50 protein-coding genes, 4 tRNA genes and 4 pseudogenes (2 of these 58 only partly in view) are annotated in these 57,671 nt (G+C 42.4%); 31 read left to right on the top strand and 27 right to left on the bottom strand.

Features of this window, described 5'->3' with window-relative positions; genetic code table 11:
• On the bottom strand, window positions 1-1,702 hold the 5' portion of the coding sequence (gene fadE / locus AC1HDP_RS04215) for an acyl-CoA dehydrogenase FadE (RefSeq protein WP_479637783.1). Its footprint begins 746 nt before the window's first position; 1,702 of the gene's 2,448 nt are visible here — the first part of the coding sequence; the start codon lies at window positions 1,700-1,702; its stop codon lies beyond the left edge, outside the window.
• Between the two features lie 231 nt (window positions 1,703-1,933).
• On the opposite strand from fadE, the gene AC1HDP_RS04210 reads away from it, so the two are divergent.
• Window positions 1,934-2,725, top strand: coding sequence for a class II glutamine amidotransferase (locus AC1HDP_RS04210; RefSeq protein ID WP_479637782.1), 792 nt, complete (start codon window positions 1,934-1,936; stop codon window positions 2,723-2,725).
• On the opposite strand, the gene AC1HDP_RS04205 is transcribed toward AC1HDP_RS04210, so the two are convergent.
• Together AC1HDP_RS04205 and AC1HDP_RS04200 are read right to left on the bottom strand one after the other, a co-directional pair.
• On the bottom strand, window positions 2,678-3,385 hold the full coding sequence (locus AC1HDP_RS04205; RefSeq protein WP_479639821.1) for a DUF3108 domain-containing protein: 708 nt from the start codon (window positions 3,383-3,385) through the stop codon (window positions 2,678-2,680). The two genes, AC1HDP_RS04210 and AC1HDP_RS04205, sit on opposite strands and share 48 nt — an antisense overlap.
• Before the next feature lie 55 nt (window positions 3,386-3,440).
• Entirely contained in the window at window positions 3,441-3,794 is a 354-nt protein-coding gene (locus AC1HDP_RS04200) for an MGMT family protein (RefSeq protein ID WP_479637781.1), read from the bottom strand.
• Between the two features lie 246 nt (window positions 3,795-4,040).
• On the opposite strand from AC1HDP_RS04200, the gene def reads away from it, so the two are divergent.
• Together def and AC1HDP_RS04190 are read left to right on the top strand one after the other, a co-directional pair.
• The gene (gene def / locus AC1HDP_RS04195; protein WP_140932637.1) at window positions 4,041-4,532 is read left to right on the top strand and encodes a peptide deformylase; all 492 of its coding nucleotides are present in this window, start codon (window positions 4,041-4,043) and stop codon (window positions 4,530-4,532) included.
• Window positions 4,533-4,537: 5 nt separating this feature from the next.
• On the top strand, window positions 4,538-5,050 hold the full coding sequence (locus tag AC1HDP_RS04190) for a DTW domain-containing protein (protein ID WP_479637780.1): 513 nt from the start codon (window positions 4,538-4,540) through the stop codon (window positions 5,048-5,050).
• Window positions 5,051-5,103: 53 nt separating this feature from the next.
• On the opposite strand, the gene trhA is transcribed toward AC1HDP_RS04190, so the two are convergent.
• From trhA to AC1HDP_RS04175, 3 genes are all read right to left on the bottom strand, one after another.
• Window positions 5,104-5,793, bottom strand: coding sequence for a PAQR family membrane homeostasis protein TrhA (gene trhA, locus AC1HDP_RS04185; RefSeq protein WP_479639820.1), 690 nt, complete (start codon window positions 5,791-5,793; stop codon window positions 5,104-5,106).
• Between the two features lie 943 nt (window positions 5,794-6,736).
• Complete coding sequence (locus tag AC1HDP_RS04180; RefSeq protein WP_479637779.1) at window positions 6,737-6,991, bottom strand: Rho-binding antiterminator; 255 nt, start codon at window positions 6,989-6,991, stop codon at window positions 6,737-6,739.
• Complete coding sequence (locus AC1HDP_RS04175) at window positions 6,992-7,279, bottom strand: DUF2024 family protein (protein WP_479637778.1); 288 nt, start codon at window positions 7,277-7,279, stop codon at window positions 6,992-6,994.
• 112 nt (window positions 7,280-7,391) lie between these two features.
• Here AC1HDP_RS04175 and AC1HDP_RS04170 point away from each other — a divergent pair, with 112 nt between their 5' ends.
• The 7 genes and pseudogenes from AC1HDP_RS04170 to AC1HDP_RS04140 form a co-directional block, all read left to right on the top strand.
• Entirely contained in the window at window positions 7,392-7,991 is a 600-nt protein-coding gene (locus AC1HDP_RS04170; protein WP_479637777.1) for a MarR family winged helix-turn-helix transcriptional regulator, read from the top strand.
• Between the two features lie 472 nt (window positions 7,992-8,463).
• On the top strand, window positions 8,464-9,114 hold the full coding sequence (locus AC1HDP_RS04165) for an Hpt domain-containing protein (RefSeq protein WP_479637776.1): 651 nt from the start codon (window positions 8,464-8,466) through the stop codon (window positions 9,112-9,114).
• A complete protein-coding gene (locus AC1HDP_RS04160) occupies window positions 9,111-10,427 on the top strand; it encodes an urea ABC transporter substrate-binding protein (RefSeq protein ID WP_479637775.1) in 1,317 nt (438 codons plus the stop codon). Before AC1HDP_RS04165 ends, AC1HDP_RS04160 begins: the two co-directional genes overlap by 4 nt.
• On the top strand, window positions 10,411-11,319 hold the full coding sequence (locus tag AC1HDP_RS04155) for a hypothetical protein (protein ID WP_479637774.1): 909 nt from the start codon (window positions 10,411-10,413) through the stop codon (window positions 11,317-11,319). Before AC1HDP_RS04160 ends, AC1HDP_RS04155 begins: the two co-directional genes overlap by 17 nt.
• 30 nt (window positions 11,320-11,349) lie before the next feature.
• Window positions 11,350-13,677 (top strand): response regulator, encoded by a 2,328-nt coding sequence (locus tag AC1HDP_RS04150; RefSeq protein ID WP_479637773.1) that lies wholly within the window; start codon window positions 11,350-11,352, stop codon window positions 13,675-13,677.
• A 1-nt stretch (window position 13,678) separates the two neighbouring features.
• Window positions 13,679-14,173: a hypothetical protein gene (locus tag AC1HDP_RS04145; protein WP_479637772.1), complete on the top strand. Its 495-nt coding sequence runs from the start codon at window positions 13,679-13,681 to the stop codon at window positions 14,171-14,173.
• 191 nt (window positions 14,174-14,364) lie between these two features.
• Window positions 14,365-15,266 (top strand): annotated as a pseudogene (locus AC1HDP_RS04140) (IS3 family transposase); the annotation flags it as partial.
• Window positions 15,267-15,279: 13 nt separating this feature from the next.
• On the opposite strand, the pseudogene AC1HDP_RS04135 reads toward AC1HDP_RS04140, so the two are convergent.
• The 5 genes and pseudogenes from AC1HDP_RS04135 to AC1HDP_RS04115 all read right to left on the bottom strand — a co-directional run.
• Window positions 15,280-15,651: pseudogene (locus tag AC1HDP_RS04135) on the bottom strand (transposase); the annotation flags it as partial.
• 553 nt (window positions 15,652-16,204) lie between these two features.
• A tRNA-Val gene (locus AC1HDP_RS04130) sits at window positions 16,205-16,281 on the bottom strand.
• 38 nt (window positions 16,282-16,319) lie between these two features.
• A tRNA-Val gene (locus AC1HDP_RS04125) sits at window positions 16,320-16,396 on the bottom strand.
• Between the two features lie 36 nt (window positions 16,397-16,432).
• A tRNA-Val gene (locus tag AC1HDP_RS04120) sits at window positions 16,433-16,509 on the bottom strand.
• A gap of 202 nt (window positions 16,510-16,711) precedes the next feature.
• Complete coding sequence (locus AC1HDP_RS04115; protein ID WP_479637771.1) at window positions 16,712-18,079, bottom strand: MATE family efflux transporter; 1,368 nt, start codon at window positions 18,077-18,079, stop codon at window positions 16,712-16,714.
• 28 nt (window positions 18,080-18,107) lie between these two features.
• Here AC1HDP_RS04115 and AC1HDP_RS04110 point away from each other — a divergent pair, with 28 nt between their 5' ends.
• Window positions 18,108-18,719 carry a riboflavin synthase subunit alpha gene (locus tag AC1HDP_RS04110; RefSeq protein ID WP_479637770.1) on the top strand — a complete coding sequence of 204 codons (612 nt, stop codon included), beginning with the start codon at window positions 18,108-18,110 and terminating at the stop codon, window positions 18,717-18,719.
• 146 nt (window positions 18,720-18,865) lie between these two features.
• Here AC1HDP_RS04110 and AC1HDP_RS04105 read toward each other — a convergent pair whose 3' ends face one another.
• Both AC1HDP_RS04105 and AC1HDP_RS04100 read right to left on the bottom strand, forming a co-directional pair.
• Window positions 18,866-19,066: a CPXCG motif-containing cysteine-rich protein gene (locus tag AC1HDP_RS04105; RefSeq protein WP_140932602.1), complete on the bottom strand. Its 201-nt coding sequence runs from the start codon at window positions 19,064-19,066 to the stop codon at window positions 18,866-18,868.
• 26 nt (window positions 19,067-19,092) lie between these two features.
• Window positions 19,093-19,836, bottom strand: a complete 744-nt coding sequence (locus AC1HDP_RS04100; protein WP_479637769.1) for an SDR family oxidoreductase — start codon at window positions 19,834-19,836, stop codon at window positions 19,093-19,095.
• A gap of 418 nt (window positions 19,837-20,254) precedes the next feature.
• Between AC1HDP_RS04100 and thrS the strand changes: the two genes are divergently transcribed.
• From thrS to rplT, 4 genes are all read left to right on the top strand, one after another.
• Window positions 20,255-22,183 carry a threonine--tRNA ligase gene (gene thrS, locus AC1HDP_RS04095; RefSeq protein WP_479637768.1) on the top strand — a complete coding sequence of 643 codons (1,929 nt, stop codon included), beginning with the start codon at window positions 20,255-20,257 and terminating at the stop codon, window positions 22,181-22,183.
• 3 nt (window positions 22,184-22,186) lie between these two features.
• On the top strand, window positions 22,187-22,726 hold the full coding sequence (gene infC / locus AC1HDP_RS04090) for a translation initiation factor IF-3 (RefSeq protein ID WP_140932599.1): 540 nt from the start codon (window positions 22,187-22,189) through the stop codon (window positions 22,724-22,726).
• A gap of 89 nt (window positions 22,727-22,815) precedes the next feature.
• Entirely contained in the window at window positions 22,816-23,010 is a 195-nt protein-coding gene (gene rpmI, locus AC1HDP_RS04085) for a 50S ribosomal protein L35 (protein WP_140932598.1), read from the top strand.
• Between the two features lie 17 nt (window positions 23,011-23,027).
• Window positions 23,028-23,387 carry a 50S ribosomal protein L20 gene (gene rplT / locus AC1HDP_RS04080; protein ID WP_140932597.1) on the top strand — a complete coding sequence of 120 codons (360 nt, stop codon included), beginning with the start codon at window positions 23,028-23,030 and terminating at the stop codon, window positions 23,385-23,387.
• A gap of 349 nt (window positions 23,388-23,736) precedes the next feature.
• On the opposite strand, the gene trxB is transcribed toward rplT, so the two are convergent.
• On the bottom strand, window positions 23,737-24,687 hold the full coding sequence (trxB, locus tag AC1HDP_RS04075; protein WP_140932596.1) for a thioredoxin-disulfide reductase: 951 nt from the start codon (window positions 24,685-24,687) through the stop codon (window positions 23,737-23,739).
• Between the two features lie 150 nt (window positions 24,688-24,837).
• Window positions 24,838-25,953 (bottom strand): alanine dehydrogenase, encoded by a 1,116-nt coding sequence (gene ald, locus AC1HDP_RS04070; RefSeq protein ID WP_479637767.1) that lies wholly within the window; start codon window positions 25,951-25,953, stop codon window positions 24,838-24,840.
• Window positions 25,954-26,126: 173 nt separating this feature from the next.
• Here ald and lrp point away from each other — a divergent pair, with 173 nt between their 5' ends.
• The 6 genes from lrp to serS all read left to right on the top strand — a co-directional run bounded on the left by lrp (window position 26,127) and on the right by serS (window position 33,079).
• Complete coding sequence (gene lrp / locus AC1HDP_RS04065; protein WP_479637766.1) at window positions 26,127-26,630, top strand: leucine-responsive transcriptional regulator Lrp; 504 nt, start codon at window positions 26,127-26,129, stop codon at window positions 26,628-26,630.
• A gap of 161 nt (window positions 26,631-26,791) precedes the next feature.
• Complete coding sequence (locus tag AC1HDP_RS04060) at window positions 26,792-29,431, top strand: DNA translocase FtsK (RefSeq protein WP_479637765.1); 2,640 nt, start codon at window positions 26,792-26,794, stop codon at window positions 29,429-29,431.
• Window positions 29,432-29,444: 13 nt separating this feature from the next.
• Complete coding sequence (gene lolA / locus AC1HDP_RS04055; protein ID WP_479637764.1) at window positions 29,445-30,077, top strand: outer membrane lipoprotein periplasmic chaperone LolA; 633 nt, start codon at window positions 29,445-29,447, stop codon at window positions 30,075-30,077.
• On the top strand, window positions 30,077-31,408 hold the full coding sequence (locus tag AC1HDP_RS04050; protein ID WP_479637763.1) for a replication-associated recombination protein A: 1,332 nt from the start codon (window positions 30,077-30,079) through the stop codon (window positions 31,406-31,408). The genes lolA and AC1HDP_RS04050 overlap by 1 nt, the downstream gene beginning before the upstream one ends.
• Window positions 31,401-31,775 carry a fluoride efflux transporter CrcB gene (crcB, locus tag AC1HDP_RS04045; protein ID WP_140932590.1) on the top strand — a complete coding sequence of 125 codons (375 nt, stop codon included), beginning with the start codon at window positions 31,401-31,403 and terminating at the stop codon, window positions 31,773-31,775. Before AC1HDP_RS04050 ends, crcB begins: the two co-directional genes overlap by 8 nt.
• 17 nt (window positions 31,776-31,792) lie before the next feature.
• On the top strand, window positions 31,793-33,079 hold the full coding sequence (gene serS / locus AC1HDP_RS04040) for a serine--tRNA ligase (RefSeq protein ID WP_479637762.1): 1,287 nt from the start codon (window positions 31,793-31,795) through the stop codon (window positions 33,077-33,079).
• A gap of 167 nt (window positions 33,080-33,246) precedes the next feature.
• Here serS and AC1HDP_RS04035 read toward each other — a convergent pair.
• Window positions 33,247-33,786 (bottom strand): annotated as a pseudogene (locus AC1HDP_RS04035) (IS4 family transposase); the annotation flags it as partial.
• 162 nt (window positions 33,787-33,948) lie between these two features.
• Window positions 33,949-35,010 (bottom strand): tyrosine-type recombinase/integrase, encoded by a 1,062-nt coding sequence (locus AC1HDP_RS04030; protein WP_479637761.1) that lies wholly within the window; start codon window positions 35,008-35,010, stop codon window positions 33,949-33,951.
• A 580-nt stretch (window positions 35,011-35,590) separates the two neighbouring features.
• Between AC1HDP_RS04030 and AC1HDP_RS04025 the strand changes: the two genes are divergently transcribed.
• Window positions 35,591-36,511: a manganese-dependent inorganic pyrophosphatase gene (locus AC1HDP_RS04025; protein ID WP_479637760.1), complete on the top strand. Its 921-nt coding sequence runs from the start codon at window positions 35,591-35,593 to the stop codon at window positions 36,509-36,511.
• 65 nt (window positions 36,512-36,576) lie between these two features.
• On the opposite strand, the gene AC1HDP_RS04020 is transcribed toward AC1HDP_RS04025, so the two are convergent.
• From AC1HDP_RS04020 to punR, 6 genes are all read right to left on the bottom strand, one after another.
• Window positions 36,577-36,915, bottom strand: a complete 339-nt coding sequence (locus AC1HDP_RS04020; protein ID WP_479637759.1) for a TusE/DsrC/DsvC family sulfur relay protein — start codon at window positions 36,913-36,915, stop codon at window positions 36,577-36,579.
• Window positions 36,909-37,190, bottom strand: a complete 282-nt coding sequence (gene tusB, locus AC1HDP_RS04015) for a sulfurtransferase complex subunit TusB (protein ID WP_479637758.1) — start codon at window positions 37,188-37,190, stop codon at window positions 36,909-36,911. The genes AC1HDP_RS04020 and tusB overlap by 7 nt, the downstream gene beginning before the upstream one ends.
• Window positions 37,190-37,540 (bottom strand): sulfurtransferase complex subunit TusC, encoded by a 351-nt coding sequence (gene tusC, locus AC1HDP_RS04010; RefSeq protein ID WP_479637757.1) that lies wholly within the window; start codon window positions 37,538-37,540, stop codon window positions 37,190-37,192. The genes tusB and tusC overlap by 1 nt, the downstream gene beginning before the upstream one ends.
• A 1-nt stretch (window position 37,541) precedes the next feature.
• Window positions 37,542-37,931, bottom strand: a complete 390-nt coding sequence (tusD, locus tag AC1HDP_RS04005; protein ID WP_479637756.1) for a sulfurtransferase complex subunit TusD — start codon at window positions 37,929-37,931, stop codon at window positions 37,542-37,544.
• 59 nt (window positions 37,932-37,990) lie between these two features.
• The gene (locus AC1HDP_RS04000; protein ID WP_479637755.1) at window positions 37,991-38,650 is read right to left on the bottom strand and encodes a Bax inhibitor-1/YccA family protein; all 660 of its coding nucleotides are present in this window, start codon (window positions 38,648-38,650) and stop codon (window positions 37,991-37,993) included.
• Between the two features lie 182 nt (window positions 38,651-38,832).
• Window positions 38,833-39,735 (bottom strand): DNA-binding transcriptional activator PunR, encoded by a 903-nt coding sequence (gene punR / locus AC1HDP_RS03995; protein ID WP_479637754.1) that lies wholly within the window; start codon window positions 39,733-39,735, stop codon window positions 38,833-38,835.
• Window positions 39,736-39,852: 117 nt separating this feature from the next.
• Here punR and punC point away from each other — a divergent pair, with 117 nt between their 5' ends.
• The 3 genes from punC (at window position 39,853) to AC1HDP_RS03980 (ending at window position 41,755) form a co-directional block, all read left to right on the top strand.
• Window positions 39,853-41,079 carry a purine nucleoside transporter PunC gene (punC, locus tag AC1HDP_RS03990; protein WP_479637753.1) on the top strand — a complete coding sequence of 409 codons (1,227 nt, stop codon included), beginning with the start codon at window positions 39,853-39,855 and terminating at the stop codon, window positions 41,077-41,079.
• Between the two features lie 106 nt (window positions 41,080-41,185).
• Window positions 41,186-41,276, top strand: a tRNA-Ser gene (locus tag AC1HDP_RS03985).
• A gap of 335 nt (window positions 41,277-41,611) precedes the next feature.
• Entirely contained in the window at window positions 41,612-41,755 is a 144-nt protein-coding gene (locus AC1HDP_RS03980) for a hypothetical protein (protein ID WP_479637752.1), read from the top strand.
• Window positions 41,756-41,797: 42 nt separating this feature from the next.
• On the opposite strand, the gene AC1HDP_RS03975 is transcribed toward AC1HDP_RS03980, so the two are convergent.
• The 4 genes and pseudogenes from AC1HDP_RS03975 to AC1HDP_RS03960 form a co-directional block, all read right to left on the bottom strand.
• A complete protein-coding gene (locus tag AC1HDP_RS03975) occupies window positions 41,798-42,721 on the bottom strand; it encodes a YeiH family protein (protein WP_479637751.1) in 924 nt (307 codons plus the stop codon).
• A gap of 59 nt (window positions 42,722-42,780) precedes the next feature.
• Complete coding sequence (locus tag AC1HDP_RS03970; protein ID WP_479637750.1) at window positions 42,781-44,382, bottom strand: phosphoethanolamine transferase; 1,602 nt, start codon at window positions 44,380-44,382, stop codon at window positions 42,781-42,783.
• A gap of 20 nt (window positions 44,383-44,402) precedes the next feature.
• The gene (locus AC1HDP_RS03965) at window positions 44,403-45,218 is read right to left on the bottom strand and encodes a glycerophosphodiester phosphodiesterase (RefSeq protein WP_479637749.1); all 816 of its coding nucleotides are present in this window, start codon (window positions 45,216-45,218) and stop codon (window positions 44,403-44,405) included.
• 825 nt (window positions 45,219-46,043) lie between these two features.
• Window positions 46,044-46,625 (bottom strand): annotated as a pseudogene (locus tag AC1HDP_RS03960) (IS256-like element ISSod4 family transposase); the annotation flags it as partial.
• Between the two features lie 67 nt (window positions 46,626-46,692).
• Between AC1HDP_RS03960 and AC1HDP_RS03955 the strand changes: the two are divergent.
• The 6 genes from AC1HDP_RS03955 to AC1HDP_RS03930 form a co-directional block, all read left to right on the top strand.
• A protein-coding gene (locus AC1HDP_RS03955) for an IS3 family transposase (protein ID WP_479637748.1) occupies window positions 46,693-47,852 on the top strand; the annotation gives its coding sequence in 2 pieces (ribosomal slippage) (window positions 46,693-46,942 and window positions 46,942-47,852; 1,161 coding nt in all).
• Window positions 47,849-48,292 carry a restriction endonuclease subunit S gene (locus tag AC1HDP_RS03950; RefSeq protein ID WP_479637747.1) on the top strand — a complete coding sequence of 148 codons (444 nt, stop codon included), beginning with the start codon at window positions 47,849-47,851 and terminating at the stop codon, window positions 48,290-48,292. Before AC1HDP_RS03955 ends, AC1HDP_RS03950 begins: the two co-directional genes overlap by 4 nt.
• Window positions 48,293-50,407 carry a hypothetical protein gene (locus AC1HDP_RS03945; RefSeq protein ID WP_479637746.1) on the top strand — a complete coding sequence of 705 codons (2,115 nt, stop codon included), beginning with the start codon at window positions 48,293-48,295 and terminating at the stop codon, window positions 50,405-50,407.
• The gene (gene drt4, locus AC1HDP_RS03940) at window positions 50,404-52,044 is read left to right on the top strand and encodes an antiviral reverse transcriptase Drt4 (RefSeq protein ID WP_479637745.1); all 1,641 of its coding nucleotides are present in this window, start codon (window positions 50,404-50,406) and stop codon (window positions 52,042-52,044) included. The genes AC1HDP_RS03945 and drt4 overlap by 4 nt, the downstream gene beginning before the upstream one ends.
• A 161-nt stretch (window positions 52,045-52,205) precedes the next feature.
• The gene (locus AC1HDP_RS03935) at window positions 52,206-57,149 is read left to right on the top strand and encodes an AAA domain-containing protein (RefSeq protein WP_479637744.1); all 4,944 of its coding nucleotides are present in this window, start codon (window positions 52,206-52,208) and stop codon (window positions 57,147-57,149) included.
• Window positions 57,150-57,166: 17 nt separating this feature from the next.
• On the top strand, window positions 57,167-57,671 hold the 5' end (the start) of the coding sequence (locus tag AC1HDP_RS03930; protein ID WP_479637743.1) for a hypothetical protein. 875 nt of this gene lie beyond the right edge of the window; only the first 505 of its 1,380 coding nucleotides appear in the window; it begins with the start codon at window positions 57,167-57,169; its stop codon lies beyond the right edge, outside the window.

Raw genomic sequence — 57,671 nt, 5'->3', positions numbered from 1 at the left:
AGCGTGAGCCTGTGATCCCAAACCATACACTTCTGACTAAATTGCTGATGGTAAAGCCAATATGGCCAAAAATGGCAGCATCAAAATCACACAGTCCTTGATGTGGGTCTGGATTAAAGGCCGCGTCCATTTCCGCTAATACATAGGGATGGCAACGAATAGCCCCTTGTCCATAAATGATCATAGAGCGGGTTAAAATATTGGCGCCTTCAACGGTAATGGCAATGGGCGCGGCTTGATAACCACGGCCAAGGTAGTTATTGGGGCCAAGACACACGCCTTTACCGCCATGAATATCCATGGCATCGATAATTGAGCGCTGCATTCTATCGGTTAAGTGATATTTAACTATGGCGGAAATAACTGAAGGCTTTTCACCTAAATCAATGGCAGTAGTGGTTAAACTGGTTACGCCATCCATTAAATAAGCATTACCACCAATACGCGCCATAGGCTCTTCAATGCCTTCAAGCTTACCAATTGGCAGTTTAAACTGACGGCGAATGCGGGCGTAAGCGCCGGTTGCTAACGCCATAGTCTTAACGCCACCAGTGGCATTGGAAGGTAAGGTGATGCCGCGACCTACGGATAAACATTCAACCAGCATGCGCCAACCTTGGCCAGCCATGCTTGGGCCACCAATGATGTAATCCAGCGGTACAAATACGTCTTGGCCGCGAGTAGGACCATTCATGAACATACAATTGAGTGGGAAATGGCGACGGCCGGTTTCAACCCCCGGGGTGTTGGTGGGAATTAAGGCGCAGGTGATACCAAGCTCTCGTACATTACCTAATAACTTATCTGGGTCGTGCAATTTAACCGCGAGCCCCAATACAGTCGCAACTGGCGCTAGGGTGATATAACGTTTGTTCCATGTTAAGCGCATACCCACAATTTCTTTACCTTGCCATTGGCCTTTACACACTATGCCAACATCAGGAATAGAGCCCGCATCACTGCCAGCTTCTGGGCTTGTGAGAGCAAAACAAGGGATATCTTCACCTTTAGCTAGGCGCGGCAGATAATAATTCTTTTGCGCTTCAGTGCCATAGTGTTGCAGTAACTCGCCAGGGCCTAATGAATTAGGTACCCCTACGGTTGAGGCCAGCTCAGTACTGACACCTGAGAGCTTTTGCAGTACCCGCGATTGTGCGAAGGCTGAAAACTCTAAACCACCGTACTTTTTCTTAATGATCATGGCAAAAAAGCCGTGCTCTTTTAAGTATTGCCAAATCTCAGGCGGTAAGTCGGCTAGCTGGTGAGACACTTGATGTTGATTTAACATGGCGCACACTTGCTCAACTGGGCCATTGATAAACGCTTGTTCTTCTACAGATAAATGCGGCACTGGATAGTTATGGAGTTTTTTCCAATCCGGATTACCCGCAAATAAATCGGCTTCCCACCAAGTGGTTCCTGCATCAATCGCTTCTTTTTCGGTGCGTGACATTTCAGGCATGATACCGCGATATATTTTTAGCAGTGGCCGGCTGATAACGCTTTCTCTGAAAGATGAGACATTCAAAGGTAAGCTAATGGCAGCAAAGACTAGCCATGAGTACCAACCTATAACATCTATGCTAGTACCAACAATAATAACTACAGCAATAGCTAGCGTGGCCGACATCAGAGTGACTCTGAGGTAAGCCGCACTCGCCATTACGGCAATTAGCGCGAGGATCCAAATCGAGGTAGTCATGTAAATCTCCTTTCGACTAAATTTACCAACATAACTTGCAGGTTAAAACTTTGGTCCAACTCACAAGCTCTGCTTGTGGTCTGACCTCAATGGTGGCTAAAAGTTAAACTTTCATCATTAAGAATACAAGATCATTTAAACAATTGTTTAAATGCATGTGAAACTTTGTTGTGTAAACTCGGTTTTATGCGGGTTACACTGCGATTTGGCTTGAGTCGTTAAGGAGATTTTATGTGCGAGTTATTGGCCATGAGCGCCAATGTGCCAACGGATATAGTGTTTAGTTTCACTGGATTAGCCGAACGTGGTGGCATCACAGGCCCGCATGTTGATGGTTGGGGTATCACCTTTTATGAAGGTAAGGGTAGTCGCACCTTTAAAGATGCTTGCCCGAGCAGCCAATCTGAAATTGCCTCACTGATTAAACGCTACCCGATCAAAGCTGAAGTGGTGGTTAGTCACATACGTCAAGCCAATCGCGGCGCCGTATGTTTGGTCAATACCCATCCGTTTAGCCGTGAGTTATGGGGACGCAATTGGACTTTTGCCCATAATGGTCAATTGACTGACTACGAAGACAAGTTAACCCCTTTGCGATTTACCCCTGTGGGCAACACTGACAGCGAACTCGCCTTTTGTTGGCTTTTAGATAGTCTGGTGGATAAGTTTGGTTATCAAGCGCCACCTGAGATACGAGCAGTATTTGATTACATAGCCACGTTAGCGAATGAACTGCGCGCCTTAGGCGTGTTTAATATGTTGCTGTCGGATGGGGATTATTTGCTGAGTTTTTGCAGTAATAATCTATGTTTTATTACTCGCAAGGCGCCATTTGGGGAGGCAAGATTAGTCGATACCGATGTGGTGATTGATTTTAATAAAGAAACCACACCTAACGATGTGGTTTCTGTGATAGCCACGCGGCCGCTGACGGATAATGAGCATTGGCAGACATTAGCGCCTGGGCAGTGGTGTTTATTCCGGCGCGGCGAGTGTTGCCACATCAGCGAAGTGGTAACTTAGCAGCATAATATCTAACTGCTTACTGCCTTTTTCATAATGTGTAAGACGCACTGGTAAATAGGCTAAGTCGGGCGCCATCCAAAAAAAGGTTTGGCGCTTAGTGCTATCGCGCACCACTTCAATCTTGATAGTGTCATAGGTGCCGCTGGCTATCTTCATTCTTTCTTTGCCGATAATGGTGAATTGATAATCATCGACTTCACCTTCTTTCACCATCTTATAATCAAGCGGTTTTTTATCGGCCTCTAAATCCATACGAAACTGCAACTGCACCATCATGGGATCATAAATATCACTGGCAAATGGGAAATCGAATTTCTCTTTTTTATAGCGCGTGGTGATTTTGCCTAAATCGCCAATAAAGGCGGTTTGTTCTTGATAGTCTGGCCCTGTGCCGCTTCTGTCTTGAAAATAGCGAACCGGTACTAATTGGCGCGGATTAGTGGGGGAGACTGAAAATTCACTCACAATAGTGCGCACATCGCTTAAACCCACTAACGACAGTGCACTATCAAATTGATAACGATAAAGATTGTCTTGCTCTGGCGCTAAGTTATAGCGCGCTTTGCCCAGTTCAATATCACCATAATTGACTTGATATTCTGCCTGCTGCGGGACTAAGACAGGGTCGATATTGGCGCTAGCACTGGCGCTAACCATAGGGCAGAGCAGCGATAGACCAAGAAAAATGCGGGATTTCATCGTAGGATGCCCTCTAAAAAGATAATGAAAAAATGAGTGTGGCGGCGTCCGGATGCCAAAGGTACTGCTTGAGATTAACTCGGCCATTATTAACTTGGATAGCTTCTAAACGTAAAAGTTCTATTTGATTGAAATAAGAGGGATTTCCTTTTGCAATCGCGATTTTTCCTTGGCTATTAATCACTCTGTGCCAAGGCAGTGAGTCATGGCTTGCTTGCGCCAACGCATAAGACACATACCGAGCCTTGCGCGGCAGACCAGCATAATCAGCAATGCGGCCATAGGTGGATACTTGCCCAGCGGGGATCATTTTTACCACGGTTTGGATACGTTCAATATCGCTTAATGGTTTGCTGTTATTCAACACAGGTTGACCTCGTGATATCTGCTGAGCAATAGCTTAAACATCAACGTTATGATAAGCAACCAAGGGTTAGCACCGGATGAGTAGCGGCCATGGTTAATTGGAATCGAATGACTTGATGAAAATCCCCGCAAAAAAACCATCGATTACTGCAATCTGTGATTGTGTTTGGCCATTTAGTGCATTTTCATAGATAATGCCGCCAGATTATAACGGCCGCGTTAAATGGCACATGCAAGAGAATAGAAAATGGCAGTTTTAGAAATTTTACGAGTCCCAGATGAGCGCCTTAAGCGTCCGGCCACTACAGTCACTGATGTTAATGCAGTTTCTGGTCTTATCGATAACTTGTTAGACACTTTATATCAAACCGAAGATGGTATTGGTTTAGCCGCCACTCAAGTCGGTAGCCCACATGCAGTGATTGTGATTGATTTATCAGAAAATCGCGATCAGCCATTGGTGCTTATCAACCCAGAAATCGTTGAACAAAGCGGCGAATACGAAGGCGAAGAAGGCTGTTTATCTGTGCCTACTTTTTATGCCAAAGTTAAACGCTTCCAACGCGTCAAAGTGACCGCACTTGATCGTGAAGGTCAGGAACTGGTCATAGATACAGATGAGTTTTTAGCGATTGTATTGCAACACGAGATTGATCATCTGCGTGGCAAAATTTTCATCGAACATTTGTCGCAGTTAAAGCAGCAAATGGCACTGAAAAAAGTTCGCAAGCTTAAATAGTCTGCTTGAACATTATCTTATTAACCCACGAACGCGAGTTCGAGCGGGTCAGCAATACCGGGCAATGGGTTATTAATGCATTGCCCCTGCGGTGTGAACGCCGTTTGTGGTCACGCACAGCGCCAGATCAAGCCTTAGTGAATGACTTAGCCAGTGGTAAAGCGCGTTTGGTATTTCCTAGTTCAGAAATCACCCACACCAGCCTGATGGATGCAGATACTAATGCTAATTCATGCAAACATGCTAATTCTGTGAGCGGGCCTGAGTGCACTGCGCTAGTGCTGATAGATGCCACCTGGCAAGAAGCTCGCAAGATGTGGCGTCAAAGCCCATATCTGCAACAAGCATATTTGTATCCGCTATTGCCGACTGAGCCTTCGCAATATGCCCTTAGGCGTAATCAAGTGCCATCAGGGCTCTCAACCGCTGAATGCGTGATTGCATTATTTAAGCAGCTAAATGAACCTGATAATGCCGATAGCATCCAGCAGCTTTTTGAGCAGATGAATCAAAGATAAGTCGCGATGACTTATCTTTGTGCTTTTTTGATGAAGGGTTTACGTCTTAATCATTAGATGACAGTGAGATACACGCACAGAAAGTGACTTAAGGCGCCCAATAATACAAATATATGCCAAATTGCATGGTTATAAGGAATGCGTTTACTGGCATAAAACACCACGCCGACACTGTAAAATAAGCCACCAGCAAGTAACAATCCAAATCCAAGCGCTGACATACTGGCAATTAATTCCGGCATAACCGTCACGCACAGCCAGCCCATAATTAAATATAAGACCAAACTTAGCTTTTCAAATTTATGAATAAATAAGGTCTTAAAGACTATCCCCGCTAAGGCCAAGCCCCATATCGCCAGTAAAATATAATCGGCGCTAGCGGACTCTAGGCTAATTAACATCAGCGGCGTATAAGTGCCTGCTATCAGTAAATAAATGGCGCAGTGGTCGGCCAGTTTTAGTTTCTTCTTTAAGTCCGCATCTTTTACGCTGTGATATAAAGTGGAGCATAGAAATAGTAAAACAATGCTGAGGCCATAAGCTAATACCCCCAGCAGTTGCACAAGGTTTAACACTGAATAGCCCTTCACCAGCATGAATAGCGTGCCTAAGACACCAGCAACCACACCCACGCCATGGCTAATGCTATTGGCCATTTCCTCTGCGACAGAGTAGGGCGCAGCCAGTGATTTTCCGTCAAGGTGTGTCGAGCCTGCATTGGTTGCTATTGGTTTATTGGGCATGGTTTTTATTGTCATGTGTTAGCCAGAGACATCTTGTGGACTCATTGGACTTCAGTCTATCAGTGCGCTTTTCAATGCACAACTTATATAGCGTACACGTGTACACTGAATTTGGATTGATACGCAATGGCTTAGAATATTGTAAGTGGTAAGTGTTGCGGTAGGACTGGTTGTTAGTGATTGTTTTATGCTAAATACGTAGACATAACTTGTGGCGTAATACCTTGCATAACTTTGTCGACATCATGGACAGTGTGAGAGTATTGGAGTGCGTAAACGTTAGTGGTACTAATTGTCAGAGAAAAACTTATTTTCAGCCATCTGCTGATTTGTTACACCACGTAGGCAGGTGCTTATTTATTAAACTAAAACATTCCTGTTTTAGACGAGCACTGGCGTAACAATACCTATTTAGGTGTGATGGCTTAGGTTGGTGCGCCAGCCCTGACTTTCATCATATTTTGCTAATGATTGTTGTTTGGTTGATATATTGCCAAAGTGGAAGCCGGCCCAGGATGGATGGCGGCGTTGTCTTTAAGTTGTTCCTGGGGTGAATTAAATCGACACCCCAGAATAAGGCGCGCTAACTGTTACCTCTAAGTCATACCGCGAGATACCATCCCCCTCTAATTGGGCTTTTTAGCTTGCTCTGGCCAAGTCGCGGGTAATGATAAATCACCCGAGGCAACATCAAACACTTCAGTCACACAAAGTAACGGCTGATGCATGTTGGCATTAATTTTTAGGGCTGCGGTTACGCCGTCATAATTGAAGTTAGTGGGAAATCCAATTTCCTTGAGTGGTACTTAGCTTTCATCGTTAAGGCGCAACTAACTGTATAATTGATGCGTGTTGTTGCCAAAGTTCTGCGCTGGCCTTGACTGCAACGAACGAGTTTTTCTCACTCTCCTTTATTGGCCACTGTTTTTATAAGATATTTTAGTTAATTTATTGCTTTCTTAAACCAAATTTTGTGTGGCTGGGCTGAAGCCGGTTTAATTTCTACCATAGCTATGTCGAGCAATAGCACCTCTAGCAAACCTTGGTCAGTCACGAGTTGTAAAAACTCTTGCTGTGATTGGCAGCGGGTGTCCTTAGCCACTCCTGCGACTTTGCTACCATCCATCAGATAAACCAATACGGGTTCATGATGCATGCACATAATTTCGATGTGGTCATGTAAATGGCAATCCAGCATTTAATAGCTCTCCAAGGTTGGCGCTACTGGTGAACACCCCTCAAGCTTGAGAATAAAATGTTTATGCTGACTGATGGCAGCGACTATTTCTGCTGAGGCAATCTCGTTGTGGCAAAAACTGCAGGATTGCTGGTGGATATCTTGCAATATCACTCCTTGCTGCGCTAAAAACTGTGTCGCATAGCGCTCAGCATTAGCACTTTCCTCTGGAGTTACTAACACATCAAAAAGCAAGTAACGGCCCGTGGTTGTGGTGACATGGGTATCGAAAACCTGAATCTTCATCATTTGACCTTACAAAAGTATCGAGTCGAAACCAACATCGAGATTAGTTTCGATTCGATACAAAGCCTTAGCTATACTAAGGCTATATTAACGAACGCCCCATAGGACAGTTGTAGTGGCAGAATTCTTTGATTATTTAGAACGATTGAACAGTCTCATTCGCAGTTGGCAGCGTGATGACCAGCTGTTATCTCAGGTGCCAGCCATTCAATTAAGCGCGTTACGCTATTTGAGTATTTGTAATCATTACTCAGATACTCTGATGGGAGTGACTGATTATCTGGGGTTGACCAAAGGGACAGTATCTCAGTCATTAAAAGCACTAGAAGAGCGAAAATGGCTGTATAGAGAGCAAGATCCCCATGACAAGAGAATCGTCCACTTGCCGTTAACTGATGAAGGTAAAGCCATCAGTCAACGACTGAGTGCAGCTGATGCTCTCAAGCTTGCGTTGCCGCAATTGGGACCTGAATTTTCGTCACACTTGACTAATGGTCTGCATACATTGCTCAGCACACTGCAAAAAAATGAGCACAGAAATAGTTTCGGAGTATGCCAATCTTGCCGGTTTCATGAGACTCAAGCCGCTAGGCCTTTTTGCGGATTGACTAAGCAAGCGCTGCCAATGGCAATGATTAATCGCATATGCAGAGAGCATCAAGTTAACGCAGATGAGTGCGAATCTTTAATCGGTGAAAACAAGCATGGCAAGTGAACCACCACTTTTATGCTACGAATTAGGGACGTATTTAGCCTTTTTGATGCACACCCGTTATCAGGTGATTGATGGTGTCCCGCGGTTAACGAGTTTGCTCGACTCAGTTCAAATTCAGTGTTGAATCAAGCGGCGCGTACACAGGCAAAGGGTTAACTCCAGTCTTTCATTACTGAATATTAGTGATGGTAACTATGTATAAAATAAGCAGAACGGCAAAACTAGTCTAACCTTAAGTTGTTAACACTTTTTAGTGACTTTTATTTGAGATAAGGACTTTAAAATAAATGTCTTATATATTACCGCCGCGACCTTTTTATTCTTCACTCTTCTTGTTTCAGCTAATTGCAATCTTATTCCCCATGGCAGTACCAGTGCCAATGCACTAAAGAGGCAGGCACTCAACCGAGCATTGACACTGACTTGGAGTTGAAATTATGACATGCAACCATCAAGGGATTGAGGCATTGAAATGACACCAACATCGCTACATCTTAACCAGCGCTCTAACCTCATTAAGGCGAGCAAATTACATTGGAGCCATTGGCTGATTATTGTGGCTTCGCTAGTGTTAACTATCGCCATCTGGAAACATCTTGCGCGGGCTAAGAGTCAGCCTTCAGAACCAGTTAGCTCCGATTTGAAGACACAAAAAATATTGATAGTGGACGACAATGCTACTAATGGGCGACTACTAGAACAGTTACTCAGTGAATGGCTTCCTGCTTGTTGCCAGCCGCGTGTTACTAAAGAACTAGAACCAGACTGTGGCTCTCAAGCCATGGCAATAAAACAGGAACCGGTGTTTGACTTCCCAGCCTTTAGTGCTCGTCTGATGAATGATAAAAATCTGATTAAAATAATGGTGGACGCTTTTCTCGCTGATATGCCAGTGCAGATTGCTCAGTTGCGAGCTGCACTTATCGCTGCCGACCTAAAACAGGCTGCCGCGCAAGCTCATCAGATCAAGGGCGAGTGCGCGAATGTGGGCGCTATGGTATTGAGTGACATAGCTAAAACTATGGAACAAGCTCAGGATATCAACACGTGCTGGCAAGCCATGCCGTTACTCGAACAAGCGTTTGCAGCATTGAAAATCGCTATGGACGAGGCGCAGACATGATCCACTCTTTGCCGGCAGGTAGTGCCGTCATACGCACTATTACGACCCTATTTTTTTGTGCTTTATGCTGCATTATGGTGGCAAGTTGTACTGAAAAGTCAGAAACAATCAAAGTCGGGGTGTTGCACTCATTAACGGGCACCATGGCGATTAGTGAAAAGTCGGTAGTCGACGCTACCTTAATGGCGATTGATGAAATTAATGCCAGTGGCGGGCTATTAGGGCGCCAGATAGAAGCCGTTGTTGTTGATGGCGCGTCAGATTGGCCCGCTTTTGCGCGGGAGGCCGAGGCGCTCATTACCCAAAAAAAGGTGGCGGTTATTTTTGGTGGATGGACATCAGCAAGTCGCAAAGAAATGAAACATGTTGTGGAAAAACATGATCATCTGCTGTTTTACCCCGTCCAGTACGAAGGCTTGGAGCAATCGACCAACATCATATATACCGGCGCTACGCCCAACCAACAGATCATGCCCGCCGTTAAGTGGAGTGTGGAAAACCATGGTAAACGGGTTTTTCTGGCGGGCTCTGACTATGTGTTTCCGCGCTCGGCAAATAAGATCATGAAAAAACAGCTGATTGCTTTAGGGGCTGAAGTCGTAGGCGAATATTATATCCCGTTAGGAGATATGAATAGCGATGACATGACAGATGCTATTTTGCACAGCAACGCGGATATTATTCTAAATACCATTAATGGCGGCAGTAATATACCTTTCTTCAAACAATTAAATCAAAAGAACATTAATATCCCAGTCATGTCTTTTAGTATTGCCGAAGACGAACTGCTTCACTTAGATATCAAAGCCATGGTGGGCCATTACAGTGCCTGGAACTACTTTCAAAGTTTGCCTTCCGCTGTTAACAAAGCCTTTGTGGCGCGTTTTAAATACAAGTACGGTGAGAGCAGAACGACCAATGCTGCGATGGAGGCCGGCTATGTTGGTGTCTATATGTGGTCGAGGGCTGTTCAAGCCGCCAACACCACTGACCCTTCCACACTTAGACAATTCTTGAAAGGCGTGAGCTATGACGCCCCCGAGGGTAACGTCATTATCAGCGCTATTAATAATCATCTGTGGAAACCGCTTTATATCGGCCAAATACGTGAAGATGGTCAGTTTGATATTGTGTGGTCGCAACAAAAGCCTATCAGACCTTTGCCATTTCCCTCTTACCAAACCATTGAGCAGTGGAATGAATATCTAAACACCTTATATCAAGGCTGGGGGGAAAGTTGGGCCGCGCCACCAAGGGTTAGTTCAGCACCGGTGACAACAATGGAGGGGCAATATTTTGAACATTCAAAATAAAATCTCATTCACCTTTGTGTTGCTCACCACGGTTTCTGTTGGACTACTTACTTATATCGCGACCGATAATGCGGTTGGCTCGCTTAAAAGTGAGGTGGAAAACACCTTAAATAGTATTGCTGATTATAAAGTCATGCAATTTTATGATCATATTGAAAATCATGAGGAAGGCTTGTCGAGTTTTGCGTCGAACCCCTGGACTGCAGAAGCCTTATCTAAGTTGTCAGCGAGCTTTAAGCTCGGGGTTGACAGTGATGACTATAAGAAAACTGATGCTTTTTATCGTGATGGTTTTTCGCAGATTTTAGCTCGCATGGGGGGCTATGATATTTTTCTCATCAACCCGGAGGGGGATGTCGTGTTTAGCATCGCCCATGAAACTGATTTTGCAACCAACTTGAAAACTGGCGCGTATAAAGACACATTACTGGCCGAGTCTTTTGATGATGCCGCGACTTTACTTGAAACCAAAACCAGTGAATTCAAACCTTATTCACCCTCGCAATGGAATTTGAAGCAAGATCAAGCCAAACCCCAACCCATTAGCACCAACAAAGCGGGCATTGAGTTACATAGCGCCTTTATTGCCGCGCCAGTTTTTCAAGGGGAATCACTGATAGGAGTGTTGGCATTTCAAGTGAATACCGATCGCTACAATGATTTATCTGCCGATTATTCAGGCCTTAAACAAACCGGTGAAGTGGTTATTGGTAAGCTTGAACACAATTATGCCACGGTTATTACGCCGTTAAGACGTTCAGCGTCTGCGGCGTTTAATCTAAGTTACCCAATTGGCAGTGCCTTAGCTGTGCCACTGCAACTAGCTGTCCAAGGAGAGAGAGGCTCTGGACTTTCTGTCGACTATAAAGGCGACAAGGTTTTAGCCGCTTGACGCGCTATCCCTGAATTGAATTTTGGCTTTGTGGTTAAAGTGGATGTTGCTGAGGCTTTTGCCGCCGCTGAGCAATTAAAAATCAAGCTGCTGTTAATTGGTTTGTTGATATTGGTGATCGCCAGTTTGACTGCATTTTATATATCACGAAAAATCAGCTATCCCATTCAAATGTTGCTTAAAGCCGTTGCAAAAATAGCCGCAGGTGGCAATGTTAATGAAAAAATCACGATAACGGCTAACGATGAAATTGAAGAATTAGCACAAGCATTTAACGTGATGAATCAAAAACGCTTTGAATATGAAGCGTCACTAAAAGCGAGTCATCTTGAAACTCAAAAAGCGCTCGCAGACTTAGCCAAACAGAAGTTTGCCCTCGACCAACATGCCATTGTCGCCATCACAGATGTCAGGGGCAATATCACCTTTGTTAATAATAAATTTTGTGAAATTAGTGGCTATAGCGAAGCTGAGCTATTGGGTCAAAATCATCGTCTGTTAAATTCAGGTCATCACGATACGCAATTTTTTAAAGATATGTACCGCTCCATTAGCCGTGGTAACACCTGGAATGCTGAGATTTGCAATCAGGCCAAAGATGGTCATTTGTATTGGGTCGATACCACCATAGTTCCCTTCATGAACAGTGCCAATAAGCCCGAAAGTTATATTGCTATCCGCACCGACATCACCGCGAGCAAATTAGCCGAAGTGTCTATCCAAATGGCTAAGGAAGAGGCGGAATCGGCTAACCGTGCCAAAAGCGAATTTTTGGCCAACATGAGTCATGAAATTAGAACTCCGATGAATGGCGTGATAGGGATGAACAATCTGTTGCTGGATACCAACCTTAATGCCGAGCAGCACAACTATGCCAAAACAGTCAAAAGCAGCGCCGAATCTTTACTGACCTTACTCAATGATATTCTCGATTTTTCCAAAATAGAAGCCGGCAAACTCGAGCTTGAAGCCATAGATTTTGATTTTGAACAGATGATAAGTGAATTGAGCAAGGCGATTGCACTGCAAGCCCATGATAAAAACTTAGAGGTGATTTCACCTGCGAGCCCATTACTTCATCAATGGTTTTGCGCCGATCCCGGTCGTTTGCGCCAAATACTGACTAACTTGCTGGGCAACGCCATTAAGTTTACCGAGCGCGGTGAAGTAGCTGTCTATTACAGCGTGCAGCAACAAAGTGAAACCCATTCTTGGGTACGATTTGACATCACAGATACAGGTATAGGCTTGAGCGAAGAGCAGCAAAGAGGGCTGTTTGATCGTTTTAGCCAAGCCGATGGCTCCACGACCCGCAAGTATGGTGGTACAGGGCTAGGATTATCGATTTGCAAACAATTAGTGGAAATGATGGGCGGTGAAATTGGCGTGACAAGCGTATTGGGCAAGGGTTCTACCTTCTGGTTTACCCTTAATCTCGCGCGCGCTAAGGCTCAGCCTCCTGAGCCGGTTAGAACAGATTTGACCGCACAAAAGCTATTGATAGTCGATGACAATGCCACGAATGGTCGATTGTTGGAGCAGTTACTGAGCCATTGGCAAATAGACCACCTGTGGGTTGATAATGCCGAGGCCGCGCTGATTGCTTTACATCATGCCGCTAATGAGGGCGACCCTTACACAATTGCCATCATTGATAGGCAAATGCCCACCATGGATGGCTTGCAGCTGGGGAGGGTAATTAAAGCTGACCTTAGCATTAACACTACCCGCTTACTATTACTCAATACTTCGGGTCAACGCAGCGATGCGCAAAAGTTAGAGGCTGCAGGGTTTGACGGCTTCCACAGTAAGCCTATAGGGCAGTCTTTGCTTTACAACGAGTTACTAAAAGTCGCGCGGATCACGCCAGAGAGCGTCGAATCGGCTAGCCAACACACAGGACGTGAACTGCCACAATTTAATGCCCGAGTATTGGTAGTGGAAGACAATATGACCAACCAGCTGGTGGCTAAGGGGCTGCTGAGCAAATTTGCAGTGCGTATTGATGTGGCCAATAACGGCCAAGAAGCGTTAATCGCCCTTACGAAAACCGCTTATGACTTAGTGTTTATGGACTGTCAGATGCCAGTGATGGATGGTTATGAAGCCAGTCGGCATATTCGTGATGCCCACTCACAGGTTCAAAACCACGCAATTCCCATCATTGCTATGACAGCCAATGCCATGCAAGGCGATCGTGAACTATGTCATGGGGCGGGAATGAGTGATTATATCGCCAAACCCATAGATCCCGCTAAATTACAACGCGCTCTGAGTGAATGGTTGCCGGCTCATTGTCAACTTGCTGCCAGCGAGACAGAACAAGGCAGTTCATTGTATCAAAGACACTTGCGCTAACATGAATAATGGCATTGAGCGACATCGCCAAGGGCGGATTCGCCAGAAAACATGGTTACACAACCAAAACCTGGCTGATGAATTTGCTGATGGCCGTCTAACTGACTCAAGCCTGGGTGAGCGTTTAAAGCAGAACTTAGAGCGTGCCTGGTCACTGGCAAAATTGGCGAACCGCAAAGGTATTTTATTAAAAGAGCCATTCACCGGGCTTACGGACAAATCAGGTTCAGTCAAAGTGTTGGGACCCAGTCAGTTTTATTACGAATCACTTATTCCTGATTTTGATGGAATGCCAAAACGTGCTGAAGGAAGTGTTGTCGCCAACGAGAGCTGGTTTGATAAAGCTGTGCGTAATGTAAAAACATTTTTTGCAAACTGGGGGGATGACCATATTTCAGATGATGGCCAAACTTCAGCAAAAAACAATTCGAGCGTAATTACCCAATTGATCGTTGATGGAAGGCGTCTAGTCTTTACTACAGATGCGGGGATTTAGGCATTAGAGCATGCCGCTAACCAAATTGAGTCTTGTTACTCTGGCGCCGAATTGAAGTTTATTCAAATTCCCCACCATGGAAGTAAACGTAATATCGGGCCAACAGTATTAAACCGTTTGATTGTGTTCTGGTCCGATCCCATCGGACACTTAATTTTGAGACAGTATGGTCAATAAATTAAGAGGTCTATATGAGTCTAAAAAAATCACATAAGAGTTACCCGCAGGCATATAAAGATGAAGCCGTCTTGATGGTGCTAGAACAAGGTTATAGCGTTGCCGATGCGGCAAAGTCTCTTGGAGTTAGCACGAGCCTGCTTTACAACTGGAAGGAAAAACACGAAGCCCTGTAACAAGGCATCACCTTAGAAGAGTCTGAGCGTGATGAGCTAAAGCGATTACGTAAAGAAAACAAAGAATTACGCATGGAGAAAGAAATTCTAAAAATACCCAAGGGGCACGCCGAGGCAAGCGCCTTCTTTGCGAGAGAAATGAAGTAAGATTTCGTTTCATCAAACAGCAATCTAACCTGTTTCCCATAACACTGTTATGCCGAGTAATGAGTGTCAGTAAGTCAGGCTATTACGATTGGCATAAACGCCCTGCAAACGTGATAAGTCTTGAAACACTGAAGCTTTATCGCCTTGTTCGAAAGCTATTTAAGCAAAGTCGAGGCAGCTTAGGTAATCGTGAAATGGTGAAGAAATTGCGCAAGGAAGGCTACCAGGTTGGTCGCTATCTCGTTCGTAAAATTATGCACCGCCTTCGACTCAAAGCAACCCAGCGACGGGCTTATAAGGTGACGACACAGCGCAAACACTCTGATGCCGTGGCTAATAACCTGCTAAACATGAACTTTAACCCAGTATCTGTTAATCAGGTTTGGGCAGGTGACGTGACCTATTTAAAGACAGGTGAAGGCTGGATGTATTTGGCGGTGGTGATGGATTTATATTCACGCCGGATTGTGGGGTGGCACATAGACAAACGCATGACCACGGATTTGATATCTAAGGCATTAATGAAAGCCTACAGCCTGCGTCAACCGGCCAGAGGGCTGGTATTTCACAGTGACCGAGGCTCACAGTATACTCGTTGCAGCGATTGTCAGCCTTGGCCTGCTGTTTAATGGTTTTGGTTTGTACTTCTGAGGTTTGAAAACCGGACAAACACTCCAACTTCCACTGTTGTACTTGTTCGCGGAACAAGCCATTTTCACGGCAATACTGGCTTATCTCCGCTTCCGACAGCGGCGCTGTTTCAATAATCACGGCAAGTTTTGCTTCAGCTGACCAATCATCGGCTGTTAATGTTTTACCTGGCACGGGGCTACCTTCTTTTCTGGCAATATCCCGCCAATGATACAAGGTTTGCACCGCAATGCCTTCTTCCCGAGCAACCTCTGCGACCGTTAAATTGTGAGGCGGTAATAATTTTTTAAGGATCGCCTCTTTACGTTCTGGTGAATACCGAGCCATTTTGTTCTCTTTTGCCGCACCCTGTCTTTAAAAATAATGATTATTTAGGGGTGACAACAATCCTGACAAAGGGGGGGGGGGGACTCCTGCGACCAAGTATTATTGGATACGTTAATTGATGGTGAAACGATTTGGGCTAAAAAGAAATTAGCTCAAATCTAATCAAACTAGCGTTATTCCGAATAATATGGCGGAATTCATCCTGTCAGTATAACTTTTGATTGTGTCAGGCAAGTCTGAAGTTGATATCGATTTCGTTGTGCCAACTATGGTGGGGGTCAACAAAAAAATCGTCAAAAGCATCTTGTGCCAACTGGTTTGGCACGAAATAGGCGCAAATTTTGAAAAACGGCGAATTTGGAGGGAACAGCGGTAAATGTGGATTAAGCAATAGAGGCAACATCAGGCAGAGCCGAAGGGAGGGGCGTGTTTGAATGTTTCTAGAAAAACCTAGTTTAAGCACCAAAATTTTATGTTAGGCACAAATATAAATAGAGTGTCTTAACGGAAGATATTATTAAATTGAGGTATTATAGGAAGTTAAAGCAAGAATTGGTACACCCGAGTGGACTCGAACCACCGACCCCTACCATGTCAAGGTAGTGCTCTAACCAACTGAGCTACGGGTGTACTGTTTGAATTTCAAAATTTAGACTCTTTGAAGAGAGTGGTACACCCGAGTGGACTCGAACCACCGACCCCTACCATGTCAAGGTAGTGCTCTAACCAACTGAGCTACGGGTGTATCGTTTGAATTTACTATTTAGACTTTATTTTAGAGTGGTACACCCGAGTGGACTCGAACCACCGACCCCTACCATGTCAAGGTAGTGCTCTAACCAACTGAGCTACGGGTGTATCGTCTTCAAATTTAGTCATCAATATGAAGTGAGAAAACTCACTATCATATTGATTTAATCACAAGTTCTTTTTCACAGATGCCTTGGGACGAGCGCTATATTAGGTTGCTAGGTTAGCGCATGCAAGTAAAAAATTACAAGTTTGGGCTAAATGTTCACTGGCTGCACAAACTGGTGGTTTTGCAGCCAGTTACAACGGTTTATGCCGCTTGAATAGCTGCTTGGATGTGACCACGCTTTTGAATGATTTTCAAACGGATGGCAAACATAATCGCGGCTGAGGTTAAGCCAGCAATTAAGCCAATCCAGAAACCATGGGCGCCCATTGGTGGTACCAGGTAATCGGTATAAGCCAAGGTGTAACCTAGCCCCATGCCTATCGCCCAGTAAGATATCAAGGTGATATAAAATGCACTGCGCGTATCTTTATAGCCACGCAGTGCGCCAGCGGCGACCACTTGCACAGAATCAGATAACTGATATAACGCGGCTAATAGCATTAAGCTACCGGCTAAGGTCACTACTTCTGGGTTGGTATTGTAAAGCTCTGCAATATCGTAGCGGAAGATAACAGTGGCGATAGCGGTACATAAGGCTAAGCCAAATGAAATGCCTAAGCCGAGCTTAGTAACTTTAGCGGCGATTTCTAGCTGATCGCGCCCAAGGTAATATCCCACTCGAATAGATACTGCAATACCAATCGATAGCGGCAGCATGAACACGATAGATGAGAAGTTTAAGGCAATTTGGTGGCCTGCCACCACAATGGAGCCAAGAGGCGCCAGTAATAAAGCAATAATGGCAAACAGACTCACTTCAAAAAACATCGACATAGCTACCGGCATACCTAACTTGGTCATACTCATCATGCTGGCTAAGTTCGGCTTGTAGAAGGTTTTGAACATGGCAATGTCTTTAAAGCGTTTATGCACCTGCATATAAATAGCCATGCTGATGAACATAGCCCAAAACACTAATGCCGTGGCGATACCGCAACCCGCGCCGCCCATAGCCGGCATACCGAAATGGCCATAAATTAAGATGTAGTTAGCCGGAATGTTAACGGCCAAGCCAATAAATCCTATGACCATGGTCGGCAGTGTGTATGAAATGCCTTCGGCGGTACCGCGTAGTACTTGATAAAGCACAAAGGCCGGCGCGCCCCATAAAATACCATTGATGTAACCTATGGTCAGTTCATACAATTCTGGTTCTAAGTTCATAAAACTTAAAATAAAACGGGCTGAGCCTAAAAATAACATCACACCTATGCTGCCAATAATGGCAATATAAGCCGCTTGATGTGCTAACGGGCGAATGGCTTGGGTGTTATTTGCGCCATGATGGTGCGCAAAAATAGGCGTAAACACCATTAACAAGCCTTGAACAAACAAAATAGCGGGTAACCATAAGCTGGTACCCACAGCTACGGCAGCCATATCCACGGCGCTGACACGGCCGGCCATCAGGGTGTCAATAAAGCCCATCATGGTTTGAGTCACTTGAGCAATAAGCACTGGCAATGCCAATTGTATTAAGCGTTTAGCCTGATAGCCGGAATGATTCATTAAATTGCCTTTAATCGGTAGGTTAAAAATGTTTACAGGTATTGTACAAGCCACATGTGAGGTGGTGACGATAGAGAAAAAGCCCGGACTTCATACGTTAGAAGTGTCTATGACACCAGAACTCATCGAGGGATTAACTACGGGTGCTAGTGTGGCGCATAATGGCGTGTGTTTAACGGTCACTAGGATAAGTGATCTTAGGGTTTTTTGTAATGTCATGGAAGAGACCTTGCATGTGACCAATCTCGCATATTTACAATTTGGTGACGCAATCAATATTGAACGTTCGCTGTGCTTTGGTAGTGAAATTGGCGGCCATATTTTATCAGGCCATGTTCACACTCAAGCTGAAGTCATTCATGTTAACGTGACTGACGAGCATTATAACCTTCAAATACAAGTGCCTAAGCAATGGATGAAGTATATTTTCTATAAGGGCTTCATTGGCGTAAATGGCTGCAGCTTAACTGTCGGTGCTGTGACTGAAGATACCTTTATGCTGCATCTTATTCCTGAAACCTTAAAAATAACCAATCTTGGTTTATTAAGGATAGGGGATGCAGTTAACCTTGAAATTGACAGCCAAACTCAAGTGATAGTCGACACAGTTGAGCGCTACTTAAGCGCAAAGCAAAAGTAACAGCGCCAACCTTGATGCGATTAACCATCTCGAGTGTTAATCACATCACAGCCTTGTGTCAGTGGTTATGCCAGCCACAGTGATAAATGTATTGTCAGCTTCAATAATCTGATGAACAGTGACAGTTAATGATGACGCTTTGACGGCTAATACAGTTGCTCGTCATCTGAATCCACATGCAGTTCTACGGTGCGACGAGCTTCATCGATATGCAGGCGTAAGTGAATGGGGTTGCAGCATACGCGGCAATCATCGTAGTAATCTTGATCGCCGGCACTCGCATCAAGTTCAATGTGCAAGTGGTGGCCACAAAATGGGCAGGAAATGATTTGTTTTTTTAGTTTCATCTTGCACCTCAATAACAACTACTGCATTAGGCGCCGCGATAACCAGTAGCACTACGTCCACCATCCACCGCGATTATTTGACCTGTAATATATGGGCTATTTAGCAAAAATGTTAAGGCTTGATTAATGTCATCCAGTGCGCCAATGCGACCCATAGGGATCTCTGCTAACACTTGTTGCTGAGTCTCAGTGAGGCTGTGCTCTGGCCACAAAATTGCCCCAGGCGCTATGCCATTGACTCTAATCTCTGGGGCAAACTCTTGCGCCATAGAAAGCGTTGCCATGTGTAAACCCGCTTTCGTCATAGAGTATAGCCCATGACCTTTTAATGGCCGCTCACCATGAATATCGATAAGATTAACGATACAGCCCTGATGCTGCGCCAATGCACTATGCAGAGCCGACGCGAGCATACAAGGCGTGAGCATGTTGACTTGCAACAATTGCTGCGCTTTTTCGGCATCAAAGGTGTCCCATGCCGTTGGATAAAATTGACTAGCATTATTAATCAGCACGCTAAAGGCGAGCTTATCTTGCTGTAATTCAGCAATCGTTAGGTTGATTGAGTTAATGTCAGATAAATCGGTGCAATAGAGCTTAACGCTATCGGCGCGCTGCTGATTTAATTCTTGGGCAAGGGCGGTGGCGGCAGTAGCGGAAGAAAAGTAATGCAAAGCAATGTTATAGCCTAAATGATGAAGATGGCGAGCCATACTGGCACCAATTCGTTGGCTAGAACCACTAATAAAAGCCCAATATCTGCTATCCATAATCTTTTCCTTGTTTCGTTTACACCAAAATCTAGCTGCAGTAGACAGTAACTGCAGATTAAGCTCAAGCCTCTTTTGGCATCTTGATGGCGACTATCTCGCTCAGTAACTGGTTAAGCTGCTTGATTTATGACGACCAAGGTTAATAAAAGAGCCGAGGATTTTGCTATATACCGAGCGTAAATTGCTTGGTTTACTCTCATTAGCCATAGAGGAAGTGTGCGTGTAGCCATAAGACTAAGGTTTTGGCTTGCGCCCATGGGGGCAGTTGGCGTAAAATTTTCGGCTTATTTCGTTATGCTAAAGGCTCAAGTACTGTCTTTAATTACGAAGTATTTTATTTGAAGTGCTTTGCTTCACCTTTTTATACTCACCAAGTGGCCCTGCGTACGGGTCACCACTGGACAAGGATTTTTTCATGCCTGTAATTACCCTTCCTGATGGCAGCAAACGTGAGTTTGCCCACGCAGTATCAACCATGGATGTCGCTGCCGACATCGGTCCTGGTCTTGCTAAAGCCTGTATCGCTGGCCGTGTTAATGGTCAATTGAAAGATGCTTGCGATTTAATTGAAACCGATGCCGAACTTGCCATCATTACCGCTAAAGATGACGAAGGTCTTGAGATCTTACGTCACTCATGTGCGCATTTATTAGGTCATGCTATTAAGCAGATGTGGCCTGAAACGACCATGGCAATCGGTCCGACCATCGATAATGGCTTCTATTATGATATCGATTTAGATCATAAACTGACTCAGGAAGACATTGACGCCCTTGAAAAGCGTATGCTTGATTTGGCCAAGACCAATTACGATGTGGTTAAGCGTGTAGTTAGCTGGCAAGAAGCTAGAGACGCTTTTGATGATCGCCAAGAACCATACAAAATGGCCATTTTGGACGAGAACATTGGTCGTGACCAAACACCAGCGTTATATCATCATGAAGAATATGTCGACATGTGTCGCGGTCCTCATGTGCCTAACATGCGTTTTTGCCAAAACTTCAAACTGATGAGTGTTGCTGGTGCTTACTGGCGCGGTAATTCTGATAATAAAATGCTGCAACGTATTTACGGCACGGCATGGTCAGATAAAAAAGCATTAAAAGGCTATTTAACCCGTCTGGAAGAAGCCGCTAAGCGCGATCACCGTAAAATTGGTAAGCAGCTTGATTTGTATCATATGCAAGAAGAAGCGCCAGGAATGGTGTTTTGGCATAATGACGGCTGGCGCTTATTCCTAGGCTTAGAAAGCTTTGTTCGTCAAAAATTAGGCCAATACGACTACCAAGAAGTCAAAGGTCCATTAATGATGGATCGCGTCCTGTGGGAGCGTTCTGGTCACTGGGATAAATATTCTGAAGCTATGTTCACTACTAGTAGTGAAAATCGCGAATACGCGATTAAGCCGATGAACTGTCCAGGTCACGTGCAAATCTTCAATCAAGGCTTAAAGTCTTATCGCGATTTACCACTGCGTATGGCTGAGTTCGGTTGCTGTCATCGTAATGAGCCATCAGGTTCTCTGCATGGTTTAATGCGTGTACGTGGCTTTACCCAGGATGATGCACATATCTTCTGTACTGAAGAACAAGTACAGCAAGAAGTGAGTGCCTGTATTCAGATGGTATACGACACTTATGCTACCTTTGGTTTTGAAAACATCGTAGTTAAGTTGTCAACGCGTCCAGAAAAACGCATTGGTGATGACCAAATGTGGGACCGTGCTGAAGAAGCATTAAAGCAAGCATTAGCCAACAACAACATTAAATTCGAGATTTTGCCTGGCGAAGGTGCCTTTTATGGCCCAAAAATCGAATTTACTTTGCATGATTGTTTGGATCGCGCGTGGCAATGTGGTACTGTACAGCTCGATTATGCGTTACCTGGTCGTCTGGGTGCTACTTATGTGGCCGAAGATAACAGTCGTCAAACTCCTGTAATGATCCATCGCGCCATTTTAGGCTCGCTGGAAAGATTTATTGGTATTCTTATTGAAGAGTACGCAGGTAAATTCCCATTATGGTTGGCGCCTGTTCAGGCAGTGATTATGAATATCACTGACAAACAAGCCGATTATGTAGAAGAAATCTGTAAATTCCTCAAAGATCAGGGCATTCGTGCTACTACGGACTTGAGGAATGAGAAAATAGGCTTTAAAATACGCGAACACACTTTAAGACGTGTGCCTTATCTATTGGTCGTTGGTGATCAAGAAATAGAAAATAAGGAAGTAGCGGTGCGAACCCGAGATGGGGTTGACTTAGGCAAAATAAAATTGAACGATTTTGCAGAACAAGTTAAGCAACAAATTTCGCTCCGTAGTCTCAATCTGTTGGAGGATTAGGTCATAAAGATCAAAAAAACAGGGCGTCAGCCGGCCCCAAACCGCATCAATGAAGAAATCACTGGTGTAGCCGAAGTTCGTTTAACCGGAATTGACGGCGAGCAGCTTGGTATTCTTACAATTAGAGAAGCTCTGGGTCTGGCCGATGAGTCAGGTGTTGATCTGGTTGAAATCAGCCCGAATGCTGAACCGCCAGTATGTCGCATTATGGACTACGGTAAGTTTCTGTTTGATAAAGCAAAATCTGCTAAAGAACAGAAGAAAAAGCAAAAACAGGTTCAGGTTAAGGAAATTAAATTCCGTCCTGGAACTGATGAAAACGACTATCAGGTAAAACTACGCAACCTGATTCGTTTTCTTGAAGATGGTGACAAAGCGAAAGTTACGCTGCGTTTCCGCGGTCGCGAGATGGCACACCAAAGCTTAGGTATGGATCTTTTGAACCGTATCAAAGCAGATTTGGACGAAGTTGCTGTGGTTGAATCTTTCCCGAAAATGGAAGGTCGACAAGCCGTTATGGTTTTAGCACCGAAAAAGAAATAAGTAGGGCTTCCCAAAAGTAAAAGGGAGTCGAGAAATCAACTCTCTTTTCGCCTTACTATTCATTAACATCCCAATGCGGAGTTTTAGAAATGCCTAAAATGAAGTCAGACAAGGGTGTTGCAAAACGCTTTAAGAAAACCGCCAATGGTTTCAAGCGCAAGCAAGCACACTTACGTCACATTTTGACCAAGAAGAGCACCAAGCGTAAGCGTCACTTACGTGCTAAGTGTTTAGTTTCAAAAGCCGACATGCCGATGATCGCTCGTCAGCTGCCTTACGCTTAATTCAGGAGATAGAATAAATGCCAAGAGTTAAGCGTGGTGTAACCGCTCGTGCTCGTCACAAGAAAGTTTTAAAGCAAGCTAAAGGTTATTATGGCGCTCGTAGCCGTACTTTCCGTGTTGCAGTTCAAGCTGTAACTAAAGCTGGCCAATATGCTTACCGTGACCGTCGCCAGAAAAAACGTCAATTCCGTCAACTGTGGATTGCACGTATCAATGCGGCTTCTCGTCAAAATGGTCTGTCTTACAGCCGTTTCATCAACGGTCTGAAGAAGGCGTCTATCGAAATCGATCGTAAGATTTTGGCAGACATCGCTGTATTCGATAAAGTTGTATTTGCAACTTTAGTTGAAAAAGCAAAAGAAGCTCTGACTAAGTAATTAGTCTTGATTCTCCTTAAAAAGGGACCTTAGGTCCCTTTTTTCGTTTTAGATTTATACCCACCACTCTAATCACAGTCTCTCAAATATCATCGCTAGCCTCAACGCTAAGTCAGCATTAATTCAAACGTCAGCATCTATAATTCTTCGAAACGAAAGTTGAGTAACTAGCACTACATGTCATTCAAAATCAGTCGGTAATAAACTGCGCGAAAACTAAAAACCTTAAACAAGTACTGATATAGCTTGGCCGTATTTGATGGGAGGAGTTGCGGGGAATGTATCTAGGAATTTGAGATGAAAAAAAACGAGTGCAAGCACTCGTTAATAGATGACTTAGTTGCCGTTGTTATTTGGCATCAAGATAGCGTTCAGCATCTAAAGCTGCCATACAACCAGTGCCGGCAGAAGTGATGGCTTGACGATAGATATGATCCATTACATCACCAGCGGCAAATACACCAGGAATGCTGGTTTGCGTGGCATTACCTTCTAAGCCGCTTTGAACTTTAAGATAACCATTGTTCATTTCAAGTTGGCCATTGAAAATACTGGTATTGGGGCTGTGGCCGATGGCGATAAATACGCCAGCAACGGTTAGCTCATTAATGCTGCCATCTTTGGTGCTTTTAAGTTTGGCACCAGTAACGCCCATGTTGTCGCCAACCACTTCTTCTAATGTCTGATCTAAATGCAGAATAATGTTGCCATTAGCTACTTTTTCCATCAGACGGTTAATTAGAATTTTTTCCGAGCGGAAGCTATCACGGCGATGCACTAGATGTACTTCGCTGGCGATATTGCTTAAATACAGTGCTTCTTCAACGGCAGTATTACCACCACCAACAACCGCCACTTTCTGATTACGATAGAAGAAACCATCACAAGTAGCGCACGCTGATACACCGCGCCCTTTAAATGCTTCTTCAGAATCTAGACCTAAATAACGAGCCGAAGCACCGGTTGCAATGATTAGTGCGTCACAGGTATATTCGCCGCTGTCGCCTTTTAATCGGAAAGGGCGTTCAGTCAGTTGAACTTCATTGATATGGTCAAAAATAATTTCAGTATCAAATTTCTCAGCATGCTTTTGCATGCGCTCCATTAATGCTGGACCGGTTAAGTCATCCGCATCACCAGGCCAATTCTCAACTTCAGTCGTAGTGGTTAATTGACCACCTTGCTGCATACCTGTGATCATGACAGGTTTAAGATTGGCGCGAGCAGCGTAAACTGCAGCGGTATAACCTGCAGGACCTGATCCTAATATTAATAAATTGACGTGTCTGGCTTGGCTCATTGTATTCTCCGTGCCTATTGAATGGCTGAGATTGTAGGGAATTTTAGTGGCAGGGTAAAGCAACTGAACTTGATAAATACCGATTGAGCTAATAGTTACAGCAAGTGCATAAAAAAAGCCGGCAAGCCGGCTTAGATTTAAGCGTTTCAATTAGTTGAGTAGGGCCTTTGGCTCAACAAAAGGTAAATTATGGGCGTGCGCTACTTCATCACAAGTAATTTGACCATGCATCACATTCAAGCCCTTCAATAAATGTTCATCGGCTAATAATGCTTTACGATACCCGAGTTCAGCAAGTTTAGTAATAAAAGGTAAAGTCACATTGTTTAGTGCGAAGGTCGATGTGCGCGCAACAGCGCCAGGCATGTTAGCCACGCAGTAATGCACTACATTATCAACGATATAAGTGGGATCTTGGTGAGTCGTTGCGTGCGACGTTTCAGCGCAGCCGCCTTGGTCAATCGCCACATCAACAATAGCGCTACCAGGTTTCATGCGTGAAACTAGGTCGCGACTAATGAGCTTTGGCGCCGCGGCGCCAGGAATAAGTACGCCACCAATCACAAGATCAGCGTCTAACACATGGCGTTCAATAGCATCAGCCGTTGAATATACAGCTTTGATTCGACTACCAAATTGTGAGTTCAAGCGTCGTAATGCATCAAGGCTTCTATCTAAAATAACAACATCTGCGCCAAGACCAATGGCCATCTGCGCCGCATTAGCCCCGACCATGCCGCCACCGATAATGACGACTTTACCAGGTTCAACCCCAGGCACACCGCCAAGTAACATGCCGCTGCCGCCGCGAGACTTTTCTAATGCCATGGCGCCCGCTTGGATTGACATACGACCAGCTACTTCAGACATTGGCGCTAATAAAGGCAAGCCACCTTTATTATCAGTCACTGTTTCATAGGCAATACATACGGCGCCAGAGTGTTGTAACTCTTTAGTTTGCTGTAAATCGGGTGCCAAATGCAGGTAAGTAAAAAGGATTTGATCATGGCGCAGCATAGCGCGCTCAGCTGCTTGTGGTTCTTTCACTTTCACTATCATGTCAGCTTGAGCAAAGATATCCGTAGCTTTAGTGCTTATTTGTGCACCAACATCAAGATAGTCTTTATCAGTAAAGCCAATTCCTGAACCTGCCATAGATTCAACGATGACTTTATGCCCACGGTTAATCAACTCACGCACGCTTGCTGGAACCATACCGACACGGTATTCATGATTCTTAATTTCTTTAGGTACGCCAATTATCATTGTAAGCCTCTATGTAAAACACCTGTTTTTTATATAAATTTGTTATTTTGTGTTGCCCTGACGTGATTATTTCAGGCAGTTCTAGTATATTACTCATTGTGCAGATTATGCTGCTGAACTTTATTTACTCACGAAATAAAATGTTGTTTTAGTGATAAAGCAAGGTTAAGAATATGCCAAATAATAAGAGAAACCCTGTAAAGGAACTTGATCGCATTGATCGCAACATCCTTAATGAGTTACAAATTGACGGTCGGATTTCTAATGTTGAACTGTCCAAACGCGTTGGTTTAAGTCCAACACCGTGTTTGGAACGAGTAAAAAGGCTCGAAAAGCAAGGGTATATCAATGGCTACACCGCATTGGTTAATCCTCATTACTTAGGCGCATCTTTACTAGTGTTTGTAGAAATTACTTTAACTAGAGATACGCCTGAAGTGTTTGATAAATTTAATCGTGCAGTGCAATTGCTGGATGATATTCAAGAATGCCACTTGGTTTCTGGTGACTTTGACTATTTATTGAAAACTCGAGTCTCTGATATGTCTGCTTATCGCCGCTTGTTAGGCGAGACATTACTTAAACTTCCTGCGGTATCTGATACTCGTACCTATGTCGTTATGGAAGAAGTTAAACAAACAAATCGCGTTGCTATAAACTCATTATTGGAAGTGTAACCACTTGCAAGCATAGACAAATTAGGCCCTTAGGGGCCTTTTTTTATTTTCCGCTGGTTAAATGCGCTTTAATGCCTCCAAACGCGTGTTTTCGCTGTATCTTGAGTTTCATTCTGGTATCTTTACACTATCTATATTTAGCGAGTTTATGGAAAAATCCTTTGTCTCAGGGAACACAATCATACACTTTATCCGGCTTGCAGCGATTACTTGAAGGCGCCTTACTTTGTTGTTGCATCTTCGCTGCATTTATCCTGTTATCTTTAACCAGTTTTGATCCTGCGGATCCTGGTTGGAGTCAGACTCATTTTCAAGGTGAGATTAATAATCTCACCGGCGCAGTTGGTGCTTGGATTGCCGATGTGCTGTTTTATTTTTTTGGCTATACCGCCTACTTGGTCCCTATTATGGTGGCTTTAACTGGCTGGCTGCTATTTAAGCGAGCTTATCGTTTATTAGAAATTGACTACTTTTCTGTCGGTTTACGTTTAGTAGGTTTTCTATTAGTGATCATGGGTATTGCGGCGTTAGCAGGCATGAACGCTAGTGATATCTATGCATTTTCTGCAGGCGGCGTTTGTGGTGATGTCATCGTTGGTGCCATGTTGCCATACTTCAATCCACTGGGTACCACCTTACTTTTATTGTCTTTCGTCGGCGCAGGTTTTACGTTACTGACTGGCATTAGCTTAATGACAATCGTTGAGTGGGTCGGGCAGGGGAGTATCTGGTGCTTTGAACAGCTGCGCCAGCTACCAAGCTACTTAGCCTCAGAAAAGTTAGCGTCTAATCGCGATTCTGAAGATACCAAAGGATTTATGTCGCTAGTGGCAAAGTTCAAGTCGCAAGTGTCTCCTCAACGTGATGATAGCAACGATAAGCCAGACTTTGATTATGATCAAATGGTCAAAAATCAGGTGACTTACGACCGCAAACATCAAAATGTAGACCGTGAGCCACTCGTTGATGATGACCATTTACGCTTTGATGATCCTACTCAACATGATGCAGAACCTGACTTTGATGCCGACACACACTCTTATAGCCATGCTAACAATAAAGATGACACTTTTGACGTTGGATTTAGCGCATTAGACAGTGATACGCCTTGGGATGACGAGCCTGATGCACCTAAGCCAAACAGTGCGAATGATTATGCAGACGATAACTTGAGTGCCAATGCAGAAGATATTGTTGATGCACTTGATGATGTCTACCAAAGCCCAATAAAACCCGCTAAACAAGCCAAAATTGTTGATGGCATAGTGGTTATCGATGGCCAGTCAGTGGTGCCACCTCGTCCTTCGACGCCATTGCCTTGTATTTCATTATTAGATGTTCCTAATCGCTCCAAAAATCCGATTTCTGAAGAAGAGCTCGAACAAATTGCCCGATTAGTTGAATTGAAACTCGCTGATTTTAATATTTCAGCGCAAGTAGTTGGAGTATTTCCGGGACCTGTGGTCACGCGATTTGAACTTGAATTAGCGCCTGGTATTAAAGCATCTAAAATCACCAACTTAGCTAACGATTTAGCGCGTTCATTATTAGCAGAGCGGGTTCGTGTTGTTGAAGTTATTCCAGGTAAAGCTTATGTAGGTTTGGAATTGCCTAACAAATTCCGCGAAACCGTGTTTATGCGTGATGTGTTAGATAGTGACACGTTTAGACAAAGTCAGTCGCCACTATCTATGGTTTTAGGACAGGATATTTCTGGTGAACCTGTCATTGCCGACTTAGGCAAGATGCCGCACTTATTAGTCGCAGGTACCACGGGTTCAGGTAAATCGGTTGGTGTTAACGTCATGATCACCAGTCTTTTGTATAAATCAACGCCAGAAGATGTTCGCTTTATCATGATTGACCCTAAAATGTTGGAACTTTCAGTGTATGAGGGTATTCCGCATTTATTGTGTGAAGTCGTGACAGATATGAAAGATGCGGCCAATGCACTGCGTTGGTGCGTAGGTGAAATGGAGCGTCGTTATAAATTAATGTCGGCCATGGGCGTAAGAAACCTCAAGGGTTACAACGCTAAAATTGCTCATGCTAAAGAGCACGGCCAAGAAATTCCAGATCCACTATGGAAGTCATCAGAATCTATGCTCGATGAAGCGCCGGCATTAGAAAAATTGCCTGCACTAGTCGTGGTCGTCGATGAATTTGCCGACATGATGATGATAGTCGGTAAAAAGGTTGAAGAACTTATTACGCGAATTGCTCAAAAAGCACGCGCCGCCGGCATACATTTGATATTAGCAACTCAAAGACCTTCGGTTGATGTGATCACTGGTTTGATTAAAGCTAACATTCCTACGCGTATTGCTTTTCAGGTGTCATCAAGAATTGACTCGCGCACAATTTTGGACCAACAAGGCGCTGAAAACCTGCTGGGTATGGGTGATATGTTATACCTACCGCCGGGTACCAGCGTACCCACTCGTGTCCATGGCGCCTTTATTGACGATCACGAAGTTCATAAAGTAGTTGCCGATTGGAAAGCTCGCGGAACGCCGCAATATATAGATGAAATTCTGCAAGGCTCAAGCGATGGCGAGCAAGTACTATTGCCAGGTGAAACCTCGCAAGCCGAAGAAGATATAGATCCTTTATATGATGAAGCCGTTGCTTTTGTGACCGAAACTCGCCGCGGATCGATTTCGAGTGTTCAACGCAAATTTAAGATTGGTTATAACCGCGCCGCTCGTATTATTGAGCAAATGGAAGCTCAAGGAGTTGTGAGTAGCCAAGGCCATAATGGCAACCGTGAAGTATTGGCGCCACCGCCACCAAGACATTAATGAGGTTGTTTGTATGAATGCAATTAAAACGTTGTGCCTCAGCATGACATTAGCCGCAGTATCAACGGCAAGCGTTGCCTCTGATAGTACGGATTTACAAAAAAAATTAGCGAACATGCAGTCACTGCAAGCTGACTTTAGCCAAAAAGTTACCGATGTAAATGATAAAGTCATTCAACAAGGAAGCGGCACCCTTGCGATGCAAACGCCGAACTTACTCAATTGGCATTTGACTGCACCCGATGAATCTTTGATTGTGGCGAATAATGATGGCGTGTGGATTTATAACCCCTTTGCTGAAGAAGTGACTATTTTGGATGCCAAGGAAATCCTTACGGCATCGCCATTAGCGCTTTTGGTTTCTCGTGACGAGAAAGTGTGGAGTCAATATCAAGTGGCGGCGAGTGGTGATTGTTATAAAATCACCCCAACTCAACTCGATGCACAAGTGCAAAACGTTAACTTCTGCATTAAGGGCAATAAATTAGTTAACTTGTCTATTCTCGATAATCAAGGCAACAATAGCCAGTTTGAGTTGTCCAATCAACAAGTCTTAGCTGCCAATAACCGTCAGCAGTTTAGCTTTGCTATTCCTGATGGCGTTGATATAGATGATCAACGCAAAGCGGTTGTTGGCGGTCAATAGTGTCTAGTTTCGGTTTTGATTTTGCGCCGGATTTTAGGCCGTTAGCTGCCAGAATGCGCCCAAGCACTTTGGCAGAATATGTGGGGCAAGCCCATATTTTAGGGCCAGATAAACCGTTACGACTGGCGCTTGAAGCGGGTCGCGCTCACTCCATGTTATTTTGGGGACCACCAGGCACAGGAAAAACCAGCTTAGCTGAACTGGTCGCACATTATACCAATGCCCACGTGGAGCGCATTTCTGCTATATCTTCAGGGGTCAAAGAAATTCGCGCGGCCATTGAGCAAGCCAAAATGGTGGCGCAATCGCGCGGCCAACGTACCTTATTATTCGTCGATGAAGTGCATAGATTCAATAAGAGCCAACAAGATGCTTTCTTGCCTTATATTGAAGATGGCACAGTCATTTTTGTGGGAGCAACCACAGAAAACCCCTCGTTTGAAATCAATAATGCGCTATTGTCGCGTGCTCGAATTTATCTTATTAATAAATTGTCGAATGCAGATATTGAGCGATTAGTGCGTCAAGCCTTAACCGATGAACAACGAGGTTTAGGCAAGCGTCAGTTAATTTTATCAGATCATGTTGCCCAGCAACTGGCCATAGTTGCTGGCGGTGATGGTCGTAAAGCGCTTAATTTAGTAGAACTTATGGCCGATATTGCTAGTGATGGCAGTGAACTAACCATAGAATCACTGGCTCAAGTGGCCGGCGAGCCAATCGCGCAATATGATAAAGGCGGTGATGCCTTTTATGATTTAATTTCTGCGGTGCATAAATCTATTCGCGGTAGTGCTCCCGATGCGGCGTTATATTGGTTTTGCCGAATTTTAGAAGGTGGCGGCGATCCTTTATATGTGGCAAGGCGCTTACTTGCCATTGCCTCCGAAGATATTGGTAATGCCGATCCGCAGGCGATGACAATAGCACTCAATGCATGGGATTGTTTCAATCGGGTAGGACCTGCTGAAGGTGAACGCGCCATAGCCCAAGCCATTTTATATTTAGCATCGGCGCCCAAAAGTAATGCCGTTTATGTAGCGTTTAGTGCTGCGCGCGAATTAGCCAAACAAACGGGTCAAGAACCTGTGCCGCTGCATTTACGCAATGCGCCCACGCATTTGATGAAAGACTTAGGCTTTGGCGCGCAATATCGTTATGCCCATGATGAAGACAATGCCTACGCCAGTGGTGAGAATTACTTCCCTGAAGTATTAAAAAATGCGCAGTGTTATTCTCCCACTCAGCGCGGTTTTGAAAAGCGCATTGCTGAAAAATTACGCACATTAAAACAATGGGATAAGGATAGTAAACAACAACGTTATGACTAATGTCTTATTAATTGCCTGTGGCGGCGCTTTTGGTGCAGTTTTTCGCTATTTTATTTCAATTATGATGATCCAGCTATTTGGTAGCGGTTTTCCTTTTGGTACACTGTTAGTCAATATATTGGGTTCATTTATCATGGGTTGTGTCTACGCTTACGGTCAGGTATCTCATTTGAGTCCTGAACTTAAAGCTTTGGTCGGTGTGGGCTTCCTTGGAGCATTAACCACATTCTCCACTTTTTCGAATGAGACTATGCTGCTGATAAATCAGGCTCAATGGTTTAAAGCTGGCTTAAACATATTGTTGAACCTCGGGCTGTGCTTAGGTGCAGTTTACATAGGGCAACAGTTGATCTTCTCCCGCGTATAATATTAAGAATATAAATTATGTTAGATCCTAAATTTCTTCGAAATGAATTAGAAACTACCGCTGAACGCTTAGCTAATCGCGGTTTTATCCTTGACGTCGCTCACTTAAATGCTCTTGAAGAAAAGCGTAAATCTTTACAGGTTGACACTGAAGAACTTCAAGCGAAACGCAATGCTATTTCTAAATCTATTGGCCAAGCTAAAGCGCGTGGCGAAGATGTTGCGCCTATCATGGCTCAAGTCGGTGATTTAGGTGCTCAGTTAGATGCGAGTAAAATTCAATTAGCTAGCTTACTTGCAGAGCTGAATGGCATTGCCTTGAGCATGCCAAATTTGCCAGATGAATCTGTACCACAAGGTAAAGATGAAAATGACAACGTTGAAGTTCGTCGTTGGGGCGAGCCAACTCAATTAGGATTTACACCAAAAGATCATGTGGATTTAGGTGAAGGACTTGCCGGCTTAGATTTCACAAATGCCGTGAAAATTACCGGTTCACGTTTTATCGTGATGAAAGGTCAAGTGGCAAGAATGCACCGTGCATTAGCCCAGTTTATGCTGGACTTACACACCACTGAACATGGTTACACTGAAGCTTATGTTCCTTACTTAGTGAATGCCGACAGTTTAATGGGAACTGGTCAGTTGCCAAAGTTTGGCGAAGACTTATTCCACACTAAGCCTGCGACCGAAGAAGGCCAAGGCTTAAGTTTAATCCCGACGGCTGAAGTACCGTTAACCAACTTAGTGCGCGACACTATTGTTGATGAAGCTGAACTGCCAATTAAGATGACCGCTCACACTCCATGTTTCCGTAGTGAAGCAGGTTCTTACGGTAAAGATACTCGCGGCTTAATCCGTCAGCATCAATTCGACAAAGTTGAAATGGTGCAATTAGTGAAGCCAGAAGATTCTGCCCAGGCACTGGAAGAGTTAACGGGTCACGCTGAAAAAGTGTTACAAAAGCTTGGCTTACCATATCGTGTTATGGTGCTGTGTACTGGCGACATGGGTTTTGGTTCTAGCAAAACTTATGACATCGAAGTATGGTTACCAGCGCAAGATACTTACCGTGAAATTTCTTCTTGCAGCAACATGAAAGATTTCCAGACTCGTCGTATGCAAGCGCGTTTCAGATCAAAAGAAGATAATAAGCCAGCTTTATTACATAGCTTGAATGGATCAGGTTTGGCCGTTGGCCGCACCTTAGTTGCTGTGCTTGAAAACTATCAAAATGAAGATGGCACAGTTACTGTTCCAGAAGCGTTGCGTCCATACATGGGCGGTTTAGAAAAATTAGGCTAAACAGTTTTTAAGGAATTATGGCACAGGGATTATCCACGTTAAGATGGATTTCCTATATGGCTGCAATCTCAGTTTTTTTAAGTATTGTGATTGCCACTTTAGGGGAAGCGATAGTTCTGATTATTAACAATGTTTGATGTAAAAAGCCCGCAATCGCGTAATGCCGTTCACTTAGTGTGCACGGCATTTTTCTTAGGCTTAATGGGATACTTGTTTTTACTCATTTTTAACGCACGTGGATAGGCTCTATCCCGTTTCCCATCGAGCTTGAACTGCCTCGCATTACGCACTATGTCCAAGACATCTCTCGGAACATTCCCAGGCGTTTGAGATGACAGCTGAGTCAGTTTGAAAATGATATAACTCGACGCATCTCTAAAGCTTAATTGGTTCGGATGTAACGACGGTAAGCTTTTAGCCATCAACACCATCTTGTATCTGATGAGGTTATAGGCCAACAGTACCCCCCACAATTCTTGGATAACCAGCTCTGGTAATTGACTGCGTAGCGTAAAGCGACTCTCCAGCAGATGCTGCTTCATCTCCCGATAGCCCACTGCTATCTCCCATCGATGGGCATATAAATCCGCTATTTCGGCCCCCGGATAACGCAAGGGGTCAGTTAATGAGGTCAAAATGGAAACCAACTTACCTTTTACCGTCTTCGTCAGTAAGCGAGCTTCAATATTGTCAGGCAACATAGGCCAGACAGGTCAATTCAGTATGGCGATTGATATGGGTACGCGTCAAAGCGTCAGAAAGTTGCATAAAAAATCCGATGACATGGAGTCATCGGATTTTTATCCTTTCAGTGAGATCGTCAAGCGATCTGTGTTAACTGATCGGCATTACGCAATCGCGGGCTTTTTTTATGCGGTTTGTACGTAACGATCAACCGATGTTACTGATCTATGACCGCTACGCTGTTTCATTGCAAAGATAGATTTTCCATCACGCGCCCACTGAGTCAGCAAGCCACTGCGTAAACTATGCGCACCAAATAATTCGGCATCTAATTGTGCTAATTGGCAGCGTTTTTTGATAATACGATAAACCTCTTGGCCGCTAAAATTAACCGGTTTGTTTTGCGTGGCTCTTGGCCGCGCTAATTTATCCCAGCGGGTAATCGACTGGAATAATTGTATATTGCCTCGCCTCGGCAATCCGGCGATTTCTATCCAATCGAGTAGGGCTTGGTAGCAGCTATATTTTTCATCTTTTAATAATTCTTTACTGTGTTTATGTCGTCCATCCTGACTTGCCTTGCTAAATCGCAATGTCACAATAATGCGGTCGGGTAAAAACTCAAGATCATTGAGGGTCAAGTCAGCTAACTCTGAGCGGCGAAAGGCACCTTGGCGGCCCATTAAAATGATGGCAAGATCGCGCGCGCGACGCCTCGGTGCAATTTCTTCAGCAGTAGTAGCTATCAATTGTTCTAAGTAATAATCGACAATGGCGCGCTTTTGATTATCCATAGTAGTTCGGCGGCGATTGCGATTGATAGTATCAAGATATTCTTGAATTTGTTTCAACTTGGTCGGTGAGGGAAGTTGATTAATATCATGAGCATAATTAATTGCCGCCAACATATTGTGCAATGTCGATGGACTTAAGTGAAAGCCGCGGTCAGTAATCTTTTCACTTTGTGCTTGCAGATAGGCAAGTACAATTTGTGGATCAGCAGGAATGAAGCTAACCCCAAACTGCTGACACCATTCGGTAAACTGTCGCCAATACAGGCGATAGTTACGCATAGTGTTTTCATTCTTTGCCGATAAGGTTTCTTGTTCAGCTTGTTGGATCCTCGCAATCAGCTCAGCAGGTAAGTTTTTTTGGCTAAAGTAATGTTGATTATCAACAGCAATATCTTGACTACTGCCGTTATTTTGAATTGTGGTTAACCATTTATCTTGTGAATTGCTAGACATTCAGAGGATTCTTAATAACTAAAGGGATGCGCAAAGGCTTAATTTATTTGGTTATTATAATCTAACTGCTAATGACTGTTAATTGTCATTAGCAGTCATTAGCAGTTATTTATGTAATAAATTCAATGGGTAGGCTTGTGGTTAGGTTTTCACTAATCAGCCGTTAAATAAAGATAGTGGAGGCTTGCGACTAACTTGTGTATTAACGGCTAGTTTCATTCTTTACTACGAATAACAATCCGATGTTTACCGCTAAAAATCGTGAATAAAACCAACTCACTAAATGCCAATAGATTGATTATTCATAATTCACTGCTAATAATAGATGACATTTATCAGCATCAGTCATTGATATTAGTTGATAAACCATAGCGCTCAAATTGATTTATCTATCACAGAGTGTGCCATCGAATTACAATCACATTGAATGGTTACCCATAGTATTGGGTTGTGGTGAGTTTTAATATCAATCCCTTATCCTAAAGTATTAGTAATGAATCAAGCACTTCAATCTCTAGCTGGATGTATTTTGGGGTAATGTTTGGTAAAATGCTCAAAATTTTACTGTGAGAAAGAAACCATGACCATTTTTGTAGTGGGACATAAGATCCCTGATTCTGATTCAATTTGTGGCGCTATCGCTTTAGCTTATTTAAAAAACCAAATTGGTGAAGCTGCAGTAGCCACTCGTTTAGGTGATATTTCTCCTGAAACAGCATTCATCTTAGAACGTTTTGGTGTTGAAGCGCCTGAATATAAACAGCATTATGCTGGTGAGCAGGTGTATATTGTTGATCATTCTGAACTAACTCAAGCACCAGATGATATTGCTGAAGCGACTATTGTTGGTATTGTTGACCACCATAAATTAGGTGATTTAACGACTTCTACACCATTAGAGTGTTGGATCCGTCCAGTAGGTTGTAGCAACACTGTCATCAAAATGATGTATGACTTTTATGGTGTGCCTATTCCTAAGGATATCGCCGGCATTATGTTATGTGCCATCTTAAGTGATACTGTTATTTTCAAATCACCAACCTGCACCACAGCTGATATTCGCTGCGTTGAAGCATTAGCTGAAATTGCTGGCGTTGAAGATTTTAAAGCCCTGGGCATGGAAATGTTCTTGGTAAAATCCGCGGTCGAAGGCACGCCAGCTCGCGAACTCGTCATGCGTGATTTTAAAGACTTTAATATGAACGGTAATTTAGTTGGTATTGGCCAATTAGAAGTTATCGACTTATCTGTCTTTGATGCTATCAAAGCTGATTTGGAAGCGGATATTGCCTTATTAAAGCAAGAAGGCCAACGACATAGTGTCATTTTATTACTGACTGACATTATGAAAGAAGGCTCAGAAATGTTAATCATTTCTGATGATGAGCACTTGTCTCATAAAGCTTATGGCAAAGCCAGCGAAAATGGCCGCGTGTGGTTAGATGGTGTACTGAGCCGTAAGAAGCAAGTTGTACCACAACTGCAATCAGCTTTTGCTTAAATTATAATGTAATTCATACAGTTAATTTATCCATATAAAAAAGCCCTACTAAGTAGGGCTTTTTGTTAGATACATTTTGCCGGTTTTGGTAAGCCAGCTATTTTAGTCGCTTGTTTGGCTGGCCCCAATGGAAACAGGGTATATAGATATTTAGAATTACCTTTGTCTTCGCCAAGGCTTTGACCAATAGCTTTAACTAACACCCGAATCGCAGGGCTAGTGTTGTATTCTAAATAAAAACTTCTCACGAAATGAATAACTTCCCAGTGAGAGTCCGTCAATTCAATGTCTTCTGCTGTCGCAATTATTGGTGCTAATGACTCGCTCCAATCGCTAGCATTGACCAAGTAACCTTGCCTATCCAATTCAATGGTTGCACCATTAAATACCATGCTATTTACCACGTAATTACCTTTTGATGCTGGAGTACTAAATCGACCATAGTTTGATAATTTATGTGTTCGTATTTATCGAGTCTATGGCTTAAACCGCGCGCTATTACATCTTCTTCCAATACATAAATTTTAAACGGCGATAACGCCATCACATATTGACGAAGCAGTAGGGCATTGACGGCGCAGGCCGATAATAATACCGCATCGCCTTTTTTAAGGTAACGCAAGCAAGACTTAAGTGCATTGTCTGTTGCGGGTGATGTTTGAATATGATGTAAGATCATTAAAACACCACCACTTCATCAGAGTCAGCTAATAACTGACTAATATCTTCGGCACTTGCTTGTTGGCAAGCAATGGCTAAGTCAGTGCGGATCATTCCATAATCACTGAGTGACAACTTACACGCCAATACGGTTTCAACATCATATAAAGGCAGTGCCTTTAAGGTGGCCATATAATCTCGTTGGCCAATCAACTGCGGTTGTTGATCAGGTAACAGATGTAAGACACCTTCATCGCAAAACACAACACTGACTTGTTGATCAAAACTGGCACTTAATAATGCTAAGTCTACGCCTTCACGACCACCCTTATGCGGGCCACGTCTGAAGATCACACATATTTTTTTCATGTTAGAAATTTACCCAACGGTCAGCGGTTTCTATACCCGTGACTAACTCACCTAAACCACCCATGCTGAAAGATGGTGAACAATTAAAATGTGCTTGTGCTAATTCTTGGGCCTCAGTTGCGCTGATTACGCCGCGGCGCAGCGCTGCAGACACACAATTAACAAGCGGCACTTGATACTTAGTCGCCAATGCCCCCCAAGCTTGGTGCAAATTAAATTCGTCACTCGCCGGAGAAGTTAAGCCATTTGCATGGCTCACGCCATCTTGATAAAAAAATACGCAGACAATCTGATGGCCAGCGTTAATAGCAGCTTCTGTAAAACGGTAGGCATGAAAACCTGGCACACTGCCATAAACATTGCCGTTCACTTGTATTATTAATTTACTCATAACCCAATAAAAAATGGCTCGCGAAGGAGCCATTTTATCCTAGTATTAGCCGTTAAGCATTAATCGTCGTTGCTGATCCCAAGTAGGTGCAGAATCGCCATAAACAAGTTTAAGAAATCTAGGTATAAAGAAACAGTGGCACGGATATAGTTGGTTTCGCCACCATTAACAATTCGGCTAGTATCGTAAAGAATGAAACCTGTCATCAATAAAGCGATGGCAGCGTTCATCGCCATAAACACTATGCTGTTACCTAAAAAGATGTTAATCAGCATCGCAACCACAACAACTATTAAGCCGGCAAATAAGAAGCCGCGCATAAACGAAAAGTCTTTTTTAGTGGTTACAGCATAAGCTGACAGAGCAAAGAAAATCGCCGACGTTAATCCTAATGCTTGCATGATCAACTGTGGACCGTTAGCCATGCCGACATAATGGTTAAGAATATAACCCAGAGATGCGCCTTCAATGCCGGTAAAGGCAAACACCCATAACAAGCCACTAGCAGTATCTGCTTTTTTCAAGGTAACAAATAGTAATACTAAACCACCAAGTGACAGGCCGATTGACATTAATGGACTGATGGCCAACGCCATTGCTATCCCAGCACAAACAGCAGAGAAAGCTAAAGTCATGGCCAACAGCATATAAGTATTCTTCAGTAGCTTGTTGACTTCGAGTGTCGATAAACTGCTACTGTAGACAGTTTGTTGATTCATGATGTGCTCCGATTAAAACAAGTTATAAATTGAATGTATTACCAATTGCCTATGTCAAAATAATAACCTAGTAGCTGTCTAGGTCAATGTAAGACTGTGGATATTAGATAAATTTAGTTTAATAATCTGCGCTATAAATTCCATTTCAGGGTCATTGCCTTTCAAACCATCATGACTAAAAATCAGGTTAACCATTCTTTATGGAGTTTATCGCCATCGCCCAGATAGTCGAGTACCCATTGTTTTGCCGGCGATACCGCATTAGCGTTCCATGCCAAACAACATTGACTGATCCCTCGCGGATTAACTAACTGTTTTTCCAGTACTATGCCTTTTTCAATAAATACACTGGCTAGGTGCCTTGGCATATAGCCAATACCCAATCCGCCACTAAAACAATTAAGCGCGCGGATCCAATCTGGAACGACTAAACGCCGTTGATTATTCAAGAGCCAAGTATCGCGCTTCGGGATTTCGCGCGAGGTATCTTCAAGGCAAACGGATGGGTAATGGCGCAGTTCATCGTCAGTTAAAGGGCGATGAATACCGGCCAATGGATGCTGCTTGCTCACCAAAAATGCCCAGTCAATTTCGCCCATATCTTTGTATTTAAAGGTGCCTCCCACAGGTATTGCCGTGGTGGCACCAATGGCAATATCGGCTCTATCTGTGGCTAATGCTTCCCATACACCATTGAATACTTCTATACGAATAATGAGTTCGACATCAGAAAATTTTCTATAAAAATCAGCTATTAACGTGCTAATTCTGTCGGCTCTTACTATGTTGTCTAATGCAATCGCTAAGGTTGGTTGCCAGCCATTGGCAACACTTTGGGTATCACGTTTAAGGTTATTAATATCACTCAACATGCGTCTTGCTTGCTTAACAAAATGCTCACCGGCGGGGGTTAAACTGACACTGCGATGATGGCGAACAAATAAACTTACACCCATTTCATCTTCGATTTGCTTAACGGCATAACTCACCGCCGATGGCACCTTATGGAGGCGGTGGGCTGCCGCGGTAAAGCTTCCATGTCTGGCAACAATATCAATTAATTCAAATGCCTGTTCAGATAGCATTGAGTTCATCCTTGTGCTGTGAAAATTTTTGATAGCGTGCATCAAAAATAAATGCTTCAACCCTGTTTAGCAAGGCTATAAAATGCATGGTCTCTAATTTTATGATGTTTATCTCGTATGAAAAAAACTAACAGTATCAAATTTTACATGTTTTTATTCTATCTTTCGATGCTCAGTATGCTGGGCTTTATTGCTACAGACATGTACTTACCGGCATTTAATGCTATTGAAACTACCTTTAATACCACACCAACTCAAGTGGCAATGTCATTAACCACTTTCTTAGCGGGTTTAGCGTGTGGTCAATTGGCTTATGGACCATTAGTGGCCAAGATTGGTAAACGCAATGCCTTGTTTGGCGGTTTAGCCTTATTTGGTGCAGCGTCTATTGCCATCGCCAACAGCGATAGCATGATGGCTGTAAATATCGCCCGTTTCTGCCAGGCATTAGGTGCTTGTAGTGCCGCCGTTATTTGGCAAGCCTTGGTCATTGAGCAATATGATGCTGATGAAGCCCAAGGTATTTTCAGTAACATCATGCCGCTTGTGGCTTTGTCACCAGCTTTGGCACCGATTTTAGGTGCCTTTGTGCAGCACAATTTAGGTTGGCGCGCCATTTTTGTGGTGCTCACTGTTATTGCTGCCATGCTGATTATCATGACCTTTATCTTAGTGCCTGGCCGAGATAAAACTGCGCCGCAGCAAACTCACAGCGTTACAGGTTTTATCGACATTCTTAAAAACACTAAGTTTTTGGGTAGTGTTATCATTTTTGGTGCCTGTAGTGGGGCGTTCTTCTCATACCTGACTGTATGGCCAATCGTGATGGAACAACACGGTTATGCCGCAGCAGAAATTGGCTTAAGCTTCATTCCGCAAACCATTATGTTCATTGTCGGTGGTTATGCGAGTAAGACGCTGATTAGCAAATTTGGTAGCGATACCACCCTGAAGATCTTACTGGCGCAGTTTGGTTCATGTGTGCTGGTAATTTTTTTAAGCACAGTCGTGTTTAAATTTGCCAGCATTTTCCCACTGTTAATTACTTTCTCTATCCTGGCAGCGTCTAGCGGCGGTATTTACCCAATTGTGGTTAACAATGCTCTGCAGCAGTTCACTCAAGATGCCACTAAGGCCGCTGGCGTGCAGAACTTCCTGCAATTAGCCTTGGCGTTTGGCGCATCAACCATAGTAGCTACATGGGCATCTGCTGGCGAAGTCGCCATTGGCTGGGGCATAATGATCTGTGCCATTGGCGTGTTACTGGGCTTTTTATTGCAAAAAGACTCAAAAACCTCAGACGTTGAGGCTATGGTTAGCGCTGAGAATAACACCGCTAACTAAAGTTTGATTGACAAACAATCAAGTCGCACAGAGTTTGGGCAGTTGATTTGCTTTTATCATTTAAGACTTTACAGCACTAAGTGTTCTCAGTAATATGCGCACCAACGGAGGGGTGGCAGAGTGGTTGAATGCACCGGTCTTGAAAACCGGCATAGGTTTATAGCCTATCCAGGGTTCAAATCCCTGCTCCTCCGCCAAATTCCATGAGAAAGGCTGCTGATTATATCAGCGGCCTTTTTTGTATGTATTTTTCAAACCATTAATAGTTATTACATTCTTTATTCACGTCCCAAATATAAATTTGCGCTATTTATATTTGTTCATTTAGCGCTTATAAGCTCTGCACCTATGATTAACGTCAAGAACTAAAAACTCTAAAACACATGCTTTATCGCTATAAGTGTTAGCTGGCACCTTGGTGCTTCAACTTTTACTAATATCACTCTTGCTAGTTATAAAATAGCGCATTTGGTTATTTGGCGACGCTGTTAAGGGCTTGCATACTCATGCTTTAGCACTCGGAGCAAGCCCTATGAATTATCTCATTATTACTGTGACCTTACTTAGCCTTGCGGGCACTATGCTCACTAGTGGCTTAATCAGTGCTTTAATCGCTTTGGTTGGTTTTATGAGTCTATTGATAATTTTTATGTGGCCAAATTCAACGGCATCATAATCAGCACTATAGAGTCATTTTTAGTTAAATCATTCAACTAAATCACTCAGCTAAAATCACCCACAAAGAACCACAAGCAATAAAGCCCCATAGGATACAGGCAAGCAACATAGGTTTAGCGCCTGCCTGCTTTATTTTGGCAACCGTAATGCCAGCACCAATCAGAAATAAACATAAAATGAGGGTGCGCTTTGCAGCCTCAAAAATAAACTCATATACAGGCGCGCCTTGAGGTATGAAGTAACACCATACAATGGCTGCGAGATACCATAAAATGAAATAGGGAATAGAAAAGCTGCGATTACTGCCTTTAAAAATCATTGAACTCACTAAGGCTAACGGGATTATCCATAATGCCCGCGCTAATTTCACTGTGGTTGCAGTAACCAAGGCTTCCTCGCCATAGGCAGAGGCAGCGCCCACCACGGATGACGTATCATGAATGGCAATAGCAGCCCATAAACCAAAGTCTTGCTGGCTTAATGCTAAGGCGTGGCCAATCACAGGGAATATAAACAAGGCTAATGCATTAAGAATAAATACGCAGGCAAGGGCGATGGCAATTTGCTCGTTTTTGGCATTAATAGCAGGGGCAACAGCAGCGATGGCTGAACCACCACAAATTGCAGTACCAGAGCCAATTAAATAGCCAGTTTTTTTATCAAGGCCAAGCCAGCGGGTAAATACTAAGGTTAATATCAAGGTCGCAACAATCGAGCCTAAGATCAAAGGCAATCCTTGCTGACTAATTTGAATGCCTTGCTCTAAGTGAATGCCAAACCCCAAACCAATAATAGATAATGACAATAATTTTTTAGTAATAGCACCAATATCAAGCTCGCGTGGCAGCCAACCTAAATTAGCGACAACGAATCCAAGCATTAGCGCCATGGGAGAATTAATCCAAGGGAGCAAGCACAGTCCGCACAAGCTTATAAACAGCCAAAATTGCCAAGTAGGGCGCATCAAACAACCTATTATAGTTACATCTCAAATGCGCCATTATACCTATAGCGAATAGCCTGTCACTTTAGGGTTAATTTAGCACTTAGTTTCGTTGGCAATAGCTGCGTTTGCACTTTCATATTGGCATCAAGAAAAGTTAAATGTTCAGCATTAATCGCCTTTTCACAGAAATTATTATCACTAATCTCCTTGGCGCTAATATCTGCCCAGCGCGTGAAAATACATTCAAAATGAAATAGCGACACCGCTTGCGCCGAATTTAAGTGATTAGTGATACTAGGCGTGGTGAACATAGGCACCCGTAAGGAGTCAATATCAGGAGGCGTTCTCACATCGTGCTTTAGTGCAATCAGACCGTTAGGCTCACCTAGACCATGATCGGCAAAATATAAATACTGCCCCTTGTGCTTGGTCACTAAATTAATAATCTGCTGTTGTATATAGTCGGTATAAAGCACTGAGTTGTCGTATTGGTCGAGCTCTGAGTTAGCTGAATTGAAATGCGCAAATTTTGCTGGATAACGGTCACTAAAAGTCATATGCGAGCCATAAAAATGTAAAACAATCAGTTTGGGTTTGTCACTACTTGCGATTGCAGACGCCAGCTCTGGAATTAGCACCTCATCATATTGACTGCCGCCAGCATCGGTTGACACAAAGAATTGATGGTCGGCTTGATTGGCTAAACTCGTAATAGAGAAATCCCATTGACCTAAGGCCGCTTGGTTAGATAACCAGAAAGTTTCATAGCCGGCATCTTTAGCTAAGTGAATAATAGATTTAGACATATCTGGCAAGTCTTGGCTATGAGTCATAATCGCAGGCACTGAGTTCCAAGTATTGGTTCCGGCGGCATACACTTGATTAAATACCTGTAAATTTTGACTGCGTTGCAACGACGCTAATTGCGGCGTGGTATTTCGCTCATAACCATAAAGACTTAAATTGGCGGCTCGTAGTGATTCACCAATACCTAATACCAATAAATGCGGGGCATTACCACCACGGCTAACTTGTTGCCATGAAGAATGGCTATCGATTTGCATGCCAAGAAATGTGGCACTGTCTAAGAGAGCAATAACACTGGTAAACATAGGAAAGCGCGGCGACAACTTATGTAAACTATATTCGATTTGACTAAACGTGGTTGAATGACCGCGAGAGGTACCTTTATTCAGGTAATCGACATAAAACTCATCACGGTAAATACCAGGAAGCTGCAATAACAGGGGTATCAACAAATACCCTAAACCAAGGGCTGAACTCGTGACGGTAAGAAGCGGGCTTGGGCGTATCGGCAGAGTAATCAATAAGCCCATAGAAATAAGCGCAAGCAGCAACGCCCATCCATATTGGTTAATGAAACTTACAGCCTCACTCATAGGGGCATTCAATAAGCTCATCACTATACTGACAGACATGGATGTCTGGTACGTCAGTTGTAAAAAGAATTCTAATCCTATTAATAGCGCTAATAATATCCGCACTAGCAATACACGAGCCGCAATCCTTAATAACCCAAAACACAGTATCGCTAACCCGAGTGAATGAATAATGCCTTTCACTTCTGAAAGCGCAAGTTTGTCATGATTAATCACTAAGCTCATACCAAAACAAACGCTAAAAAGCAGCAATGGCGAAGTGAAATTTGTGAGTGGCATTAGCTTCAACGGCCTGAGTTTCATTTGGCTATCGCTCCTTGACAAAGATCAAAGGTCGCAGGCGCTCCGTGATCAGTTAAAATCACACGCACCCGCGCCTCAGTAAATAATGCATTGATTAATGATGGCTCGTTCACAGTAAATAATAAGGTTGGGATCTGCGGAAAATGGATGCCAAAATTATCGGTATAATTATTAATATCCGTTGAAATAACGCGAAACTGTCCGAGCAGATATTTGGCTTTTATCCTAAAAGCATAATTGGCATAACTGAGTGGTGTCAGCTCATCATTGAGAGTTAGCCAATAGCTGGTAATAAAATCAGCCTGAGTAAAGATAACTAAACCATCGATAGCAATAGACTCAACAATGAGGTGCGATTTGGGCACATCAAACGCTTTGATAAGCCGTTCAAGCTCAGCCAAGGCTTGCAGCCTTTGTATTTGTGATAAATCAACCAGGTTTTTGAAATCAAGCCAGTAGTAATCAGCGCCACCTAGCTTGGCAAATACAGCTTCCAAGGTTAATGCATTAGCTAGCGCTTGCTGGGCTATTGCATCGTGACTCACCACAAACTGATTAGATTGACTATCAAAATGGACATCAAGTTCAACCCCTCGAGAGCCTTGCTCAAAAGCAGCAGTAAAGGCCGCTAAACTGTTTTCAGGGTGTTCTGTGTGAGCGCCGCGATGTGCCCACACTTGCTGGCAGCTGATGATTTCAGTTGATTGCGAGGCTTTAACCATAAAAGCGAGATGTAGGATAAGCAGTCCTAATGGCAGCACTAGGATAGCCAGAACTAACAAGAGTGCTAAACGCTTAGCTGATATGTGCAATTGACATCCTTATCCGTAAAAGTCAGTCTCTTGGTTTAGTAACAACTTGGTATCAATGCTTGTTATTGCACCTAAATACACTAAGCCTAACACCCACTTATGACTATAGAGCACCTAGGCTGACTGCACTGTATTATTTAACTTTATTCGATGGTAAGTGGCTGACAGTTAGTGATAATTAAAGCTAACTAAGCACTCATTGTACTAGTACATAAAGCGACTCAAGATTAGGCAATTGCTCAAACCAAGAAGCCCCTAAGCCATATACATCAGGCATCAAGTATCAAGCTTTAAGCCAAGCCGTTTAGCGAGCTGATGCCATCGCTTAGCCTCGCTGTTAACGACTAGTTTGCATCCATGTGAGATCCAAGGTTATGGCCGGTGAATCAGGTTAACATTCGCATGAAAAACACTCCGCCCATGAAGAATAATCAGACTTGTATTAATTTAGAGAGGCTTTTAGATTGACAACAAACACAAAGGTTGAATTTTGTTAAACACAACAATTTTCATCACATTCTACTTGATTTATATTGCCTATAAAAATAGGCAGAATAATTTAATGGTCTACAAGCGGCAGCAACAAAGAGCTATATATCGCCACACTAACACTGCCAGCCAAATCAACAAAACCTACCAAAACACACCGAGCCCATCACAAAAGCCAGACAAACAATGACCAAACAGTAGACTCCGTCACAAATAATGTAACCATAAATCAATATCAAACTTATCAATATTGTACAGGTATTTAATTAGGAGTAACCTAATGTAACTTACAGGTTACGGCGCGAGGGCGTTCAAAATTCTGTGTCAGGCTAATTTTTAAATTTCTAGCACGCTATCTAAACGCCCTTCAAAATAAATCGCTAACTGAGATAAACAAAGGCTCCAATTGTGGATTGGCATGGTCCATTTATCTGAGGCGTTTAATATGCCTGCATAAAGTAGCTTCAACAAGCTATTTTCATTAGGAAAAGCACCTTTGGTTTTGGTGAGCTTTCTAAATTGGCGATGTACCGCCTCAACTGCATTGGTCGTGTAAATCACTTTCCTGATATGTTCTGGGTACCTAAAATAATGGGACAAATTATGCCATTTGCGACGCCAAGAGTTGATTACCAGCGGATAAGCATCACCCCATTTGGCCTCCAGTTCGTCCAATGCCATCTCTGCCGCTTCTTTACTCACGGCTCGATATACAGGCTTTAAATCAGCCATAAACGCTTTCTGATGTTTTGAGGCGACATACTTCATTGAGTTGCGGATCTGGTGGATAACACATAGCTGTGTTTCCGTATGAGGGAAGATACTGGCTATCGCTTCAGGGAAACCGGTCAAGCCGTCAACACAGGCGATAAGAATATCTTTTACACCACGATTATTAAGATCGGTCAGTACGGATAGTGTTCTGGTCTAATTCCATCGGACACTTAATTTTGAGACAGTATGGTCAATAAATTAAGAAGTCGATATGAGTTTAAAAAAATCACATAAAAGTTATCCGCAGACATTCAAAGACGAAGCCGTCTTAATGGTGCTAGAACAGGGCTATAGTATTGCTGAGGCAGCAAAGTCTCTTGGGATTAGCACAAGCCTGCTTTATAACTGGAAGGAAAAACACCAAGCATTGCAACAGGGTATCGCCCTACAAGAATCTGAACGTGATGAGTTAAAGAGATTACGTAGAGAAAACAAAGAACTACGCATGGAGAAAGAAATTCTAAAAAAGGCAAGCGCCTTCTTTGCGAGAGAAATGAAGTAAAATTTCGCTTCATTAAACAGTTATCTAACCAGTTTCCTACTGCGCTGTTATGCCGAGTAATGAGTGTCAGTAAGTCAGGCTATTACGATTGGCATAAACGCCCTGCAAACGTGATAAGTCTTGAAACACTGAAGCTTTATCGCCTTGTTCGAAAGCTATTTAAGCAAAGTCGAGGCAGCTTAGGTAATCGTGAAATGGTGAAGAAATTGCGCAAGGAAGGCTACCAGGTTGGTCGCTATCTCGTTCGTAAAATTATGCACCGCCTTCGACTCAAAGCAACCCAGCGACGGGCTTATAAGGTGACGACACAGCGCAAACACTCTGATGCCGTGGCTAATAACCTGCTAAACATGAACTTTAACCCAGTATCTGTTAATCAGGTTTGGGCAGGTGACGTGACCTATTTAAAGACAGGTGAAGGCTGGATGTATTTGGCGGTGGTGATGGATTTATATTCACGCCGGATTGTGGGGTGGCACATAGACAAACGCATGACCACGGATTTGATATCTAAGGCATTAATGAAAGCTTACAACCTGCGCCGACCGGCAAGAGGGTTGGTATTTCACAGTGACCGAGGCTCGCAATATACCAGTAAGCAATTCGGTAGGCTGCTCTCGAGTTATGGTATCCGAGCCAGCATGGGTGATGTGGGTGCGTGTTGGGATAATGCCGTTGTTGAGCGTTTCTTTGGTAGCTTAAAACACGATTGGATTTTTAAGGTTAGTCAACCAACAAATGAGTTTATGAAGTCGGATGTGGCCGCTTATATGAGGTATTACAACTTAGAGCGCCTTCATTCAGCTAATAATGATTTATCACCAGTAGAGTTTGAAAATTCTCAACTAAAAGTGTCCAGTTTGAGTTGACCAGTACAGGCTCTGGTGGTTTAATGCGTAGAGTAGATGAGTTTTTATATGAGGGGGAGTCGTTTCTTATCCCAAGAAAAGGAACGCTTTCCAATATCATGTACGTAAACGAAACATTTTGGTCTGTAGACACTATGTTTTTTACCATACCTAAATTGCCAAATGTTGCTAAGTTTGCATTTTACCTTCTTAAAAGGTTGAACTTTGACAATATGAACGTAGGTTCTGCTGTGCCAAGTATGACCACAAAAGTACTAAATGCACTGCCTGTAGTTTGCCCTAGTGAAAGCGTATTGGCTAAGTTCGACGAGATTATGGAACTGTATTTCTCAAAGATCCAAGCTAATCATGAAAGTACTAATAAACTTGAGAAGTTAAGAGATACTTTATTACCCAAGTTAATCTCAGGTGAGATAACAATAAATAAGGAAGTTTCCTAGATGCGTAAGAACCCTTTAAGTGATTTGAAAGGGATGCTTACTTTAATCAAAGCATCTAAAAATCCGTTTTCACCGATCATAGAAGCTATCAATAACTCGTTAGAATCAATTTTTAAATTGGACGACAGTTTTGAGAGGGCAATAACGATTCATCTGCGTTTCAATGATCAAGATGAAAACTCAAAGAAATTGGAGTTTATTGAAATCACGGATTCTGGAGTAGGGTTTACCGATGAGTCGTTCAACAGATTTGAAAGGTTATTAGACCGAACTAAAGGGTTTAATAACCGAGGCTCTGGAAGACTTCAGTATTTACACCGCTTTGGTGAAGTCACCTTTAAAAGCGTATATCGCCAAGATAACGACTTGTATCTGCGAAAATTCAGCAGTAGCAAAGATAATTTTATCTATGATGATTCTGCTCCACAAAAGGTTGCTGCCGATAAGTTAGAGACCACGATCACCTTAAAGCATTTGCGAAGCCATAAACAAGATCAGGCTGCATACACAACGTTGAAATTTGGTGCTTTTGTCTCTTGGATAAAATCGCAGTTTGCTCTGCGTGCTTATCTCGAAAAATGTAAGGGGAAGTCCTTCCCAACGATCAAGTTGCAATTCTCGTATCAAGTCGCAGAAACAGAAAATTTGACAATTGAACCTAAGAATTTTCCTGAACCAAGCGACAAAGGTAGCTTTGAGGTTAGATATCAGGAGCCATTTGAAGACAAGGGAAAAATTGGCTGGCGCAATGCCCAAGGTATTGAGCCTGAAAAGTTTAACTGGTGCGTTTTTACATTCCCAGCGAATGAAGTAGATATTCATGGTGCTTTTCTTTGTAGTAAAGATATTCCAGTTGAAGAAATCAAAAACCCAATTTTGAGAAAAAGTAATGGTCATCAAGGTACTAGAATGGTTACTGCTTTTTATGGTGATTATTTGGATAAGCCCGATAATGTAAACCATTCTGTTGATGCATTCGAAATTCCAAATAAATCAGATGTTAAAGAACTTTCTAATGGATTATTTGGCGAAGGAAGTAAGGTTTATCTAGATGACATTAAAGAACAAGCAAACATTCAGCTTAAGTCTATTTACAAGGAAATAGAACAAGCGCAAGAGAATGCTGAAAGAAAGGTTATGTCGCTAGCTAAAGAACTCGGTATTTCACACCATATTGCTGTAAGCGTGAAAAAGTCAGTAAAGTTAACAGATGACGATGACAGCATTGTTAAAAGCTTGCATATAGAAGAAGCAAAGTATGTTGCTGGTAAAAGCAATGAAGCTAGAAAAGTCATTGAACAACTTAATCATATGGATCCAACTTCCCCTACTTATCAGTCAGACTTAGAAGAAAAGAGCAGTGAGCTGTCTGCTTTGGTTGATGCTCAAAACAAAGAAGAGCTTTCTAAGTACGTTGTTAGGCGTGAATTGGTGGCTAAGTTATTAGATAGGGTTTTGAACCAAGAGTTGGCAGTGCAAACAGAACCGCTTGCTGAAGGCAAGAAAAGGCGAGATAAAGAAGGGATTATTCATGACCTTATCTTTAAGCGAAAATCAGATGGCAACTTAAATGATTTGTGGATATTAGATGAGGAGTTTGTGCATTTTGAAGGATGTTCAGATGTGCCTCTCAATGAAATACAATCTAAATCTGGTGAATATTTGTTAAAAGATATTCCTGAAGAAGAAATCACAAAATTACAGCTAAAAATTACTAAGCGACCAGATATTTTCATTTATGCATCTGAAGGAAAGTGTGTCCTTATTGAATTTAAAGCTCCTAATGTCACCCTTACCGATTACATGCATCAAACCCCCAACTATTGTACGTTAATAGCGAATTATAGCGTTCACAAGATCGAGAAATTTTATTGCTATCTGATTGGGGAATCGTATAGCAAAATTGATGTACCTGCCGAATATGAAGAAACGGTGAATGGGACTTGGTTAAGGGAAAAAATTCGCATTATACATCCTGAAACAAGAGAACGAATCGCTTGGGCACAACAGGAAATAATTAAGCTATCCGAAATTGCAGCAAGAGCGCATCGTAGAAATAAAAGTTTTGCTGAAAAGCTGGGCATTGATGATCTTATGGACGGGAGTATGGAATGAGTTGGTTTTTTGATAATAAGGGACGAGATAGAGCGTTATATGAAGCATTAACTCGGCATAATTATTTTCCTAATCAGAGGGCTTCCGTTGGGGAATTACCACCATGTATTGATACAAGGCAGTTTACACCAGAAGTTGTTGAAGCTTTAACTGGAATTGAAGACAGTAGAGAAAGAAAAAAGTCAGGTTACGATCTTGTTGAGTATAAAGCTACTCGTTATAACAATGTGCCCAGAGTTTTAAGTTTAGTGCACCCCAAAGCTTACGCTCTTCTAGCAAAGTGTATACATGATAACTGGGAACATCTTCACTCAATTACGGAAAATCAAAACAGTATAATAAAGCCACAGTTTCATCATGAAGAAAAGCGCTTGATGGTCATGAATTACGAAGAGCCTATGGCAAAAGTTTCTAGGTCGCATCAGAAAGGCTTTACTAAGCGGTTTAGAGTTCACGCTGATGTTGCCAATTGCTTTAATAGTATTTATTCGCACGCAATTCCTTGGAGTTTAGTTGGTCTCAATCAAGCTAAAGCACAACAAAATGAACGTGAACTTTGGTTCAACAAACTGGATATGTTTCAGCGAAAGTGCAAAAGAAACGAGACTTTGGGTATTCCAATAGGTTCAGCGACTTCTAGTATTTTTGCTGAATTAATTCTAGGGTGCGTAGATAAAAAACTTAGAGAAAAAGAATACGAATTTTATAGATATATTGACGATTATTCTTGTTACTGTAAATCGGATGATGAAGCTCAAGAGTTTTTGCGAGATTTAGGTGTTTTTTTAGCTGAATACAAATTAACTTTGAACCTCAAAAAGACTGTTGTTGAAGCTCTGCCAAGCCCAATAGAAGACTCGTGGGTTTTAGAGTTAAGAGGGGCATTGCCGAGCAGATTAGGCTATTCAAATGAAAGCGAACCTAAGTTGTCTGCTACTGAGGCTCTTACTTTCATTAATAGGGCAATCGAAGTAAATAAAGAAACACCTGACGGTAGCGTCTTAAAATATGCTGTTTCGTTAATTCTTCCGCATTTGGATGAATATGCTCCATTTCATCTTATCGATCCTTTATTAAATCTAGCATGGCACTTTCCTGCCTTATTGCCTTTGTTAGATTTGTTAATGTCGAATGCTGCGGTCGATCCCACTATTTACCGAGCACAATTAATAGAAATAATTAAAGATAATGCTTTGAAAGGACGGTCTGATGGTATGTCATGGCCTCTACATAGTTTAATTCGAGCTGGCTGTGTAGTTGATGATTCGACTGCTGAATTAATTATTAATAGTGAAGATTGTGTTTCTATCACTATGCTGTTGGAAATGAATTTACATCAACAGAAAGTAGTGGATTTTTCTAATCGAATTACTCAATCGCCAGATAACTATGATAAAGATTCATATTGGTTATTACTCTATCAGTTGTTTAAAAAGGGATTAATAAACGAACCATACGGAGATGGTGTTTTTGACTGTCTTGTTAGTTTTGACGTTGATTTTTTACCCGGAGAGAGAATTTCAGAAGCAGAGAAAAGGTGTGATGAAATACAAAAAGAGATACAAACCGAAGCTCTCCGGCAAGTGTTTCCTCCTGTTTTACCTAACACAAATAAAACTGCAAATCCTGAGTTTTAAGGTTAGTTGAAAAATTCTAAGTACTAGGAAGATTTGATTATAGACATACAAAATAGGTTGTGTCTCGTGTTAATAAGATTGAAACAAACTTATTTGGTCAGCATAAAGTTTCAATAGTTTATGCTTTGTAACGTTATTAATATTAATTAGAAATAAAAAATATGGATATCAAATATTGGGAAGGTGGCCTAGAGCGCCACGAAATAGATGCTATAAAAAAAATTGAAAATGTGCTGGGCAACTCTGATGCACAACGGCAGAAAGGTGTAAAGAATGGACAAGGATTTGAAGCACTGCAAGCGTTAAAAAAGCCTTTTAATGAAGGTTGGAAAGGTTACGCGGGTTTTCGCTTTATTAATAAAAACAAGCAAGGCGAAATAGATTTATTAATTGTTACTCACTGCAACCTACTTATTGTTGAGCTTAAACATTGGAATGGTAAACCCGTTACTTCAAGCAATGGTAAATGGTACTGGGGTGATGAAGACCGAGGTAAATCTCCTGTTGAAATTACTCGAAATAAAGAGTTTTTGTTAAAGAACTTACTCAAGCCATTTACGGGTAAATTTAAAAACGAAGGCCGTATTCCGCATATTCACTTTTTAGTGGTGATGAGTGGTGACAGCGACTTTTCTCAGTTACCTAAAAAAGATTTAGCTAATACTTTGTCGCTTGTTGATTTTTGTAAACTGTGTTCAAACGAAGGGCAATTCAATAAACGTTTTACACCACATCCAGATGCTAAAGTCCTGCTTAACGATATACCTCTCTTGGAAAAAGGCTTATTGCTAAATAATGCGAAAGTCGAGGCTAAGCCGCTATCTGTTGAGGGTTGGTTAGGGCAAGAGCAAATTTTTCAGCATCCGAATAATGTGTACAAGGAATTTTTTGCACAGAGTGAAGCCGACAAAAACGATCATGCGATTATACGAAGCTGGGATTTTGATAACCTTTCTAATTACGATGCTAAAACCCCTGATGGTCGAAAGAAGATAGTTTCTCGTGAACGTGAAGTATTAACGAAGATAAAACGAGAAAATAGAGAACTCTATGAGCATTGTGTTTCTTCGTTAACCATACCGACCGAGGAAAAAATAACCTCTCAATATAATGAGGTTGTTGAGCTTCCTCATGGCCATGAGCGCCTTAATGACTTTATTGCAACTTATGGAGAAAATTTATCTCTTGATGATCGAGTCAACTTAGTTCGAGTATTAATAGCCCGTTTTGCGGACTTGCATCAATTGCAACTTGCTCACCGAGATATTGGTAATCACAGTGTTTGGCTAAGCACTGGGCAACGTGTTGCTCTTTCGAATTTTATTTCAGCATTTGCACGTAAAAAAGATACGGTTGGTGATATTAGAGATGAATTGTCGGTCTACAGCCAAGATACAACTTATGCATCACCATATCATTATGACGTTGCTCGTTTAGCAATTATCGCTTGGGCTATTTTGGGAGCTGTACGCTTAACTCCAAACCTTGAGGAAACAATTTCAGAAAAATTAGCACTGTGTGATGAATGGTATGGTGAAACACTGTTAAAAGCGTATGAAGGTAAAACATTTGCTAATGCAGGTGAATTGCTTGATGCATTAGTTGAGCAAGCACCTAGCAAAGAAGCAGAGTTTAGCTTCTCTAGTAAAGAGCTAGAACGCTTTGTTAAAGCTACTAAAATTTCTAGACTGCACCCAGAAGTTGAATTCATATCAGAATCAGATGTTAAAGAGGTTTATAAGTCTGACGCAGGCATAGTAAAAGTATGGAACAGCATCAATCCTACCGATATTAACGCTGGTCTTGGTTTACGCACACTATCGTTTTTAGAACGAGTAGAAAAACTTCAGAGCCTAAGTTTAAGCTTTTTACCCACGATTGTTGATTATGGGATTACCGCACGAGATAGCTCGCTTTATTTGGTTTCTGAATGGATTGAAGGCGAAACTTTAGATCCATACAGGATGCGCAATAGAAGAAACGATATTGTAAAGAGCTTAATTGCTCATGTTGAACATATGCATTCGTTAGGCTTTGCACATGGTGATTTAAAACCAGAAAACGTCATCGTTGATAAGCAAGGTGATGTTTACATTATTGATGCCATCGACTTTCACCACGACTCGAAAGAATTACTAAATACAGAATATAGTCCTATAGATGTTGATAATAGGTCAGCATTTGAACGAGATAACTATGCGGTAATGAAGATCAGTGCAGAGTTATTAGAAATTGAATGGGGCACCAAAAGCGATAAATTTGAAGCTATAAGCCTAGCCATAATGCATGAGCTTGAAGATGTTGATTTTGGTTTTAAAGAATTAACTCGCTTTAAAGATGCTGTGTTAAACCCTGAAAAATCAACTACGCCAACTGTTGAAATAATCGATATTGAGATTGGTAGTAATAGAGAAAATTTTGAGTCGGTTACTATCTATCCTGATAACGGTAAGTTGTATGTTTCAATTGAAGAAAATCGTACCAAAGGTTATGGCTTAGTAGTTGTTTTTTCAGGGTTAGGGGGCATTCAAAAGCTTTTCTTCGATGATACTCGTTTTGAATTCGAACATGGTTTACGCCCTATCAAAAGTGATAAAAGTGAGGTTTCTCGTAGAGATATAGAAAATGCGGTTCTTGAGCTTCCATTTGGTATTCGCATCAATCAAGGTAGAGCGAGCAACCTAGACAACATTAACAGGCGTATACGTCAGTTTTATAGTTTCGAGAATGCTGTCAAACAGTTCCAGTTAAAACAACATAAAGTTAAAACAATATCATCCGAGCCTCAAGAGCTGGCAGTTGAAACTGAAATAAGTGTTAAACCAATATCTACTAGTGAGCTGTGGCAAGCAATTCTTAAAACAGAGACTGAATCGCATCCTTATGTTGAACTTACAGGTGAACCACGAACTCACAAAGATAATAAAGATACGCTTATATTACCCTATGAAGCAGACAGAGACCCGCTTGATGGATTCACAGCTAAAGATCAGGTTGAAGCGATTATTGTTGATGGCGAAGAAGATTACTTTATAGGGGAAGTTAATTTATCTGCATCTGGTTTAAATAGGGTGCAATTATCACGATTCTCCAATAGAGCTAATCGTTTGCAAGAGAGTGATATTATTTTCTTCCGCAGTAAAGCAGATAAGGCATCTTTTAATAAGCGTAAGAACGCTTTAACACGCATTCTGGAACAAGATTCTGTTGTTGAAAATCTGGCGGACTATTTTGAACCTAAGTGTAATTTAGCTCCAACTGATTACAGCTTAACCGTCACTGATAGTGACTTTGCTTGTTATGACATAAAAGATAGCAAAGGTAAGGTTGTTAAATCGCTAAATGAAAAGCAACGAATTGCATTTCAAAAGCTTTTAAGGTTTGGTCCTCTTTCAATGCTTCAAGGCCCACCCGGTACAGGTAAGACTGAATTTATTGCTGCGTTTGTTCATTACTTGATTGAAAAGCAAGGTGCAGAACGAATCCTACTTGTAAGTCAGTCTCATGAAGCTGTGAATACCGCTGCTGAACGAATTAGAAAGCATTGTAGTCGTTTAAAAACAAACCTTGATGTTGTTCGCTTTAGTCGCAGTGAATCAACAATATCTAACTCATTACATGACGTATACTCAGACAATATTGTAAGTCAGAAAGTTGAGCAATTTGAAACTCAATTAAAATATAGGGTGCTGAGCCTTGCTAAGTCATTAAAAGCACCTAATGAATATTTAGAAGCCTTTTTAACTTTAGATAAACAACTTCTTTCTTTAATAGCAGAACAAGAAAATGCCTTGAAAGAACTTGATGATGAAAACCTAGAAGCTAAACATAAAAAAGCGATAAAGAAACAACTTGGTGAGCGGAAATCGCTAATCAATAGCAGACTTCCTCAAAGTGTACGAATTAACAAAGATTGGCATGATAACTTGAGCGAAGTAAAAGCTTGTTTAATTAAAAATTTAAACCACGAGTTTGCTATTGAAACGAATATTTCTAATTCGGTTCAACGATTAGTCAAATTGTCTAAAGACATGATAAGGGTTATGCAATCTGGCAATGCCAATATGGACGAGTTTTTTGCGCGTTCTAAGCAATTGGTTGCTGGTACTTGTGTTGGTATAGGTAATTGGAATATTGATCTTGCAAGCAATCAGTATGATTGGGTGATAATTGATGAAGCCGCTCGTTCTATTGCTAGTGAACTTGCTATTGCAATGCAAGTAGGTAAACGAATTCTTTTAGTCGGAGATCATAAACAATTACCACCTCTTTATACTGATCCTCACAAAAAAGCACTAGCGAGACATTTGGGTATTCCATCATCAAATGAAATTGATGGGTTAATTGCAAGTGATTTTGCACGGGCATTTGAAAGTGATTATGGTCTGCAAGTGGGAGCCAAACTACTTGTGCAATATCGAATGGCACCAGCTATTGGTTCTCTCGTATCAAAATGTTTTTACGATGGTGAGCTTGAGAATGGAGATCGCAAAATCCCCGATATTTATGATGACATACCAGATGAGATGGCAGCATTTACAACGTGGATTGATACCTCACATTTAGGTAAACAAGCTAAACACCAAGAAAAAGGCTCAAGGTATAACATTTACAATGAAAAAGAGGCTGAAGCCATTATTGATGTTCTCAAACAAGTGGATGAGAACAAGAGCTTTTTAAACTCATTGTTCGAGCAAGTAAAAGAAGGTGAGGCAGCTATTGGTATCATATGTATGTATGCAGAGCAGAAAAGGTATTTAAGACGAAGAGTAAAACAGTCTGGCTTTTCTGATGAACTCATTAAGCTACTTAATATTGACACTGTAGATAGTTATCAGGGTAAAGAAAATAGAATTATTATTCTGTCTGTTACTCGATCAGACCAACAGCAATCATCAGGTTTTATGTACTTGCCTAACCGAATAAATGTTGCTCTTTCTAGAGCAATGGACAGGTTAGTGATTGTGGGTGATAAGAGAATGTGGCAAGGGAAAAATAGTCAGCTTCCATTTGGAAAAGTGATTACCTATATGGAAGCAAATGCCAATGAAAGCTTATACCGCTTTGTTGATGCAAAAACCGAGAAGTTTAAGAAGGCGGTATAAGGGATATGGAAAAAATAATGATTGAATTTAATGAAGTAGACTACATTGTACCTACAGAGACATTTAAAATTGAGTTCTCATATTTAAGCAAGCAGGGATTTCCATTCGTTAAAGAGTTTTTACTTAAAGCGCTTTATATTTCGCCATTTTCAAAGTTTGAATTGTCTTCATTTTTTGGTTTTAACCAACGAGAACTGGCGGCAGCAATTGAAGAGCCAATTAGTAAAGGTGAGATTGCATATTCTGATGATGGAAAGTTGTTCTTAACACCTCTAGCAAAAAGTTATTTTTCATCGCTAGATGATAAGCCTATGGTTGAAAAACCACAGACTAAAACTGCGTCTGTTTCTTTTGAGCTAGCGGGTTTCAATAAAGTTAAAAACCAACATGACAATTGGCATACAGGCATTCGCTTAAAAGTAAATCACGAGATACAGAGCCTAAGTGAGCAACATGCAAGAGCTATGTTCACTAAACACTTTCAGCAACTTGTTCAAAATGATGAATTAGCAGGATTCAAGA

Source organism: Shewanella sp. ISS20, from assembly GCF_056522965.1.
This window is presented reverse-complemented; position numbering and strand designations above follow the sequence as displayed.

Bases quoted from the DNA above. Each gene is read 5' to 3' on its own strand.
- trhA (WP_479639820.1), bottom strand. From the start codon at position 5,793: ATGCCCAATAAACCAATAGCAACCAATGCAGGCTCGACACACCTTGAC.
- AC1HDP_RS03980 (WP_479637752.1), top strand. From the start codon at position 41,612: ATGAATTATCTCATTATTACTGTGACCTTACTTAGCCTTGCGGGCACT.
- AC1HDP_RS04180 (WP_479637779.1), bottom strand. From the start codon at position 6,991: ATGCTGGATTGCCATTTACATGACCACATCGAAATTATGTGCATGCAT.
- rpmI (WP_140932598.1), top strand. From the start codon at position 22,816: ATGCCTAAAATGAAGTCAGACAAGGGTGTTGCAAAACGCTTTAAGAAA.
- AC1HDP_RS04030 (WP_479637761.1), bottom strand. From the start codon at position 35,010: ATGTCTAGCAATTCACAAGATAAATGGTTAACCACAATTCAAAATAAC.
- tusB (WP_479637758.1), bottom strand. From the start codon at position 37,190: ATGATCTTACATCATATTCAAACATCACCCGCAACAGACAATGCACTT.
- thrS (WP_479637768.1), top strand. From the start codon at position 20,255: ATGCCTGTAATTACCCTTCCTGATGGCAGCAAACGTGAGTTTGCCCAC.
- AC1HDP_RS03975 (WP_479637751.1), bottom strand. From the start codon at position 42,721: ATGCGCCCTACTTGGCAATTTTGGCTGTTTATAAGCTTGTGCGGACTG.
- AC1HDP_RS04160 (WP_479637775.1), top strand. From the start codon at position 9,111: ATGATCCACTCTTTGCCGGCAGGTAGTGCCGTCATACGCACTATTACG.
- serS (WP_479637762.1), top strand. From the start codon at position 31,793: ATGTTAGATCCTAAATTTCTTCGAAATGAATTAGAAACTACCGCTGAA.
- AC1HDP_RS03970 (WP_479637750.1), bottom strand. From the start codon at position 44,382: ATGCCACTCACAAATTTCACTTCGCCATTGCTGCTTTTTAGCGTTTGT.
- AC1HDP_RS03935 (WP_479637744.1), top strand. From the start codon at position 52,206: ATGGATATCAAATATTGGGAAGGTGGCCTAGAGCGCCACGAAATAGAT.
- AC1HDP_RS04205 (WP_479639821.1), bottom strand. From the start codon at position 3,385: ATGGTTAGCGCCAGTGCTAGCGCCAATATCGACCCTGTCTTAGTCCCG.
- AC1HDP_RS04210 (WP_479637782.1), top strand. From the start codon at position 1,934: ATGTGCGAGTTATTGGCCATGAGCGCCAATGTGCCAACGGATATAGTG.
- tusD (WP_479637756.1), bottom strand. From the start codon at position 37,931: ATGAGTAAATTAATAATACAAGTGAACGGCAATGTTTATGGCAGTGTG.
- AC1HDP_RS04145 (WP_479637772.1), top strand. From the start codon at position 13,679: ATGAATAATGGCATTGAGCGACATCGCCAAGGGCGGATTCGCCAGAAA.
- tusC (WP_479637757.1), bottom strand. From the start codon at position 37,540: ATGAAAAAAATATGTGTGATCTTCAGACGTGGCCCGCATAAGGGTGGT.
- drt4 (WP_479637745.1), top strand. From the start codon at position 50,404: ATGAGTTGGTTTTTTGATAATAAGGGACGAGATAGAGCGTTATATGAA.
- AC1HDP_RS04175 (WP_479637778.1), bottom strand. From the start codon at position 7,279: ATGATGAAGATTCAGGTTTTCGATACCCATGTCACCACAACCACGGGC.
- AC1HDP_RS04105 (WP_140932602.1), bottom strand. From the start codon at position 19,066: ATGAAACTAAAAAAACAAATCATTTCCTGCCCATTTTGTGGCCACCAC.
- AC1HDP_RS04165 (WP_479637776.1), top strand. From the start codon at position 8,464: ATGACACCAACATCGCTACATCTTAACCAGCGCTCTAACCTCATTAAG.
- def (WP_140932637.1), top strand. From the start codon at position 4,041: ATGGCAGTTTTAGAAATTTTACGAGTCCCAGATGAGCGCCTTAAGCGT.
- AC1HDP_RS04025 (WP_479637760.1), top strand. From the start codon at position 35,591: ATGACCATTTTTGTAGTGGGACATAAGATCCCTGATTCTGATTCAATT.
- trxB (WP_140932596.1), bottom strand. From the start codon at position 24,687: ATGAGCCAAGCCAGACACGTCAATTTATTAATATTAGGATCAGGTCCT.
- lrp (WP_479637766.1), top strand. From the start codon at position 26,127: ATGCCAAATAATAAGAGAAACCCTGTAAAGGAACTTGATCGCATTGAT.
- crcB (WP_140932590.1), top strand. From the start codon at position 31,401: ATGACTAATGTCTTATTAATTGCCTGTGGCGGCGCTTTTGGTGCAGTT.
- ald (WP_479637767.1), bottom strand. From the start codon at position 25,953: ATGATAATTGGCGTACCTAAAGAAATTAAGAATCATGAATACCGTGTC.
- AC1HDP_RS03945 (WP_479637746.1), top strand. From the start codon at position 48,293: ATGCGTAAGAACCCTTTAAGTGATTTGAAAGGGATGCTTACTTTAATC.
- AC1HDP_RS04100 (WP_479637769.1), bottom strand. From the start codon at position 19,836: ATGGATAGCAGATATTGGGCTTTTATTAGTGGTTCTAGCCAACGAATT.
- AC1HDP_RS04115 (WP_479637771.1), bottom strand. From the start codon at position 18,079: ATGAATCATTCCGGCTATCAGGCTAAACGCTTAATACAATTGGCATTG.
- AC1HDP_RS04000 (WP_479637755.1), bottom strand. From the start codon at position 38,650: ATGAATCAACAAACTGTCTACAGTAGCAGTTTATCGACACTCGAAGTC.
- rplT (WP_140932597.1), top strand. From the start codon at position 23,028: ATGCCAAGAGTTAAGCGTGGTGTAACCGCTCGTGCTCGTCACAAGAAA.
- lolA (WP_479637764.1), top strand. From the start codon at position 29,445: ATGAATGCAATTAAAACGTTGTGCCTCAGCATGACATTAGCCGCAGTA.
- AC1HDP_RS04110 (WP_479637770.1), top strand. From the start codon at position 18,108: ATGTTTACAGGTATTGTACAAGCCACATGTGAGGTGGTGACGATAGAG.
- punC (WP_479637753.1), top strand. From the start codon at position 39,853: ATGAAAAAAACTAACAGTATCAAATTTTACATGTTTTTATTCTATCTT.
- punR (WP_479637754.1), bottom strand. From the start codon at position 39,735: ATGCTATCTGAACAGGCATTTGAATTAATTGATATTGTTGCCAGACAT.